This is a genomic window from Chryseobacterium sp. S90, assembly GCF_047444895.1.
In the GTDB taxonomy this organism is placed as follows: domain Bacteria; phylum Bacteroidota; class Bacteroidia; order Flavobacteriales; family Weeksellaceae; genus Chryseobacterium.
In genome coordinates, this window is the sequence record NZ_JBLGCX010000010.1 from 56,669 (window position 1) to 113,309 (window position 56,641).

Annotated in this window: 63 protein-coding genes (2 of these 63 cut by a window edge); 52 read left to right on the forward strand and 11 right to left on the reverse strand. The window is 35.5% G+C overall.

Features of this window, described 5'->3' with window-relative positions:
- From rplN to rplQ, 18 genes are all read left to right on the forward strand, one after another.
- Nucleotides 1–88 carry the 3' portion of a 50S ribosomal protein L14 gene (rplN, locus tag ACLMCG_RS21060; RefSeq protein ID WP_002983226.1) on the forward strand. It extends 281 nt beyond the left edge of the window, so the window shows 88 of its 369 coding nt (coding positions 282–369); the start codon falls outside the window, past its left edge; its stop codon occupies nucleotides 86–88.
- A gap of 21 nt (nucleotides 89–109) precedes the next feature.
- Nucleotides 110–436, forward strand: coding sequence for a 50S ribosomal protein L24 (gene rplX / locus ACLMCG_RS21065; RefSeq protein ID WP_047376572.1), 327 nt, complete (start codon nucleotides 110–112; stop codon nucleotides 434–436).
- 11 nt (nucleotides 437–447) lie between these two features.
- Nucleotides 448–999, forward strand: a complete 552-nt coding sequence (rplE, locus tag ACLMCG_RS21070; protein WP_047422408.1) for a 50S ribosomal protein L5 — start codon at nucleotides 448–450, stop codon at nucleotides 997–999.
- A gap of 3 nt (nucleotides 1,000–1,002) precedes the next feature.
- A complete protein-coding gene (gene rpsN / locus ACLMCG_RS21075) occupies nucleotides 1,003–1,272 on the forward strand; it encodes a 30S ribosomal protein S14 (RefSeq protein WP_002983233.1) in 270 nt (89 codons plus the stop codon).
- 147 nt (nucleotides 1,273–1,419) lie between these two features.
- Nucleotides 1,420–1,818: a 30S ribosomal protein S8 gene (gene rpsH, locus ACLMCG_RS21080; RefSeq protein WP_047376575.1), complete on the forward strand. Its 399-nt coding sequence runs from the start codon at nucleotides 1,420–1,422 to the stop codon at nucleotides 1,816–1,818.
- A gap of 17 nt (nucleotides 1,819–1,835) precedes the next feature.
- A complete protein-coding gene (gene rplF / locus ACLMCG_RS21085) occupies nucleotides 1,836–2,381 on the forward strand; it encodes a 50S ribosomal protein L6 (RefSeq protein WP_047422409.1) in 546 nt (181 codons plus the stop codon).
- 15 nt (nucleotides 2,382–2,396) lie between these two features.
- Nucleotides 2,397–2,750 (forward strand): 50S ribosomal protein L18, encoded by a 354-nt coding sequence (rplR, locus tag ACLMCG_RS21090; protein WP_034694689.1) that lies wholly within the window; start codon nucleotides 2,397–2,399, stop codon nucleotides 2,748–2,750.
- Nucleotides 2,751–2,769: 19 nt separating this feature from the next.
- Complete coding sequence (rpsE, locus tag ACLMCG_RS21095) at nucleotides 2,770–3,291, forward strand: 30S ribosomal protein S5 (protein ID WP_045491132.1); 522 nt, start codon at nucleotides 2,770–2,772, stop codon at nucleotides 3,289–3,291.
- An 11-nt stretch (nucleotides 3,292–3,302) separates the two neighbouring features.
- Nucleotides 3,303–3,479 carry a 50S ribosomal protein L30 gene (gene rpmD / locus ACLMCG_RS21100; RefSeq protein WP_027371710.1) on the forward strand — a complete coding sequence of 59 codons (177 nt, stop codon included), beginning with the start codon at nucleotides 3,303–3,305 and terminating at the stop codon, nucleotides 3,477–3,479.
- Between the two features lie 21 nt (nucleotides 3,480–3,500).
- Nucleotides 3,501–3,950 carry a 50S ribosomal protein L15 gene (gene rplO, locus ACLMCG_RS21105; RefSeq protein ID WP_034694692.1) on the forward strand — a complete coding sequence of 150 codons (450 nt, stop codon included), beginning with the start codon at nucleotides 3,501–3,503 and terminating at the stop codon, nucleotides 3,948–3,950.
- 9 nt (nucleotides 3,951–3,959) lie between these two features.
- Complete coding sequence (gene secY / locus ACLMCG_RS21110; protein ID WP_047376580.1) at nucleotides 3,960–5,339, forward strand: preprotein translocase subunit SecY; 1,380 nt, start codon at nucleotides 3,960–3,962, stop codon at nucleotides 5,337–5,339.
- Between the two features lie 3 nt (nucleotides 5,340–5,342).
- Nucleotides 5,343–5,558, forward strand: coding sequence for a translation initiation factor IF-1 (infA, locus tag ACLMCG_RS21115; protein WP_034684855.1), 216 nt, complete (start codon nucleotides 5,343–5,345; stop codon nucleotides 5,556–5,558).
- Nucleotides 5,559–5,620: 62 nt separating this feature from the next.
- Entirely contained in the window at nucleotides 5,621–5,737 is a 117-nt protein-coding gene (gene rpmJ / locus ACLMCG_RS21120; RefSeq protein WP_007839480.1) for a 50S ribosomal protein L36, read from the forward strand.
- A gap of 9 nt (nucleotides 5,738–5,746) precedes the next feature.
- Nucleotides 5,747–6,124 (forward strand): 30S ribosomal protein S13, encoded by a 378-nt coding sequence (rpsM, locus tag ACLMCG_RS21125; protein WP_002983260.1) that lies wholly within the window; start codon nucleotides 5,747–5,749, stop codon nucleotides 6,122–6,124.
- A gap of 12 nt (nucleotides 6,125–6,136) precedes the next feature.
- The gene (rpsK, locus tag ACLMCG_RS21130; protein ID WP_047376581.1) at nucleotides 6,137–6,526 is read left to right on the forward strand and encodes a 30S ribosomal protein S11; all 390 of its coding nucleotides are present in this window, start codon (nucleotides 6,137–6,139) and stop codon (nucleotides 6,524–6,526) included.
- A 19-nt stretch (nucleotides 6,527–6,545) separates the two neighbouring features.
- Nucleotides 6,546–7,154, forward strand: a complete 609-nt coding sequence (gene rpsD, locus ACLMCG_RS21135; RefSeq protein WP_223598546.1) for a 30S ribosomal protein S4 — start codon at nucleotides 6,546–6,548, stop codon at nucleotides 7,152–7,154.
- 33 nt (nucleotides 7,155–7,187) lie between these two features.
- A complete protein-coding gene (locus tag ACLMCG_RS21140) occupies nucleotides 7,188–8,183 on the forward strand; it encodes a DNA-directed RNA polymerase subunit alpha (protein ID WP_047376582.1) in 996 nt (331 codons plus the stop codon).
- Between the two features lie 6 nt (nucleotides 8,184–8,189).
- Nucleotides 8,190–8,711: a 50S ribosomal protein L17 gene (gene rplQ, locus ACLMCG_RS21145; protein ID WP_027371704.1), complete on the forward strand. Its 522-nt coding sequence runs from the start codon at nucleotides 8,190–8,192 to the stop codon at nucleotides 8,709–8,711.
- Between the two features lie 109 nt (nucleotides 8,712–8,820).
- On the opposite strand, the gene ACLMCG_RS21150 is transcribed toward rplQ, so the two are convergent.
- Entirely contained in the window at nucleotides 8,821–9,255 is a 435-nt protein-coding gene (locus ACLMCG_RS21150; RefSeq protein ID WP_413961155.1) for a hypothetical protein, read from the reverse strand.
- Nucleotides 9,256–9,320: 65 nt separating this feature from the next.
- Between ACLMCG_RS21150 and ACLMCG_RS21155 the strand changes: the two genes are divergently transcribed.
- From ACLMCG_RS21155 to ACLMCG_RS21195, 9 genes are all read left to right on the forward strand, one after another.
- A complete protein-coding gene (locus tag ACLMCG_RS21155) occupies nucleotides 9,321–11,174 on the forward strand; it encodes a glycoside hydrolase family 35 protein (protein ID WP_413961156.1) in 1,854 nt (617 codons plus the stop codon).
- A 215-nt stretch (nucleotides 11,175–11,389) separates the two neighbouring features.
- On the forward strand, nucleotides 11,390–12,022 hold the full coding sequence (locus tag ACLMCG_RS21160) for a response regulator (protein WP_413961157.1): 633 nt from the start codon (nucleotides 11,390–11,392) through the stop codon (nucleotides 12,020–12,022).
- Nucleotides 12,023–12,028: 6 nt separating this feature from the next.
- Nucleotides 12,029–12,838 carry a hypothetical protein gene (locus ACLMCG_RS21165; RefSeq protein ID WP_413961158.1) on the forward strand — a complete coding sequence of 270 codons (810 nt, stop codon included), beginning with the start codon at nucleotides 12,029–12,031 and terminating at the stop codon, nucleotides 12,836–12,838.
- 618 nt (nucleotides 12,839–13,456) lie between these two features.
- On the forward strand, nucleotides 13,457–14,245 hold the full coding sequence (locus ACLMCG_RS21170; protein WP_413961159.1) for a sensor histidine kinase: 789 nt from the start codon (nucleotides 13,457–13,459) through the stop codon (nucleotides 14,243–14,245).
- Nucleotides 14,246–14,315: 70 nt separating this feature from the next.
- Nucleotides 14,316–14,645 (forward strand): hypothetical protein, encoded by a 330-nt coding sequence (locus ACLMCG_RS21175; RefSeq protein WP_413961160.1) that lies wholly within the window; start codon nucleotides 14,316–14,318, stop codon nucleotides 14,643–14,645.
- 30 nt (nucleotides 14,646–14,675) lie between these two features.
- The gene (locus ACLMCG_RS21180) at nucleotides 14,676–15,065 is read left to right on the forward strand and encodes a hypothetical protein (protein WP_413961161.1); all 390 of its coding nucleotides are present in this window, start codon (nucleotides 14,676–14,678) and stop codon (nucleotides 15,063–15,065) included.
- Nucleotides 15,062–16,285 (forward strand): hypothetical protein, encoded by a 1,224-nt coding sequence (locus tag ACLMCG_RS21185; protein WP_413961162.1) that lies wholly within the window; start codon nucleotides 15,062–15,064, stop codon nucleotides 16,283–16,285. Before ACLMCG_RS21180 ends, ACLMCG_RS21185 begins: the two co-directional genes overlap by 4 nt.
- 183 nt (nucleotides 16,286–16,468) lie before the next feature.
- A complete protein-coding gene (gene eno / locus ACLMCG_RS21190) occupies nucleotides 16,469–17,761 on the forward strand; it encodes a phosphopyruvate hydratase (RefSeq protein WP_223598556.1) in 1,293 nt (430 codons plus the stop codon).
- Between the two features lie 88 nt (nucleotides 17,762–17,849).
- Entirely contained in the window at nucleotides 17,850–19,136 is a 1,287-nt protein-coding gene (locus tag ACLMCG_RS21195) for a citrate synthase (RefSeq protein WP_047427632.1), read from the forward strand.
- Between the two features lie 48 nt (nucleotides 19,137–19,184).
- Here ACLMCG_RS21195 and ACLMCG_RS21200 read toward each other — a convergent pair whose 3' ends face one another.
- Nucleotides 19,185–20,003: an alpha/beta hydrolase gene (locus ACLMCG_RS21200; protein ID WP_413961163.1), complete on the reverse strand. Its 819-nt coding sequence runs from the start codon at nucleotides 20,001–20,003 to the stop codon at nucleotides 19,185–19,187.
- A gap of 76 nt (nucleotides 20,004–20,079) precedes the next feature.
- On the opposite strand from ACLMCG_RS21200, the gene ACLMCG_RS21205 reads away from it, so the two are divergent.
- The 3 genes from ACLMCG_RS21205 to ACLMCG_RS21215 all read left to right on the forward strand — a co-directional run bounded on the left by ACLMCG_RS21205 (nucleotide 20,080) and on the right by ACLMCG_RS21215 (nucleotide 23,928).
- On the forward strand, nucleotides 20,080–20,457 hold the full coding sequence (locus ACLMCG_RS21205) for a winged helix-turn-helix transcriptional regulator (protein WP_413961164.1): 378 nt from the start codon (nucleotides 20,080–20,082) through the stop codon (nucleotides 20,455–20,457).
- 154 nt (nucleotides 20,458–20,611) lie between these two features.
- Nucleotides 20,612–21,673 carry a helix-turn-helix domain-containing protein gene (locus tag ACLMCG_RS21210; protein ID WP_413961165.1) on the forward strand — a complete coding sequence of 354 codons (1,062 nt, stop codon included), beginning with the start codon at nucleotides 20,612–20,614 and terminating at the stop codon, nucleotides 21,671–21,673.
- Nucleotides 21,674–21,753: 80 nt separating this feature from the next.
- Nucleotides 21,754–23,928, forward strand: a complete 2,175-nt coding sequence (locus ACLMCG_RS21215) for a TonB-dependent receptor domain-containing protein (RefSeq protein WP_413961166.1) — start codon at nucleotides 21,754–21,756, stop codon at nucleotides 23,926–23,928.
- 35 nt (nucleotides 23,929–23,963) lie between these two features.
- Here the strand turns inward: ACLMCG_RS21215 and ACLMCG_RS21220 are convergent, their stop codons facing one another.
- A complete protein-coding gene (locus ACLMCG_RS21220; RefSeq protein WP_156121335.1) occupies nucleotides 23,964–24,128 on the reverse strand; it encodes a hypothetical protein in 165 nt (54 codons plus the stop codon).
- Nucleotides 24,129–24,418: 290 nt separating this feature from the next.
- Between ACLMCG_RS21220 and ACLMCG_RS21225 the strand changes: the two genes are divergently transcribed.
- The 11 genes from ACLMCG_RS21225 (at nucleotide 24,419) to ACLMCG_RS21275 (ending at nucleotide 34,956) form a co-directional block, all read left to right on the forward strand.
- Nucleotides 24,419–25,333 (forward strand): dimethylarginine dimethylaminohydrolase family protein, encoded by a 915-nt coding sequence (locus ACLMCG_RS21225; protein ID WP_309434740.1) that lies wholly within the window; start codon nucleotides 24,419–24,421, stop codon nucleotides 25,331–25,333.
- A gap of 90 nt (nucleotides 25,334–25,423) precedes the next feature.
- Nucleotides 25,424–25,831: a four helix bundle protein gene (locus ACLMCG_RS21230; RefSeq protein ID WP_318847213.1), complete on the forward strand. Its 408-nt coding sequence runs from the start codon at nucleotides 25,424–25,426 to the stop codon at nucleotides 25,829–25,831.
- 54 nt (nucleotides 25,832–25,885) lie between these two features.
- Nucleotides 25,886–26,809: a citrulline utilization hydrolase CtlX gene (ctlX, locus tag ACLMCG_RS21235; protein ID WP_413961167.1), complete on the forward strand. Its 924-nt coding sequence runs from the start codon at nucleotides 25,886–25,888 to the stop codon at nucleotides 26,807–26,809.
- A gap of 20 nt (nucleotides 26,810–26,829) precedes the next feature.
- Nucleotides 26,830–27,189 (forward strand): S-adenosylmethionine decarboxylase family protein, encoded by a 360-nt coding sequence (locus ACLMCG_RS21240; RefSeq protein WP_413961168.1) that lies wholly within the window; start codon nucleotides 26,830–26,832, stop codon nucleotides 27,187–27,189.
- Between the two features lie 2 nt (nucleotides 27,190–27,191).
- Nucleotides 27,192–28,649 carry a DUF4178 domain-containing protein gene (locus ACLMCG_RS21245; protein WP_413961169.1) on the forward strand — a complete coding sequence of 486 codons (1,458 nt, stop codon included), beginning with the start codon at nucleotides 27,192–27,194 and terminating at the stop codon, nucleotides 28,647–28,649.
- Nucleotides 28,646–28,840 (forward strand): hypothetical protein, encoded by a 195-nt coding sequence (locus ACLMCG_RS21250; protein ID WP_413961170.1) that lies wholly within the window; start codon nucleotides 28,646–28,648, stop codon nucleotides 28,838–28,840. The genes ACLMCG_RS21245 and ACLMCG_RS21250 overlap by 4 nt, the downstream gene beginning before the upstream one ends.
- Nucleotides 28,841–28,852: 12 nt before the next feature.
- On the forward strand, nucleotides 28,853–29,068 hold the full coding sequence (locus ACLMCG_RS21255) for a DUF350 domain-containing protein (RefSeq protein WP_223598566.1): 216 nt from the start codon (nucleotides 28,853–28,855) through the stop codon (nucleotides 29,066–29,068).
- Nucleotides 29,061–30,575: a polyamine aminopropyltransferase gene (locus ACLMCG_RS21260; RefSeq protein WP_413961171.1), complete on the forward strand. Its 1,515-nt coding sequence runs from the start codon at nucleotides 29,061–29,063 to the stop codon at nucleotides 30,573–30,575. Before ACLMCG_RS21255 ends, ACLMCG_RS21260 begins: the two co-directional genes overlap by 8 nt.
- A 37-nt stretch (nucleotides 30,576–30,612) precedes the next feature.
- A complete protein-coding gene (locus ACLMCG_RS21265; protein WP_413961172.1) occupies nucleotides 30,613–32,139 on the forward strand; it encodes an NAD(P)-binding protein in 1,527 nt (508 codons plus the stop codon).
- Between the two features lie 9 nt (nucleotides 32,140–32,148).
- The gene (locus tag ACLMCG_RS21270; protein ID WP_413961173.1) at nucleotides 32,149–33,174 is read left to right on the forward strand and encodes a hypothetical protein; all 1,026 of its coding nucleotides are present in this window, start codon (nucleotides 32,149–32,151) and stop codon (nucleotides 33,172–33,174) included.
- A gap of 27 nt (nucleotides 33,175–33,201) precedes the next feature.
- Entirely contained in the window at nucleotides 33,202–34,956 is a 1,755-nt protein-coding gene (locus ACLMCG_RS21275; RefSeq protein WP_413961174.1) for a discoidin domain-containing protein, read from the forward strand.
- 142 nt (nucleotides 34,957–35,098) lie between these two features.
- Here the strand turns inward: ACLMCG_RS21275 and ACLMCG_RS21280 are convergent, their stop codons facing one another.
- From ACLMCG_RS21280 to recJ, 5 genes are all read right to left on the reverse strand, one after another.
- Entirely contained in the window at nucleotides 35,099–37,357 is a 2,259-nt protein-coding gene (locus ACLMCG_RS21280) for a TonB-dependent receptor domain-containing protein (protein ID WP_413961175.1), read from the reverse strand.
- 45 nt (nucleotides 37,358–37,402) lie between these two features.
- Complete coding sequence (locus ACLMCG_RS21285) at nucleotides 37,403–39,664, reverse strand: TonB-dependent receptor domain-containing protein (RefSeq protein WP_413961176.1); 2,262 nt, start codon at nucleotides 39,662–39,664, stop codon at nucleotides 37,403–37,405.
- A gap of 522 nt (nucleotides 39,665–40,186) precedes the next feature.
- Nucleotides 40,187–40,525, reverse strand: a complete 339-nt coding sequence (locus tag ACLMCG_RS21290; RefSeq protein ID WP_309434751.1) for a DUF3817 domain-containing protein — start codon at nucleotides 40,523–40,525, stop codon at nucleotides 40,187–40,189.
- A 69-nt stretch (nucleotides 40,526–40,594) separates the two neighbouring features.
- Nucleotides 40,595–41,179 carry a nicotinate (nicotinamide) nucleotide adenylyltransferase gene (nadD, locus tag ACLMCG_RS21295; RefSeq protein ID WP_413961177.1) on the reverse strand — a complete coding sequence of 195 codons (585 nt, stop codon included), beginning with the start codon at nucleotides 41,177–41,179 and terminating at the stop codon, nucleotides 40,595–40,597.
- Nucleotides 41,180–41,304: 125 nt separating this feature from the next.
- Nucleotides 41,305–43,017 (reverse strand): single-stranded-DNA-specific exonuclease RecJ, encoded by a 1,713-nt coding sequence (gene recJ, locus ACLMCG_RS21300; RefSeq protein WP_223598574.1) that lies wholly within the window; start codon nucleotides 43,015–43,017, stop codon nucleotides 41,305–41,307.
- A 110-nt stretch (nucleotides 43,018–43,127) separates the two neighbouring features.
- Between recJ and ACLMCG_RS21305 the strand changes: the two genes are divergently transcribed.
- Complete coding sequence (locus tag ACLMCG_RS21305; protein WP_413961178.1) at nucleotides 43,128–43,940, forward strand: M48 family metalloprotease; 813 nt, start codon at nucleotides 43,128–43,130, stop codon at nucleotides 43,938–43,940.
- A 77-nt stretch (nucleotides 43,941–44,017) separates the two neighbouring features.
- On the opposite strand, the gene ACLMCG_RS21310 is transcribed toward ACLMCG_RS21305, so the two are convergent.
- On the reverse strand, nucleotides 44,018–45,640 hold the full coding sequence (locus tag ACLMCG_RS21310) for an ABC-F family ATP-binding cassette domain-containing protein (protein WP_223598577.1): 1,623 nt from the start codon (nucleotides 45,638–45,640) through the stop codon (nucleotides 44,018–44,020).
- A gap of 121 nt (nucleotides 45,641–45,761) precedes the next feature.
- On the opposite strand from ACLMCG_RS21310, the gene smpB reads away from it, so the two are divergent.
- From smpB to ACLMCG_RS21335, 5 genes are all read left to right on the forward strand, one after another.
- On the forward strand, nucleotides 45,762–46,220 hold the full coding sequence (gene smpB / locus ACLMCG_RS21315; RefSeq protein WP_045501613.1) for an SsrA-binding protein SmpB: 459 nt from the start codon (nucleotides 45,762–45,764) through the stop codon (nucleotides 46,218–46,220).
- Nucleotides 46,221–46,297: 77 nt separating this feature from the next.
- Nucleotides 46,298–47,809, forward strand: a complete 1,512-nt coding sequence (locus ACLMCG_RS21320) for an OmpA family protein (RefSeq protein ID WP_413961179.1) — start codon at nucleotides 46,298–46,300, stop codon at nucleotides 47,807–47,809.
- A gap of 95 nt (nucleotides 47,810–47,904) precedes the next feature.
- Nucleotides 47,905–48,645 carry a YebC/PmpR family DNA-binding transcriptional regulator gene (locus ACLMCG_RS21325; protein ID WP_184558271.1) on the forward strand — a complete coding sequence of 247 codons (741 nt, stop codon included), beginning with the start codon at nucleotides 47,905–47,907 and terminating at the stop codon, nucleotides 48,643–48,645.
- A 57-nt stretch (nucleotides 48,646–48,702) separates the two neighbouring features.
- Nucleotides 48,703–49,527, forward strand: a complete 825-nt coding sequence (locus tag ACLMCG_RS21330) for a UDP-2,3-diacylglucosamine diphosphatase (protein WP_149833880.1) — start codon at nucleotides 48,703–48,705, stop codon at nucleotides 49,525–49,527.
- A complete protein-coding gene (locus ACLMCG_RS21335; protein ID WP_413961180.1) occupies nucleotides 49,528–50,499 on the forward strand; it encodes a glycosyltransferase family protein in 972 nt (323 codons plus the stop codon).
- Here the strand turns inward: ACLMCG_RS21335 and ACLMCG_RS21340 are convergent.
- Both ACLMCG_RS21340 and ACLMCG_RS21345 read right to left on the reverse strand, forming a co-directional pair.
- Nucleotides 50,488–50,778 (reverse strand): GNAT family N-acetyltransferase, encoded by a 291-nt coding sequence (locus ACLMCG_RS21340; protein ID WP_223598580.1) that lies wholly within the window; start codon nucleotides 50,776–50,778, stop codon nucleotides 50,488–50,490. The genes ACLMCG_RS21335 and ACLMCG_RS21340 overlap by 12 nt on opposite strands.
- 174 nt (nucleotides 50,779–50,952) lie before the next feature.
- Nucleotides 50,953–51,702 (reverse strand): RDD family protein, encoded by a 750-nt coding sequence (locus ACLMCG_RS21345; RefSeq protein ID WP_213277922.1) that lies wholly within the window; start codon nucleotides 51,700–51,702, stop codon nucleotides 50,953–50,955.
- A 28-nt stretch (nucleotides 51,703–51,730) separates the two neighbouring features.
- On the opposite strand from ACLMCG_RS21345, the gene ACLMCG_RS21350 reads away from it, so the two are divergent.
- From ACLMCG_RS21350 to ACLMCG_RS21370, 5 genes are all read left to right on the forward strand, one after another.
- Nucleotides 51,731–52,714 (forward strand): stage II sporulation protein M, encoded by a 984-nt coding sequence (locus ACLMCG_RS21350; RefSeq protein ID WP_413961181.1) that lies wholly within the window; start codon nucleotides 51,731–51,733, stop codon nucleotides 52,712–52,714.
- Nucleotides 52,698–53,660 carry a DUF4013 domain-containing protein gene (locus tag ACLMCG_RS21355; protein WP_413961182.1) on the forward strand — a complete coding sequence of 321 codons (963 nt, stop codon included), beginning with the start codon at nucleotides 52,698–52,700 and terminating at the stop codon, nucleotides 53,658–53,660. The genes ACLMCG_RS21350 and ACLMCG_RS21355 overlap by 17 nt, the downstream gene beginning before the upstream one ends.
- Complete coding sequence (locus ACLMCG_RS21360) at nucleotides 53,653–54,444, forward strand: DUF4129 domain-containing protein (RefSeq protein WP_413961183.1); 792 nt, start codon at nucleotides 53,653–53,655, stop codon at nucleotides 54,442–54,444. The genes ACLMCG_RS21355 and ACLMCG_RS21360 overlap by 8 nt, the downstream gene beginning before the upstream one ends.
- Nucleotides 54,445–54,455: 11 nt before the next feature.
- The gene (locus ACLMCG_RS21365; RefSeq protein ID WP_413961184.1) at nucleotides 54,456–55,613 is read left to right on the forward strand and encodes a hypothetical protein; all 1,158 of its coding nucleotides are present in this window, start codon (nucleotides 54,456–54,458) and stop codon (nucleotides 55,611–55,613) included.
- Between the two features lie 109 nt (nucleotides 55,614–55,722).
- Nucleotides 55,723–56,641 carry the 5' portion of an AAA family ATPase gene (locus ACLMCG_RS21370; RefSeq protein ID WP_413961185.1) on the forward strand. Its footprint extends 113 nt past the window's final position, so only the first 919 of its 1,032 coding nucleotides appear in the window; the start codon lies at nucleotides 55,723–55,725; its stop codon lies off the right edge, out of view.

The window sequence follows — 56,641 nt, forward strand, 5'->3', positions numbered from 1 at the left end:
AGGAACGCGTGTTTTCGGACCCGTTGCTCGTGAGTTGAGAGACAAAGAATATATGAAAATCATTTCATTAGCTCCTGAAGTACTTTAATTTTAAAAATTTTTAAAAGAAATGTCAAAGTTAAAAATAAAAAGAGGAGATAACGTAATCATTACTACTGGTAAGAAAGATATCAAAGGTAAGACTGGTGAAGTTATTGAAGTGATCAAGAAAGAAGGAAAAGACCCTAGAGTAATCGTTGCAGGACTTAACATCGTTAAAAAACACGTTAAGCCTTCAGCTTCAAATCCTCAAGGAGGAATTACTGAAAAGGAAGCTTCTATTCATATCTCAAACGTAGCTTTAGTTGGTAAAGACGGAAAAGCTATCAAAATCGGTTACAAAATCGAAGGAGATAAGAAAGTGAGAGTTAACAAAAAAACGGGTGAAACTTTATAATTTGAATTAACATGGAATTTATAGCAAGACCCAAAAAAATATACAAAGAGCAAATTGTTCCTGCAATGATGGAAGAATTTGGGTACAAGTCAATCATGCAAGTACCTAGATTGGAGAAAATTGTTGTATCACAAGGTTTAGGAGACGCTACTGCAGATAAGAAAATTATCGATTATGCTGTAGAAGAACTTACAAACATCACAGGTCAGAAAGCAGTAGGTACGATCTCTAAGAAAGATGAAGCTGCATTCAAACTAAGAAAAGGAATGCCTGTAGGAGCAAAAGTAACATTGAGAGCTCAGAGAATGTATGAGTTCTTAGACAGACTTACTTCTTCTGCTTTACCACGTATCAGAGATTTCTCTGGTATCAAAGCAGATGGTTTCGATGGTAGAGGTAACTACAACTTAGGTATTACTGAGCAAATTATCTTCCCTGAGATCGTGATTGACAAAGTGAAAAAAATCCAAGGGATGGACATCACTTTCGTTACTACTGCGAAAACAGATAAAGAAGCTAAAGCATTATTAACTCACTTCGGTTTACCATTTAAAAAGAACTAAGAAATGGCTAAAGAATCAATGAAAGCGCGTGAGCGCAAAAGAGAAGCACTAGTTGCTAAATACGCTGCTAAAAGACAAGCTCTTAAAGAAGCTGGTGATTACGAAGGACTTCAAAAATTGCCTAAAAATGCTTCTCCTGTAAGATTACACAACAGATGTAAACTAACAGGTAGACCAAGAGGATACATGAGAACGTTCGGTATTTCCAGAGTAACTTTCAGAGAAATGGCAAACAACGGTCTTATCCCAGGTGTAAGAAAAGCTAGTTGGTAATAATTACTAATTAAAAATCGGGACAATTAAGTTGTCGAGATACTAAAGAACAATAATATCAGACTGAAGTTTTCTGAAGTCTGATATTTTTCTCTTCAAGTCTTTTCAATACTGATTGTTCTTTAACCAATAATTTATAAAAGAAAAATGGTAACAGATCCAATTTCAGATTTCCTAACAAGAGTAAGGAACGCACAAAGCGCAGGCCACAAAGTGGTGGAAATTCCTGCATCGAAAATCAAAAAGGAGATTACTAAGATCCTATTTGATCAAGGGTATATCTTAAACTTCAAGTTTGAAGATAACGCTGTTCAAGGAGTGATCAAAATCGCTTTAAAGTACGATAAGCAAACTAACAAACCTGCTATTAAGTCTATTCAAAGAGCTTCTAGACCAGGTTTGAGACAGTACAAAGGTTCTACTGAACTTCCAAGAGTACTAAACGGTTTGGGTATTTCTATCATCTCTACTTCTAAAGGAGTAATGACTGACAAGAAAGCTAGAGAAGAGAAAGTAGGCGGTGAAGTAATCTGCTATGTTTATTAATTTTTAATCAGAGGAAAATGTCAAGAATTGGTAAAGCAATTATAACAATTCCAGCTGGAGTTACAATCACTGAAAACAACGGTGTAGTAACTGTAAAAGGAGCGAAAGGAGAACTTTCTCAGGAGCTTACGGCAGGAATTACTATAGAACAAAAAGATGGTGAACTGAATGTAAACAGACCATCTGATTCTAAACAACACAAAGCGCTTCACGGTTTATACAGAGCGTTAATCAACAACATGATTGTTGGTGTAAATACAGGTTTCGAAAAGAAACTAGAACTAGTAGGGGTAGGATACAGAGCTTCACACGCAGGTCAAAAACTTGAGTTAGCTTTAGGATTCTCTCACGGTATCGTATTAGAACTTCCAGGTGAAGTAAAAGTTGATACATTGACTGAAAAAGGTAAAAACCCAATTATTACTTTAACGTCTCACGACAACCAACTTCTAGGAATGGTAGCTGCAAAGATCCGTTCTTTCAGAAAGCCTGAGCCATACAAAGGAAAAGGTGTAAGATTCGTAGGAGAAATTGTTAGACGTAAAGCTGGTAAATCTGCTTAATAAATTATAAGTATTATGGCATTAAGTAAATTAGAAAAAAGAATAAGAATCAAAAGAAGAGTAAGAGGGAAAATCTCTGGATCTTCTGAATTGCCAAGATTATCTGTATACAAAAGTAATAAGGAAATTTACGCTCAGTTAATCGACGATAAAAATGGTAAAACTTTAGCATCAGCTTCTTCTAGAGAAAAAGGTGTAGACGCTAAAGGTACTAAGACTGAAGTTTCTGCTGCTGTTGGTAAAGCTATCGCTGCTAAAGCTATCGCTGCAGGAATTGAAAGTATTGTATTTGACAGAAACGGTTTCGTATATCACGGTAGAGTAAAAGCTCTAGCTGATGGTGCGAGAGAAGGTGGACTTAAATTCTAATCATTAAATTTCGGAAAATATGTTAGGACTAGATAATATAGAAAGAGTAAAACCGGGAGGATTAGAATTAAAAGATCGTCTCGTAGCTGTTAACAGAGTAACAAAAGTAACTAAAGGAGGTAGAGCTTTCGGATTTTCTGCTATTGTTGTAGTAGGTAATGAAGAAGGTATTATCGGTTTCGGTTTAGGAAAATCTAAAGAGGTTGCTTCTGCAATTGCTAAAGCAGTTGAAGACGCTAAGAAAAACCTTGTGAAAGTTCCTGTAATGAACCATACTATTCCTCACCAAACTACTGCTAGATACGGTGGTGCAGATATCTTCTTAAGACCTGCTTCTCACGGTACAGGACTTATCGCCGGTGGTGCGGTAAGAGCGGTATTGGAATCTGCTGGTATTCACGATATCCTTTCAAAATCTAAAGGATCTTCTAACCCTCACAACGTGGTGAAAGCTACTTTTAAAGCGTTATTGGATATCAGAAGACCTGAAGAGATCGCTAGAATGAGAGGAGTTTCTCTAAGTAAAGTGTTTAACGGTTAATAATTAAAACAATGGCAACAATTAAAGTAAAGCAAGTAAGAAGCGCTATTGGTAGAACAAAAACCCAAAAGAGAACGCTTGAAGCATTAGGATTAAAAAAACTTCACCAAGTGGTAGAACACGAAGCTACTCCTTCTATCTTAGGAATGATAGCTGCTGTAGGTCACTTACTAGAAGTTCAAAAATAATTTTATAAAAGAGAAATTAAAATGAATTTAAACAATATACAACCTGCTGCAGGATCTACTTTCAACTCAAAAAGAATTGGTAGAGGTCAAGGTAGTGGAAAAGGAGGTACTTCAACAAAAGGACACAAAGGTCAGAAAGCTAGAGCTGGTTATTCTCAGAAAATCGGTTTCGAAGGTGGACAGATGCCTTTACAAAGAAGATTACCTAAATTCGGTTTCAAAAACGTAAATAGAAAAGAGTTTAGAGGAGTTAACCTTGATACTATTCAAACTTTAATCGAGAACAAATCCATCACTGGAGATATCACGAAAGAAGTTTTAGTAGCAAACGGGATAGTTTCTAAAAACGAATTAGTGAAAATTATGGGTAGAGGAGAATTGAAATCTGCGGTTTCAATCTCTGCTGACAAATTCACTAAATCTGCTGAAGAGCTTATTGCTAAGGCAGGTGGAAAAGCAATTACCTTATAATACTTACTAATGAAAGAATTTATACAAACACTTAAAAATATATGGAGCCTAAAGGAGTTAAGAGACAAAATTCTCTTTACGTTAGGTATTATCCTTGTGTATAGATTCGCATCTTATATCTCACTTCCGGCAATTAACCTTGCAGAGGTGGGAGATCTCTTAGAGCATTATAAAAATCAAGGCGGTAACAAGCAAGGAGCAGGTCTCCTTGGCTTGCTTTCGTCGTTTACGGGGGGAGCTTTCAGCCACGCTTCCGTAATGGCGTTGGGTATCATGCCTTATATTTCTGCTTCTATTATTGTTCAGTTGATGGGAATGGCTATTCCTTATCTTCAGAAGCTTCAGAAAGATGGAGAGTCAGGTAGAAATACATTGAACCAAATTACAAGATGGTTAACAATTGGAGTTTGTCTGGTACAGGCACCTTCTTATTTAACTTCTATTACTCAATTATTCTTACCGTATGCTCAGTTCCAATCTGCATATTTTGTAGAGCCAAATTCTATCATGTTCTGGTTACCAAGTATTGTAATCCTGGTTGCTGGTTCAGTATTCGCAATGTGGTTAGGTGAAAAGATTACCGACAAAGGAATCGGAAATGGTATTTCCATCCTTATTATGGTTGGGATTCTTTCAAGATTACCTGAAGCATTCGTACAGGAGATGGCCGTGCAGAACGGAAAAGGAGGAATGGGATCTATCATGATCCTTATTGAAGTATTATTCTGGATGGTAGTTGTTCTTCTGGCCGTGATTTTATCTGTGGCTGTTAGAAAAATTCCAATTCAGTATGTAAGCAGAGCTCAAGCAAGAGGAGGTGTAAACAAGAATCTTATGCAGGGCGCAAGACAATGGATTCCATTGAAAGTAAATGCTGCTGGTGTAATGCCGATTATCTTTGCTCAGGCATTGATGTTCGTACCAGGATTATTAACAAAATTCGATGAGTCTAACACTTTTCTTGCAGGTTTCAAGAATGTTTTTAGCTGGCAGTACAATGTATTGTTTGCGCTATTAATTATTATCTTCTCGTTTTTCTATACTGCAATTACAATTCCGGTAAACCAGATGGCTGATGATTTGAAGAGAAATGGAGGTTTAGTACCGAAAGTAAGACCAGGGAAAGAGACAGCAGATTACTTAGATGATATTTTATCAAAAATTACCTTGCCAGGTGCAATTTTTTTATCTATCTTTGCAGTCCTTCCAGCAATTGTGCATGGAAGCTTTGTTCAGACAGATGCGTTTGCCCTATTTTTCGGGGGAACGTCACTATTAATTATGGTAGGTGTAATTTTAGATACTGTTCAACAGATTAATACATATCTGCTGAATCATCATTATGATGGCTTAATGCAGTCTAAACTGTCTAGAACGACTGGATATTAATTTATGGCAAAACAAAAACATATTGAACAAGACGGCGTTATAACGGAAGCACTTTCGAACGCTCAGTTCCGTGTAGAACTTGAAAATGGGCATATTCTTATTGCTCATATTTCCGGTAAAATGCGAATGCACTATATTAAACTTTTACCTGGTGATAAGGTAAAACTAGAAATGTCTCCCTATGATTTAACAAAAGGGAGGATCACATTTAGATATTAAAACAATTAGCCAAATGGAATACACTTTCCATTTGGCATTTGTAAAAAATAAATACTATCAAAATGAAAGTAAGAGCATCAATTAAAAAAAGAAGCGCTGATTGCAAAATCGTACGCAGAAAAGGTGTACTGTTCGTAATCAACAAGAAGAACCCAAAATTTAAACAAAGACAAGGCTAACATTAAATTATGGCGAGAATTGCAGGTATTGATTTACCAAAAAACAAAAGAGGTGTTATCGGTTTAACTTACATCTATGGAGTAGGAAGAAGTACTTCTTCTGAAATCCTTAAAGCTGCCGGTATCAGCGAAGACAAGAAAGTCAACGAATGGAATGACGATGAATTGGCTGCAATCAGAACATATATCTCTGAAAACGTTAAAGTAGAAGGAGAGTTAAGATCTGAAGTGCAATTGAACATCAAGAGATTGATGGACATAGGATGCCAACGAGGAATACGTCACAGACTAGGATTACCTTTAAGAGGCCAGAGAACGAAAAACAACTCTAGAACCCGTAAAGGAAAGAGAAAAACAGTTGCTAACAAGAAAAAGGCAAGTAAATAATCGTTAGGAATTATGGCAAAACAAAGTAAAGTAGTTAAAAAAAGAAAAGTAAAAGTTGAAGCTATTGGTGAAGCACATATTCAAGCTTCTTTCAATAACATCATCATTTCTTTAACAAATAAAAGTGGAGAGGTTATCTCTTGGGCATCTGCCGGTAAAATGGGATTCAGAGGTTCTAAAAAGAACACTCCTTTTGCTGCTCAAATGGCAGCTGAAAATTGCTCTGCTGTAGCTCATGAAGCTGGATTAAGAAGAGTAAAGGTGTTTGTGAAAGGTCCAGGTGCAGGTAGAGAATCTGCTATCAGATCTATTCACAATTCAGGAATTGAAGTTAGCGAAATCATTGATGTGACTCCAATGCCACACAATGGATGTAGACCACCAAAAAGAAGAAGAGTTTAATTTTTAGAATTTACCCATTATGGCAAGATATATTGGACCTAAAACTAAGATTGCTAGAAAGTTTGGTGCTGCAATCTACGGAGATGATAAAAACTTCGAAAAAAGAAAGAACCAACCGCCAGGACAACATGGTCCTAACAAAAGAAGAGGTGCTAAAAAATCAGAATATGCAGTTCAGTTAGCTGAAAAACAAAAAGCTAAATATACTTACGGTATTTTAGAAAGACAGTTTGCTAACTTATTTGAAAAAGCACACAGAAGCAAAGGTGTAACAGGTGAAGTTCTATTACAACTTTGTGAATCAAGATTGGATAACGTAGTTTTCAGATTAGGTTTTGCTAAAACTAGATCTGGAGCTAGACAATTAGTTTCTCACAGACACATCACTGTGAACGGAGAAATTCTTAATATCCCTTCTTACTTGGTAAAAGCTGGTGATGTAATCGCTGTAAGAGAAAAGTCTAAGTCTCTTGATGTTGTTACCAATGCATTGGCTTCTAAGTCAAACTATGAGTGGTTACAATTCAACGATGAGAAGAAAGAAGGTACCTTCATTTCTGCTCCTGAAAGAATCCAGATTCCGGAAGACATCAAGGAGAATCTTATCGTGGAACTTTACTCTAAATAATTTTTTAATCAAATTTTTGCTCAACCCAATAATATGGCAATTTTACAATTCATAAAACCCGATAAAGTAATTTTACTTAACTCTGATGAATTTAAAGGTCAATTCGAATTCAGACCTTTAGAACCAGGTTTCGGGCTTACAATCGGTAATGCTTTGAGAAGAGTGTTGCTTTCTTCTCTGGAAGGATACGCTATTTCATCTATCAAAATAGAAGGTGTAGAGCACGAATTTTCAACTATTCCAGGAGTAATCGAAGATGTTACCGAAATTATTCTTAACCTTAAGCAGGTAAGATTAAAAGCTGCAGCAGAAGGCCAGGCTAACGAGCAGGTTGTTGCTAAAGTTTCAGGTCAAACGGTTATTACTGCTGGTGATTTAGGTAAGTCTATCAATGGATTTGAGGTTTTAAACCCGGATCTAGTGATTTGCAACCTAAACAGTGATGTAACTTTCGAAATTACTTTCAATATTGAAAAAGGTAGAGGGTATGTGCCTTCTGAACAAAATAAGTCAAACAATGCTCCTGTAGGAACTATTGCTATCGACTCTATTTTTACGCCGATCAAGAAAGTACAATATAGCATTGAAAATTATCGTGTAGAGCAAAAAACAGACTACGAAAAACTTGTATTAGATATAGAAACTGACGGGTCTATCAGCCCTCAGAATGCTTTAACTGAAGCTTCTAAGATATTAATTTATCACTTCATGCTATTCTCTGATGAGAGAATCACGCTTGAAACTGAAGCTGTAAAAGCATCTATCCAGTACGATGAAGAAACTCTTCACACAAGACAACTTCTTAAGTCTAAATTAGCAGATATGGATCTTTCTGTAAGAGCCCTTAACTGTCTAAAAGCAGCTGAAGTAGAAACTCTTGGAGAATTGGTTTCTTACAGTAAGTCTGATTTGATGAAATTCAGAAATTTTGGTAAAAAATCTTTGACAGAACTAGAAGAATTAGTGCATTCAAAAGGTCTTAACTTCGGTTTCGACGTTGCAAAATATAAGTTAGACGCTGATAAATAATTAATAATGAGACACGGTAAAAAATTCAATCACTTAGGAAGAACAGCTTCTCACAGAAGTGCTTTACTTTCTAATATGGCTTGTTCTCTAATTGAGCATAAAAGAATCAACACTACTGTAGCTAAAGCGAAAGCTTTAAGAGTATATGTTGAGCCTCTATTAACAAAAGCAAAAGAAGATACTACACACAACAGAAGAGTAGTATTCTCTTACCTTCAAAATAAATTTGCGGTTGCTGAATTATTCAGAACTGTAGCTCCTAAAATCGCTGAAAGAAACGGTGGTTATACAAGAATCATCAAGACAGGATTCAGACCAGGTGATGCTGCTGATACTGCTCTTATCGAATTAGTAGATTTCAATGAGCTTTACAACCCTAATGCTGAAGAGAAAAAAGCTACAAGAAGAAGCAGAAGATCAACTGCTGCACCTAAAAAAGCTGAAGCTGTAGTAGCTGAAGCACCTGCAGTAGAAGAGAAAGTAGAAGAAGCTAAAGCTGACACTACTGAAGAAAAAACTGAAGAATAATATTCATTCAGATATATAAAAAAACCATCCGGAATCCGGATGGTTTTTTTATTTCCTTTAATATACTTACAAAATAAAATGTCCCTCAATATTGAAGGACATTGCTATTTTAGATCTTTGTTCTTTTCAACTCAATAATATTATTACCCTGTTCAAGGTGAAGGCTGTCCCCTTTTACCCTTGCGGTCATATCATCTTTCTTGTAAATCGTTTCATCACCTTTGGATTCTGTCTTAGGCAATGTAAAAGTTTTCTTGTTGCTGGTAATAGCTACTGTACTCTCTTTTGGATCGTTTTTGAATACAACTTTCACTAAGGTTCCGTCTGTAGCTTTATAAACAAAATCTGTTTTTTTAATTTTCTGACCGTTTACATCTACCGTTGAAGAACTTTGTGTTACCGAATCTATTTTTCCGTTGTTGTCTGTAACTACAGTTTCCGAACTGTCTGTTTTGATAACGCTTTTATTTCCGCTCTCATTTTTTTTACAGCCGATAACTGTTAATGCAAGTACAGCACCGAGTGCTAAAAGACTTTTTTTCATGATTATATTATTTGATATTCAATTGATTTTTATATTTTAATTTTACAAAAATCATGCCTTACAATATGAGAAATTTTAGCCGTTATTTATGTATCATTCTTTTATTTTTCTCCCTGAATACTCTGTTTTCTCAAAAAGGAAAATTTGAAATTAAAGATGGGAGTTTTTTCTTAAATGATAAACCATTTACAGTGTATTCCGGAGAAATGCATTATCCGCGAGTTCCGTCAGAATATTGGAAGCATCGGTTGGAGATGATGAAAGCAATGGGTTTAAATACAGTTACTACTTATGTATTTTGGAATTACCATGAAGAGGCCCCGGGAAAATGGAATTTTTCTGGCGAAAAGGATCTGAGAAAGTTTATAAAAACAGCACAAGAAGTTGGTTTATATGTTATTATTCGGCCAGGACCTTATGTTTGTGCTGAGTGGGAATTTGGTGGATATCCTTGGTGGCTGCAAAAAAATAAAGATCTTGAGATAAGAAGAGACAATAAAGCTTTTCTCGAAGAATGCCGGAAATATATTAATCAGTTGGCAAAGCAAATAGTCCCTTTGCAGATCAATAATGGTGGTCCAGTGATTATGGTCCAGGCTGAAAATGAATTTGGATCTTATGTCGCTCAAAGAAAAGATATTCCTCTCGAAGAGCACAGAAAATACAGCCATAAGATAAAAGAGATGCTTTTGAACAGCGGAGTTTCAGTTCCGTTATTTACTTCAGATGGGAGTTCGCTTTTTAAAGGTGGTTCTATTGAAGGAGCGATACCAACGGCAAACGGAGAGGGTGATATTGACATTTTAAAGAAAAGCATCAATGAATATAATGGAGGGCAAGGTCCTTACATGGTTGCCGAATATTACCCCGGATGGCTTGATCATTGGGCAGAACCCTTTGTTAAGGTTACTACAGAAGAAGTGGTAAAGCAAACAGAGACGTATATAAAAAACGGAATTTCTTTTAATTATTATATGATTCATGGCGGAACCAACTTTGGATTTACAAGCGGTGCAAATTACGATAAGAATCACGATATACAGCCGGATATTACAAGCTATGATTATGATGCTCCCATCAATGAAGCAGGATGGGCCACTCCAAAGTATAATGCGCTGAGAGAAATTTTTCAAAAAATACATCCGAATACACTTCCTGATATTCCAAAGCCGATGAAGGTCATTACTATTCCCTCCATTAAATTTTCAAAAATAAATTGCATTTTTGATTTTACCAATCGTCAAAAACCTGTTGTGAGTGACAAACCACTCACCTTTGAAGATCTGAATATCGGAAACGGATATGTTCTCTACAGAAGAAAATTTGATAATGATACGAAAGGGAAATTAGAAATAAAAGGATTACGTGATTATGCCAATATATACATCAATGGCAAATGGGAAGGAGAGTTGAACAGGGTGAACAAAAAATATGATCTTGACATTGAAATTAAATCAGGGGACCGATTGGAGATTCTGGTTGAAAATATGGGCAGGATTAATTATGGAGCAGAGATTGTCAATAATTTAAAAGGCATTATCAGCCCGGTAAAAATCAACGGAACTGAAGTCTCAGGAAACTGGGAAATGCTTCCAATGCCTTTTGATACTTTTCCCAAACATACTTTTAAACAAAAACACATTGCCGTTCACTCACCCGTAATTCAGGAAGCTGAATTTACACTGGATGAAACAGGAGATACTTTTCTTGATATGAGAAATTTTGGAAAAGGAATTGTTTTTATCAATGGAAAAAATGCAGGAAGATACTGGAGTACTGCAGGCCCTCAACAAACACTTTACATTCCCGGGGTATGGTTGAAAAAAGGTAGAAACCTGATTCAGATCTTTGAGCAAATTAAATTTCATAATACAGTAAGCGGTATTGAGCATCCTATTCTTGATCAGCTTACGAAATAAAAATTAATTTTTAAATATAAGTTTAAATTTATTTGACTTTTCTTTAATTTATTGTAAAATAATTAAATTATTGTTGTTTTTAAAATGAAAAATTGATTAAATTTAATAGCAGCTAAAAACTAAACCATAGCCGTAACTCAAATACTAATATTACCCGAAGGTGTAATTGATTTCAATTTGTTTTCTGTTGAAATTTGCTACAAACAAAATAAGTCATGAGTATTTCCATCGCCATAGTAGAAGACGAAAAAAACTACAACAACGCGTTGAAGAAAGTAATCAATTACCAAGATGATATGAAGGTAATTGCTCAGTTCTTTGATGGAAATGATGCCATGCAAAACCTTCCTGCTATCTCCCCCGATGTCGTGATGATGGATATCCAGTTGCAGGATATGCTCGGAATTGAAATCATAGAAAAACTGCGAAAAGAAATGCCGAATACACAGTTCATTATGTGTACCAGTTTTGAGGAGGATGAAAAGATCTTTAATTCTTTAAAAGCTGGTGCGATGGGCTATCTAGTAAAAGGAGAAAGTATGGACAAGATCCTCTCATCTATCCGGGATGTTTACCAGGGTGGAGCTCCTATGAGTTTTTCCATTGCCAGAAAAGTTCTCAAACATTTTGAAAGAAAACTTCCGGAAATAAAAGGTTTTGATGAACTTACAGAGCGTGAAAAAGAAATTCTCGAGCTACTTTCAGAAGGACTCCTTTACAAAGAAATAGCTGATAAAAAATGCATCAGCATTGATACGGTAAAAAAACACGTCGGAAATATCTACAGAAAACTTCACGTAAACAATAAAGTGGAGGCTATTAATAAATTTAACCAATCAAAAAACTAAGAAACAATGGAAAAAAATGAAAATCAGTTAGAAATCCTAAGTATTACGTCTCAAAAATTATTTGGAGAAGATTTTTTTTCTCCTGATAAAGTATTGACAGAAGAGGAGATACTCGTCAGAAACTTCATAGAAAGGCATCGAGATAAAAATCGATATAAAATTAGAGTTCAAGAGCCAATACCTGATTATATAGTATTCGAAGACAATATGAATTTCCTTTCTAAATTGCCTAATGATGTGTGTGATCTCTATTTAGACTTTCCTGTATTTAGTCAAAAGGTGAAATATTATGAAAATTTAGGATATGATGAAATATATTTTTCATTTGTAGAATTAAATGATACTTTATTAAACAGCATATCTAATTCTGATGACAAAGATGCACTTGCTAAATTTAAAAACGAACTTTATATCATTGTAAAATTTAAGCAAACACTAAATAATATTGTAAAAAATTATTTTTTATTTAATGTACGCTATGCAGAACGTGATTCAAAATTTATCTCAGACAAAATGATAAATGATTTCAGCAAAACAACAACAGCTCTTAAGCTTAAAAATATTTCAAAGAGTAATTACCTTACTTGTGAAATTAAGTATGATTTGGCAAAAGTTTCAAAGTATATGGATACCTTAAATAAATATTGTCGTGATTTTAATACAGATATTATTAAGATTGGATTTACATATTGCCTAGGAGAAAAACCATCTGCAAAAGATACTAAGGAAGCATTTTACTTGGTTTCCCTCCCGATAGATCATAGGGGATCCTTAAGCTTTTTCCCATATTATGACCAGGGAAGTTTAGAGCCATAAGATGCTTATTACAGTTTACTATATAATTTCTTTTATTGTTTTAATAAAGGGTATCATAGTTTTGAGAGGAAAAAAATTATCCTCTCAAGACTATTTTTTGTTGTATCTCATCGTAAATTTTTTTGTAGATTTTTTTTCAGAAATTAATATTATTTCAACCAGATCAATTCAGTATAACTATCTGAATCTTTTCAATAGTTTCTATTTTATCATTTTTTATTTTCGACACATTAAAAATAGGAAGATAGCTGTTGTAATATCTGCAATAGTTTTAATAGTAACAGTATTGAATATTGAACTTTTTTATGTTGATAAATATAATTTGAATATTGCTATTACGTATTGTGTTATCAATATATTACAGGTATTGTATTGGTGCAGTTATAAATTAAATAATATTAATAAGTCGAAAATTACAGACGATCCCATTTTTTGGATCTCAACCTCGATACTTTTATGGAGCTGTTTTTTTCTTTTCAGGATTATTCCTATGTATCTGCTGAATGAAATTGATAAGCCATTTCTAAAACTGCTGAAACAAATATTAAATGTAATCAATATTGTATGCGGTGGTTTATTTTATATTGCTTTACATAAATATAACTCAATGAATAAAAAATGAAGTCTTTACCTTCAGAAATAAAACTTATTTTTTTAATCGCATTACTTTTAGTGGTGCTTTTGGCTGCTTTTACAATTTTCGTCGTATTAATGTACAACCGAAAGCAGCTTTTATATCTGAAAGAACAACAGCTCAAAGAAGTCGAACACCAGAACCAGCTCCTGCAGAAAGAACTCGAAAAACAAAAAGTTCTTGAGCAGGAACGCGAACGTATTTCCCATGATATGCATGATGATCTGGGAGCAGGAATTTCTGCATTGAAACTACAGGCAGAATTTCTAAAGCAGAAAGCAGAAGATGATGATCTGCAAAGCGATATTGATGAACTTTTGAAAACCTCTGAAGAAATGAATATTTCTATGCGGGAAATGCTTTGGAGCCTGAACTCAGGAAATGATACATTAGGCAGCTTTATCGATTATGCGATATCATATACAGGAAATTTTTTAAAAAAAACAAAAATAGTGCTGCTTTCAGAATGTGAAGATATCACCGCAGAAACTTCCATTTCAACTGAAATGAGGCGTAATCTTTTTCTCTGTTTAAAAGAAGCTGTGAATAATGTATACAAACACAGTCATGCAAATACATTGAAACTTTCATTCTCACAGGAAAAAAATACCTTTTCTATGAAAATATCAGATAACGGAGTTGGGATTTCTGACAACGAAAAAGAAGGAAATGGCCTCCGAAATATGAAAAGGAGAATGAATGAATTATCCGGTGAATGTCATATTTTATCCGAAAACCCCGGAACATGCCTGATTTTTAAAATAATAGTATAAAAACTACCCCTTTGTGTAATTGACTGGTGTGTTTTTTAGAGGGAAATTTGATCTATAAAAACTAAAAGCCATGAAAACTCTTATTAATGACAGTATTGGAGATTTGGAAGCTGCTTTAAAAAACAACACTGATCTTCGGGAGAAATTTAAGACTAATCCTATAGAAGCCTTAAAAAATGTGGAAATCCGAAATGGGAGAGGTACAGATTATTGGATCTATAGAATTATAGTCATTATGCTTGGTCTGGCAATTATTGGAATTATTGCAGGACTTATTCTTATTTCCGCATGGAGTAATGGGCAGCCCAAAGATAATCAGCTGGTAACAATCTTTGCAACCATTTCATCAGGAGCTATTGGAGCTTTGGCCGGCCTTTTATCTCCTACACCGAGAAAATAATAAACAAATAACTTTAAAAAACCAGATGCCATGAAAGCTGTAAAATCATCAAAAACCTTAAAATTTGACCTCGCAGATAATCAAGACGTATTTTTAGAAATCACTGTATCATCTACAGGCACCTGCAGTACTCTTGTCTCTATTCCCGGAGTTAAAGAATTTGATTACGAAAAAAGAGAGAAAATAGGATCGTTTAGTGATCTTAAGGGAAAAACTATTGAAATTAATCATGAGTTTTCTTTTGAAGGTATACCTAAGAAAAATTTAGATAATGCGATTCAGCAAACACAGATTACATACTCTCTTCTTAATGTAATTGGTCCTTTGCAACCTTTTAAAAAGAAAACAAGCAAAGATTTGGACAGTGAGGATAGGATCAGTTCTGTAAAATTTATAACCATTGAACATATTACGTTATGAAAAATTTTATTCTAATACTCATTTTCTTTCCTTTGGTCTTTTATGCACAGCAAAAAAAAGACATTAATATTGAGTTGAAAGAATTAGAAATTACAACAGCACCTTCTGTTGTACTTTTAGGAGTTTCCCCATCAGAGCTTGAAATTGTCAAATCAAAAAAAGCAATTGTTCTGAGTTTAGTAAATTCTTTTAAAAAAAGTGAAGGTATTCCAGACAGTTATGCTTTTGAAATTACTCCATTCTGGCTATTACCATCAAGTAATATGAATTCTTCTAAATATGCAGGATATAATACTGTAAAGGGAAGTGATAATAAAATGAAATATAAATGGAATGCTTTCAGTGAAGTTAAAAAAGCTTCATTTTCATTAGGATTTGTAAGAGATTTATCACTAGGCACCGGGGACGAAATGAAAAACCCTTCCTTTGCCTTCAGTGTTAGAAGTACTTTGATAAGAGTTCGGACAAGGAAGAATAAAGATTCAATACTGGCTCATGATGCTAGACTGAAAGGCGTTTTGAGTAATATCAACAAAGATTGGGTACATTCAAATGAACATAAATTATTAAGTGATTCATGTATGAGAGCTGGTGTTAAAGATGATGCCAAAGCAGAAATTTTTGAAAAAGGCAAAGCTCGTTTTAAGAAAAAATTTGCTGAAAAGTATAAAAGCTCAAAAGAAGCGGATTATTACAGGAATCTGCTGGAAGCACCACCTCTCATTTCTGCAGATTTTGCAGGAGGTTACAGTACTTTTTTCTCAGATAATAAATTTTCAAACAATCATTTTGGAAAATTAGGATTTTGGTTAACCTTAAATACAGGCTTTGATTTTGCTAAAAGTGATGAACCAAATGTAGAGAAAAGACTCAATTTCTACGGTATAGTCAGATATTTAGATGATGGAACAAATTTAGATGCTAATCAACAGTTCCTAAGAACAAAAAATTGTGATTTAGGTGGAAAAGCTGAATTTACCTATAAAAGGTTCTCTATTTCTTACGAATATATTTATCGTATTAATGATATCGAAAATACCTTTCGTTCCAGTGGCTTGATTGCTTATAAGGTTTCAGATAAAGTATACATCAATGCAGCCTTTGGGAAAAATTATGGAGAAAAAGATAATCTTATTTCATTTTTGGGCCTTAATTGGGGATTGGATTCTGAAAAGAAGAGTGTTTTTGTAGATCCTCCTGATGAAAAGAAAATTCAATAACTACATCATAACTTAGAAAAACCTTTTTGAATGTTCAAAAAGGTTTTTTGTTCCTTTTAAAGTTGGAATTATCATAATATAAATTAACGAAAATTTAACTTGGATTTATTTCAAAAAAATCCCTCGAAATACCCCTAAAAGTTAAATTTTGATTAAATTTGTCTAAACTAAAAAAAATAAAAAATGAGTGCAATTTCTTATATAGAAGCAAGACAGATTTTAGATTCCAGAGGTAACCCTACAATCGAAGTAGATGTATTTACAGAAAGCGGTGCAATGGGCCGTGCTGCTGTACCTTCAGGAGCATCTACAGGAGAACACGAAGCGGTAGAATTACGCGACGGTGGTTCAGAATATCAAGGGAAAGGAGTTCTGAAAGCTGTTGAAAATGTAAAAGAAGTAATTGCAGAGAATTTAGTTGGACAGCCGGTTTTTGAACAAAACTATATCGATCAGATTATGATTGATCTTGATGGAACGGCTAACAAAGGAAATCTTGGTGCTAATGCTATTCTTGGTGTTTCTTTAGCCGTAGCAAGAGCTGCAGCTGCGGAATTGGGAATGCCACTTTATAAATATGTAGGAGGGGTGAATGCTAATACACTTCCTGTTCCAATGATGAATGTAATTAATGGTGGATCTCACTCAGATGCTCCTATCGCATTCCAGGAATTTATGGTTATGCCGGTAAAAGCAGATTCTTTCTCTCATGCGTTGAGAAAAGGAACTGAGATTTTCCACAATCTTAAATCTATTCTTCATTCAAGAGGTCTATCTACTGCGGTAGGTGACGAAGGTGGTTTTGCTCCTACTTTCAAAGGAACTGAAGATGCTTTGGATACCTTACTTCAGGCGATCGAAAAAGCAGGATACAAGCCTGGTGATGACATCATGTTGGCATTAGACTGTGCTGCGTCAGAATTCTACAAAGACGGAGTTTATGATTACAGAAAATTCCAGACTCCGGATGCTGCTCAGTTTTCAAGCAGCGAGCAGGTTTCTTACCTTGCTGAACTGGCTGCTAAATATCCAATCATTTCTATTGAAGATGGTATGCAGGAAAATGACTGGGAAGGTTGGAAAATGTTAACTGATAAAATTGGTGACAGAGTACAGTTGGTAGGAGATGATTTATTTGTGACTAACGTAGAGAGATTATCAAGAGGAGTAAAAGAAAACATTGCAAACTCTATCCTTGTAAAAGTAAACCAGATTGGTTCCCTTTCTGAAACAATGGCAGCCGTACAAATGGCTCAGAACAATAAATTCACTTCAGTAATGTCTCACAGATCAGGAGAAACTGAAGATTCTACCATCGCTGATTTAGCAGTAGCAATGAACTGTGGACAGATCAAAACAGGTTCAGCTTCAAGATCAGACAGAATGGCAAAATACAACCAACTATTGAGAATAGAAGAAGCTTTAGGCGAAACTGCGATTTTCCCAGGATTGGAAGCTTTTAAAATCAAAAGATAATTAATCGAATTTATAAATAACGGCAAGCGAAATTTTTAGTTTGCCGTATTTTATGGAAAGTGGTATATTTAAAAAAAATAAATAAATAATGTCAGACAACAAAGTAATATTGAATTACGACGGTAATTCATATGAATATCCAATCGTGGATAGTACTATCGGAGACAGAGGGATTGATATTTCAAAATTAAGAGACCAGACAGGTTTGATCACTCTGGATTTAGGTTACAAAAATACAGGAGCTACTATTAGCGACATCACTTACTTAGACGGAGATAAAGGAGAATTATTCTACAGAGGTTATCCAATTGAGCAGATTGCTGAAAAATCTAACTTCACAGAAGTAATGTATCTTTTATTACATGGAGAATTACCTACTCAGGATCAGTTTACTTCATTCGACAACAATATTAAAAAATATAACTTCATCGCAGACGAAATGAAAAAGATCATTGATGTTTTTCCTCGTTCTGCTCACCCTATGGGAGTTTTATCTTCTTTAACTTCTGCTTTGACAGCTTTCAACCCGAAAGCAGTTAACGTAAACTCTAAAGAAGAAATGGATCACGCAGCTGAGCTGATGATCGCTAAGTTCTCTCACCTTTGTGCCTGGACTTACAGAAAAACTCAAGGTTTACCATTAAACCACGGTGATAACAACCTAAACTACGTAGAGAACTTCTACAAAATGGCGTTCAGATTACCAAACGCTGATTTCGAAATCGATCCGGTAGTTGTAAATGCTTTAGATAAATTATTAATCCTTCACGCAGACCACGAACAAAACTGTTCTACTTCTACAGTAAGAATGGTAGGTTCTGCTCACACAGGTCTTTTCGCTTCTATCTCTGCTGGGGTATCTGCACTTTGGGGACCACTTCACGGTGGTGCCAACCAGGCAGTAATCGAAATGCTTGAATTGATCGAGAAAGATGGTGGTGATGTATCTAAATATGTTGCTAAAGCTAAAGATAAAGCTGATAACTTCCGTCTAATGGGATTCGGACACAGAGTGTACAAAAACTTCGACCCAAGAGCGAAAATCATCAAGAAAGCTGCTGACGATATCCTTACAGCATTAGGTATTCAGGATAAAGCTCTTGACATTGCAATGCAGTTAGAAAGAGTTGCCCTTGAAGACGAGTACTTCGTAGAAAGAAAACTATATCCAAACGTAGACTTCTATTCAGGAATCATCTACAGAGCGTTAGGAATCCCTACAGAAATGTTTACAGTAATGTTTGCATTGGGAAGACTTCCGGGATGGATCTCTCAGTGGAAAGAAATGAGACTGAAAGGAGACCCTATCGGAAGACCAAGACAGGTTTACCAAGGTGCCCAGGAAAGAAACTACATCGACATTGCAAGCAGATAATATTTGCTTATACATAAAAAAATCCCAAAGCTTGCTTTGGGATTTTTTTTATTTAAAATGTTGCCTGAAAAAAATAAAATGATACTCAATGGATTTTTTCCAATATTCTGTATTATGATTTCCCGGTTGAGAAATAAATGTAATGGGAATTTTCAGACTATCGGCAATATCTCTAATTTCAATCGTGAAAGGATAAAGTATATCTTCCGTGCCGCAATCTATTAGAAAAAGATTTCCTTTATTATAAGCTTTTAAAAGTGTTGAAATATTATATTGACTCCATTCTTCCGGTGAACCTAATGTTTTGTTCATATCATCAGTAATTCTGGTTGTATTAAAGAATTGTAAACTTGCATTTCGCATAACATTAGGATCTAACGAAAAGGCACCACTTGTACTTCCGGCAGTATTGAAATAATCTTGATGAAGCAAAAAATATCGGATAGCACCATATCCTCCCATGCTCAATCCACTGATGAAAACATTTTTTTTGTCGATGCTGAAATTTTTATGAACCTTGGGAATCAGCTCCTTAAAAAAGAAATCTTCAGCTCTTGACCCTTTATCATACGGACTGTTTATATACCATGTTGTAAACCCATCCGGGCAGACAATAATCATTTTATATTGATCAGAAAATTTCTGAAGGTCTGTTGTTTGTGACCATTGACGATAATTTTGACTGTACCCATGCAGTAAATATACTAATGGATATTTCTCTTTCATATCATAGGTTTTAGGTTTGAAAATAAGTACCGTATCTGGTTTTGATATGAATCTGGATTTTAGAATCCATTTTTCCTGCGCTTTGAATAGTTGCAGGTTTATTAGGAGGCCAATAATCAACAGAATGTTTTTTGTATACATAATTTTGTAATTTTGAGGTAAATTTCTGCAAGCTGTCTGTGAATTACAATAACGAATAAAATTGTGAGTGATCATTATGAGAAAAGAAACTTCAACCAATGTGGCAAACGAACAGTTTCTGTTCGGTATCTGTGAACTGAATTCTGCTGTAAGCATTATCAGCGGACGCTGGAAATCGCAGATTATTTATTCGATATCGGAAGGAAACAACAGGTTTCATCTTTTGAAGAAAGAATTACCTAATATTTCTGAACAGGTTTTAGGAAGACAGCTAAAGGAATTGGAAACCCATAAGATTATCATTAAAAAAGACATTCCCAATACTATTCCTTCCGGAATTGAGTATATACTGACAAACAAAGGCGAAGACCTTATCCCTATCCTGAAAAGCTTATGTGAATGGGGGAAAGAATATGAGAATGGGAAAGAAATAATGATCTGCAATATTTCTTAGAAAAACATATATGTTGCTGAAATTGAATCCAATAATTTGTTAATTTTGCTTTTATGAAATTATTGATATGCTCAGAACTGAATGATTGAATAACCAGACTTTATAATAAACTGCGATATCAAATGCTTCATTATTTAAGAATAAATTAATTATCATGACTTTCGGACAACAGATGTTATTTTTCTTCAGTGCAGTAGGAGCATTCAACGGACTTCTGCTGGGAATTTATCTGTTGTTTGTTAAAAAACTGAAGTATCTGCCGGATTTTTTCCTGGGTCTTCTTCTTCTCATGCTAAGTTCAAGAGTAGGAATTTCCGTATGCATTTACTTTTATCCCGACTTGCCGAGAATTATTCCGCATTTGGGGCTTTCAGCCTTATTTTTCACCGGACCAGCTCTATATTACTATGTGAAATCTTCCTTTCAGCAAGATCAGTTTGATTGGAAAAACTGTCAGAAATGGTTTGGAATACTAACACTAACTTTAGGAGCTGTCGGTTTATTATATCTGCTTTTCCCTGTTACATGGGAACATTATTTTGGAACATTTATTTATACCGTTTGGTCTATATTTGTATTCCTTACAGTTTACCAGTACTATAACTTTTCAAAGCAAAACCATAAGAGCCCAAACAAATTTGTTCTTCCGGTACTGATCAGTAATGTGATTATCTTTTTGACTTATCAGTTGATTTCAACGGGTTGGGTACAGATATATTGTGCAGGAGGAAGTCTGGTATTTTCATTTGTGCTGTATGCCAATTTTTTAATTCTATTCAATAAAAAATATCAGCAGCTTCCGGTAAAAGAAACAGAAAAATATTCCAATAAAAAGATTTCCGGAGAGCAGGTGGGTAATTTTGTATCAAGATTACAAAGATTAATGGATACGGAGGGGCTCTATAAAAATCCGAATTTAAAACTGAGTGATCTTGCTTCAAGAATGAATATGTCAACTCATCAGCTTTCCCAATTGTTGAATGATAATTTGGGAAAAAGTTTTGCTACCTGCATTAATGAATACAGGATCAATGAAGCCTGTGAAATGATAGAAAACGGATCTTATTTAAAGATTGAGGAGATTGGCTATGAAGTAGGATTTAATTCCAAGTCAACTTTCTTTTCAACTTTCAAGAAAATTAAAAATACAACCCCTCTTTTGTATAAACAGACTCAAACCCTTACTGAGCCTAGGTTTCATAGTTCAAATTTATAATTCAGTACTGCGGAATTTCAATTTCAAAACCGCTTTTTTACGACAAGCCGATACTTTTGATTTCATAAAATTTAAAATCTATGATCATCAAATTGTGGCTTTTGTTATTCCTGCTGTTTCTCTCCATTTTTGGTAAAGCACAGGAAATTGTAAAAAATAAATTTTCGGATTCTCTGACTCAGGTAAGATCTTCCACCACAACTATTTCTGAAGTCATTCTTCAATCAGCTCCGCGAAAGATGAAATTGAATGATGGAAACCTGGTAGTACCTGTTGCCGGAAACAGAGACTTTAAAACCTCTACCCATCTTCTTGATGTTTTAAGAAAAACACCCGGCCTTACAGTAGACCAGGAAGACGGAATTTTTATTGGTGGAAGAATCGCTCCGGCTGTTCTTATCGATGGAAAACCTGTTGTGATGAGCAATCAGGAATTACAGGCCTATTTGCGGTCTTTATCTCCAGATATGGTGGAATCTGTAGAAGTGAATACCAATCCGTCCTCAAAATACGATGCCGAATTTAAAGGGATCATTGATATTAAATTAAAAAAGAATGTCAGTCTTGGCTGGAAAGCAAGCTATAATGGTAATGCGTATATTAATAAATTCAACTACAGGGAAAATGCATTCAATACTTCTTATCACACGGGAAAAGTTACATACAGCCTTCAGGCAGGTTATAATGAAGGGATTTCTACCTATCGTTACCAGGCTTTGCAGCGGCTGGCAAATACCAATATTATGCGTACTCACACCTACCAGGAAGATTTTGGGAAGATGTATAATATTCAGGCTGGAGCTGATTTCAGAATGAATGATAAAAACAGACTTGGAGTTAATCTGAGAGGTAATTTCAGGGATAATGACCGTATACGAAACGGTTCTCTTTTTACTACCGATAAAAATGAAACCCAGACAGTATTGAATACCGTCAGTGAAAATCCCACCCGCTATTCACAGGATAATTATGGAATTACCACCGATTATTCTTTTCAAAACAAAGGATTTAAAATCAGTTTTTTAGGAAACTATCTTTCAGTTAAAAATAAACAGAATGATGATTTTATCAATAGAGATAAGGCTACAGTAAATCTTCTGTCTTACTGGAAATCTGATTTGATTAATAAAATTAATATCTATACTGCACAGATAGATGCTTCACAGAAAATTAATCATGTAGATCTTGAAGCAGGATTCAAATACAGCAGTTCAGACACTCAAAACAATATCAGGTATGATACATTATCTGCAGGAAATCAGTTTGTTTTTGATCCTTTAAGAAGTAATGTGTTTTCATATAAAGAAAAAATATGGGCTGGTTATCTGGCCTACAGACAGAAAATAGGAAGTTTACAGATCAATGCAGGACTAAGATTTGAAAATACCAACAGTATTTCCAATGCAGTTACCGTGGATTCCGTTGTTTCAAGAAACTATCTGAAATGGCTTCCGTCGTTAAGTGCAAATTATACTTTTAACAAGTCCAGTGAGCTTTCTCTTTCTTACAGCAGGAAAATAACGAGACCGGTTTTCTCTCAGCTTAATCCGTTCCGGTTTTATTTCAGTCCGCTAAATTACTGGATAGGGAATCCTTATTTGCTCCCTTCCTTTACAAGTCAGATCAAAGCAACCTATCGCTATAAAAACTGGATCACCAGCTTTACAGTTGGAAAAGAAAAAGATGTGATGACACGTTATCCACTGTACAATCCGGAAACAAATGTATTGGAGTATCTGGGAACGAATCTTCCGTACAGGAACTTTGCTGTTTTGGAAACCAGCTTTCCAGTCAGAATTACAAAATGGTGGAATATTACCAGTCAGATTACAGGATATTATAATGATGAATTCAGGCCTTATCTGGATGAGGTTTTTGCATTGAAAATTTACAATTATGAAGTGAGGCTAAACCAGGTGTTTTCCCTTCCAAAAGGATTTACCGTAAACATATTTGCTAACTATGAATCAAAAACGGGGAACAGCCTTTACATTATCAAACCAAGGTATACCGTAGAGGTATCAGTACAAAAGTCGTGGTTTGATAATCAACTGAACACTAAATTGGGTTTTAATAATCTCCTGGATTCCTATGCGCAGCGATTAGAATTCCGGCACAAAAAGATTATGGATAATCGTTTTACCCATTGGTGGGATAGCAGCCGATTGGTATTTTCACTCAGTTATACTATAGGAAGTTCAAAATATCAGGTTAAAGAAACCCAGAAGACAGAAGAAGAAAACAGAACGAGATAAGAAAGCCTGCTTGAAAAAGCAGACTTTCGTTTTTATTATGGACATTGACATCTGTCGCATGTCCAGATATAGCAGTTTCCTGCATCATCCCACTCACAGCATCTTCTGCCTGTTGAGATTGGAGCACCTCCCATTACGGATTTTTGTTGGTCTCTTCCTAATTTTTGTGCATTTTTAAGCACTGGATTGTTCTTGTTCATAACTTTGATTTTTGGTGTTAATAGTTAAGTTTTATGGATTATAATTTCGCGAAAATTATATCACTAATATAGGAAATTAAATAATAGAATTATCTGTTTTTTTGTTCTTATGTAGATGGAAAATAGTAAGTTGTAGATGTTTCCGGAACTATTCACTACAGTTAGCTGTACAGACAAGGAAATTTTGTTGAAGGTGGTTGATTTTGGAGATCAAATTTAATACATAAAATATTCCAAAAGTTTTACAGATAGAGACCTTTACTTATATTTGTAGTATTGCATAAATCTTTATGAGACTAAACATTAAAAACGAAACGGGTAGGCTGAAGTCAGTAGTTCTAGGCCAGCCTAATTCACTGGGAGCAGTTCCCACACTAGAGGAAAGTTATGACGCAAAGTCATATTACTCAATCGAACACAACATTTATCCTAAAGAAGAGGATATTATCAATGAAATGAACGCTTTTGAAGCAGTTCTGAAAAAGTATGACGTTGAAGTACTGCGTCCAAGTATCATCAAAGATTACAACCAGGTTTTTTCAAGAGATGTGGCCTTTGTGATTGACGATAAGATGATCATTTCCAATGTGATCGCGGACAGAGCAGACGAGCAGGAAGCATACAAAAGCGTTTTTGAGAAAGTAGCATGGAGAAAGATCATCAACCTTCCGGAAACAGCTCATATTGAAGGAGGAGATGTGATCGTATGGAATGATTTTATTTTTATCGGAACCTGTTTCAGCGAAGATTACAGAAACTACAAGACAGCAAGAACAAACGAATATGCCATTGAAATCTTAAAAGAATATTTTCCAAAGAAAAGAATTATTGACCTAGAACTGAAGAAAAACGATAAAGTTCCGTTTGAAGGTATTCTGCATCTGGATTGTACATTCAATCCCGTAGGAGAAGACAAATGTATCATTTATAAAAACGGATTCGTTGATGAAAGTGACTACCGCTTGATTATCGATATTTTCGGAGAAGAAAACTGTTTCCATATCAATGACGAAGAAATGTTTGAAATGTTCCCGAATATCTTCTCGATTGCACCTGATGTGGTAGTTTCAGACAAAGCATTCACAAGAATGAATGACCATTTGAGAAACGTATGGGGAATGACCGTTGAAGAAATCCCTTACAGAGAAATCTCTAAAATGGGTGGTTTGTTGAGATGCTCTACAATGCCGCTTGTGAGAGAATAATGGAGTAGGAGGGTTTGAGAGGTTTAGGGTTTGAAAGTGAGAGCGTTGATGGGTTTGAATATTTTTTTAACTTTAAATAAATATTAGTGTATGTCAACGATTAGATTTCATCAGGACCTAAAAGTTTATCAAAAATCATTTGAAACAGCACAACTGATTTTTGAACTCTCAAAATCTTTTCCGAAAGAAGAACTTTATTCTCTTACAGACCAGATAAGGAGATCGTCAAGATCTGTAACAGCAAATATTAGCGAGGCCTGGGGAAAAAGAAAATATGAAAAATCTTTCATTGCTAAACTTACAGACTCAGAAGGAGAAGCAAGAGAAACTCAAACATGGCTTCAGTTTTCTATTGCTTGCAATTATATAAATGAAGAGCAATATGAACATTTGCACAAACAATATAACCAAATAATAGGAATGTTAGTTAATATGATGAGCCAGTCTGAAAAATGGTGTTCATTTTCTCCGATTACTAAAGAAGGGAATAATTTGTGAGCCGTTGCAAAACTCTCAAACTCTCATACACTAACACCCTCAAACTTATAAACAATGCAAACAACAGATACAGTATTAATGATAGAACCGATTGCATTCGGTTACAACGCTGAGACAGCAAAAAACAATTACTTTCAGATAGAACAGACAGGTTCCGATATCCAGTCAAAAGCTTTGGCTGAGTTCAATACCTTTGTTGGAAAGTTGAGAGGTAAAGGAATTAATGTGATCACAATAAAAGATACATTAGATCCTCATACTCCTGACTCTATTTTCCCAAATAACTGGGTAAGCTTCCATAAAGATGGGAAGGTGGTTTTATATCCGATGTTCGCTTCCAACAGAAGAGTAGAAAGAAGAGATGATATTATTGAAAACATCAAAGATCAGGGATTTGAAGTTGCTGAAATTGATGACTGGTCTTTTCCTGAAACTCAGGGACATTTCCTGGAAGGGACAGGAAGTATGATTTTCGATCACGATAACAAAATTGCTTATGGCTCTGTTTCTTTGAGACTGGATGAAAAACTGTTCAGAGAATTCTGTGCAAAATTCGGATTCACTCCGGTTGTGTTTCATTCATTCCAGACGGTAGGTACAGAAAGGCTTCCTATCTATCACACCAATGTAATGATGTGTGTGGCAGATAAGTTTGTCGTAATCTGTCTTGATTGTATTGATGATGAACTGGAAAGAGAAAAAGTAGTTGAAACTATTAAAGGTTCCGGAAAAGAAATCATCGAAATTTCAGAAGAGCAGATGCAGCAGTTTGCAGGAAATATGCTTCAGGTTCAGAATAAAGATGGTGAAAAATTCCTGGTAATGAGCCAGACAGCTTACCAGTCTTTAACTACAGAACAGGTAGCTGCTATTGAAAAATACTGCGAAATTATCTATTCAGACCTGAATACCATTGAAGTAAATGGAGGAGGAAGTGCAAGATGTATGCTTGCTGAGGTTTTTCTTCCAAAAAAATAATATATTTACGAAAAAATTAATTGAACCCATTATCAAGTAAAGGTTTACATATTCTTCTGACTTTGGAAACAGAGTCAGAAGATTTGTTATTAGACAGCAAAGGTTTTCTGGCGTTTACAGAAGAAATTCTGAAGACAAAAGATGTAGAAATTGTAGGAGTAACCAATCATATTTTTGAGAATGATAGCTTTACTTCCGCAGTGATCCTTAAAGAGTCTCACCTTTGTATCCACACGTGGCCGGAATTTAAACAGCTTACTTTTGATGTTTTCCTTTGTAATTATACACAGGACAATACCACAAAAGTAGAGCAGATTGCAGATGAAGTGGTTCAGTATTTTAGAGCTAATACCATTCAAAAACACAAAATTTACAGATAAAAATGTACTATGTCTGCCCAGCATGCAAATCAGAAAATAAATTAGATCTCACTTTTCCTGTTGAAGAATATGTTTGTAAAACCTGTTCCCATCTCATCGATGTTGCCGGAAACAAACAAATCAAACATTTGAAAGTCCCGACAGAAAACGTTGTCTTGGACGTCGGACAGAAAGGAAAAATTGACGGTGTAGAATATACGGTCGTTGCAATTACTGTCAAAAAATATGGAAACAGTATTTTCTGGCGGGAATATTCTTTAAAAGACAGCAAAGGAGGTGATGCTTTCCTGAGTGAAAGTGACGGACATTGGGTTTTCCTGACCTCAATGCACCCTGATGATTTTAAAGGTAAAAATTCAAAATTACCAACCTACCTCGGACGAACTTATCGCTGGTATGAAAATACTCAATGCAGTATCGATTCGGCAGCTGGATTTTTTGATGAACATCTGGACTTCAGTATTGCTACTTATAAAGAATACGTCAACGGAACCCGTATGATCTCTCAGGAGAAGACCAGTAAAAAAAGCCAGTATTTCTATGGAGTTCATATTTCAAAATATGATATGAAAAGAGCTTTTAAAATAGCTCATATGCCTTATTATACGGGCGTTGGTATTGTTCAGCCTTATTATTTCGATATGAGACAGGCGGTGAACATCTTTTGTATCGCTGCATTAATGATATGTCTGTGTCAGCTATATGTTTACACATCAAGAACTAACGAAACCGTTTTTGCGGAAACCATCAATTTTACAGATGTAAAAGATAAGGAATTGGTCAGTAAAAGTTTTACCCTTTCAGGAGGCTCAGCACCATTAAAAGTTAATGCTTTTTCCGGAGTTGATAATTCCTGGGCGAATATCCAGCTGAGTCTTGTGAATGAAAAGACCAATGAAATTATCTATACCTCCAAAGATATCGAACAATATCATGGTTACGAAGATGGAGAAAGCTGGTCAGAAGGAAGTCAGTCCGAAGACTTTAACCTTTGTGGAGTAAGTTCCGGGCAGTATCACTTTCTTATCTCTGCAGAGAAAGATGGCGCTTTACCTGCCTTTTCCAATCTTCAGTCTCCGGATTCAAAGGTGATCATATCTCGGGATAAATCGGGAACTGTCGAGATCAATGATCTGCTTAAGGGCCAGACCACAAGCTTTACAGATGGAAAAACACTGGAAAAAGATACATCAGAAGTTGCGAGACTTGCTAAAACGTCTTTCGGGACTCAAAAGCTGGATTCCCTGATTAATGCTGAAGCACCTAAACTCACTACAGATCCCATTTCAAGCAATACCTATGTACAGCTCAAAGCAACCTGGCTTCCCGTTTCATTCTGGAACTTCGGATTTATTTTATTCATAATGATTGTTCTCTTTGTAGCTATGTGGATAGGGAGACATTTTTTTAATGTGAATAAATGGAAGAATAGCTCAAACACCCCTTATCCCACATCATGATGATTAATATTTTAAACTATATAAGACAAAACTGGATACTCTGCATGATCGGAGGACTTTTCATGACCTGGTTTGTATACCTTACTTATCAGGGAAATCAGGTCTGCGACTGTGCCAAGACGGAAACATACCGTGACGGAACTACAAGAAGTCATTCCAGAGTAGGATTCTACAGATACTATCACAAATAAAAATATAAAACTATGGACAACATCAATTTATTACCAATATTCAACTCGGTTCTTTATTCACTTTTAGGAATCGCTATTCTTCTGGTGTGCTATTTCGTTATAGAAAAACTTACTCCGGAAAAAACATGGCATGAGATTGCTCAGAACAAAAATATAGCACTGGCTATTGTCTTCGGAGCATTTATCATAGGAATTTCAATGATTATAAGCGCTGCAATTCATGGATAAGAAGAGGATTCCTCTTGAGCTGCTTTTATTGTTTTCAGTATTCGTCATTGCTACATGTGGATTGATTTATGAATTGGTGGCCGGAGCCCTGGCGAGCTATCTTTTAGGAGACTCTGTAAAGCAGTTTTCCTTTATTATCGGGGTGTATTTATTTTCAATGGGAGTAGGTTCCTATTTTGCGAAATTCATCAAGGGAAATCTGATCGATAAATTTATTGAGATCGAGATCCTGGTGGGAATCGTTGGCGGAATCAGTTCTGTTGTGCTCTTTACTTTGTTTAATACACTCGCACATTTTGAAAGTGTTCTCTACCTTTTTGTCTTTTTCACCGGATGCCTCGTTGGAGTGGAAATTCCGCTTTTAATGAATATTCTGAAAGACCGGGTACAGTTTAAAGATTTAGTTTCAAATGTCTTTGCATTCGATTATATCGGAGCTTTATTAGCCTCGATTCTCTTTCCGTTGGTTTTAATTCCAAAGCTGGGAATTGTAAAGACACCTTTATTTTTTGGTCTGATTAATATCTCTATTGCGATATTTTTATGCTATTACCTTAGAAAGGAATTGTCAAAACCCCTATCATTAAAAGTAAAATCTATTGCTGCATTTGCTTTTCTGTTGGGGCTTTTCTTTTTTTCAGATACGATTCTGTCTTATTCTGAAGAAAAATTGTACGGTGAAAATGTAGTTTATACCAAAAGTTCTCCCTACCAAAGGATCGTTCTTACCCGAAATACTCATGAATTCCGTCTGTATTTAAATAACAACCTGCAGTTTTCTTCCACCGATGAATATCGTTATCATGAAGCTTTAGTACATCCCGCAATGTCTATGGCAAAAAACATTGACAACGTTCTGATTCTGGGAGGAGGTGACGGCTTTGCAGCAAGAGAAGTGTTAAAATATAAAGACGTTAAAAAAATAACGCTTGTAGATCTTGATGGGGAAATGACACAGTTTTTCAAGACCAACGAAACCATGCGCAAACTGAACCAAAGTTCTTTTTCCAATCCGAAGGTGGAAGTGATTAATAAAGATGCTTACATTTGGGTAAAAGAGAACAAAAAAAAGTTTGATGTCATCATCATAGATTTTCCGGATCCATCCAATTATAGCTTGGGAAAACTCTATTCCTTGCAGTTTTATAAAGAATTGGAAAGACTGACTACCCTTGATACAAAGATTGTGGTTCAAACCACCTCTCCGTATTTCGCACCTAAATCTTTCTGGTGTATAGAAAAAACGATCAATCAGATTTTTCCTTTCACAGCAGCATACCATACCTATGTTCCCTCTTTTGGAGAATGGGGTTTTTCTATGGCTTCATTTGAGCCCATCAACAACAGGATCTACAGAAAGCTGCCTGGGTTAAAATATTATGATTATAACTTTTCACAGATGTCTTATTTCAGTAAAGATATGAAAGTGAAGGACGTAGAAGTTAACCGTCTGGACAACCAGATACTAGTTCGTTATTTTGATGAAGAGTGGGGGAAAGTACAGTAGAAAGGATTTTCTTAAAACTATATTTTTAGGTAGTCTTATGCTTCCCTTTTTGCAGTATTGCGGAAAGAAAGTAAAATCATTGCTGCTGAAGATTACCGGGACAAACCATGTGCTGGGGCATAAACTGTGGGCAAAAGATTTTCCACAATTTTCAGAAGTTATCCACACCCGATATCTTATCGTAGGCGGTGGGATTTCCGGACTTTCAGCGTGCAGGTTCTTCAGCCAGCATCATGAACAGAACTATCTTCTCCTTGAAATGGAAAACCATCTTGGAGGAAATTCTTCTAATGGACAGAACACATTCTCAAAATTTCCTTTAGGTGCTCACTATTTACCATTACCGAACAAAGAGAATATAGAAATTATCGAGTTTCTGAAAGAATGCAAAATCTGCCTTGGAATCGAAGAGAATGGTGAACCCGTTCTTGATGAATACCAAATGACTTTCCCACAGCAGGAAAGGCTGTTCTATAAAAACTCCTGGCAGAACGATATTGTTCCACAAAGAGGAATTTCAACAGAAACCCAGCAAGAGCTTAACCGTTTTTTTAAGTTGATGGATGAATTTCGTTTAAAAAAAGATGCAGGGGGAAAATACTGGTTTGCCATTCCTGTACATGATTCCAGCAAAGATGATGAGGTTTTAAAGCTTGAAAAAATCATTTTCAAAGATTGGCTCAAAGAAAATAAATATCACTCCGAAGAGCTCCTTTGGCTGTTGGATTATTCCTGCAGAGATGATTTCGGATTGGGAATAGACTACGTTTCGGCATGGGCTGGAATTCATTATTTCGCAGGTAGAAAGAACAATTGGAGCACGAAATATAAAGATCAGGTCTTCACATGGCCTGAAGGCAATGCCAGATTAGCAAAACATTTTTCAAAATATACAGAAGGAAAACATATGTCCGGAAATCTGGTTTTTGATGTGAAAATCAATGATAAAGTTGAGGTTTTAAGTTTTGATAATACTCAGAAAAAAACAAAAAAGATCATTGCAGATAAAGTACTGTTTGCATCACCGCAGTTTGTCAACGAAAGGATTTTCAATCATCAAAAAGCAGCTTCATTTAACTATGTTCCCTGGCTTTTAACAACCATTACTCTGAAGAATGAATTCGGAGGAGATGAAGAGCTAGCATGGGATAATGTGATTTATGGATCTTCGGGATTGGGTTATATCTTTGACCAGCATCAGAATCTGAACCAGGTTATGGGTGAAAAAGTGATTACCCATTATAAGAGCTTTTCAACCGGAGATTGTAGAAAAGCAAGGAAAAAGCTGTATGCCATGAAAGATGCTGAACTGAAAATTTTAGTTTTGGATGATCTGAAGAAAGCGCACCCTTTGATAGAGGATTTTATTCTGGAAATGCAATTTCATAAAATAGGACATGCCATGATAGCACCGGTACCTGATCAGATTTTTGGAGAAAAAACCAAAATAGCAAAAGAATCTATTGGAGATAAAATTTTCTTTGCCCATTCCGATCTTTCAGGAATATCTATTTTTGAAGAAGCCTTCTACCAGGGAATCCGGACTGCAGAAAAAATGATATAAAATTGCTATATGAAACAACCCTGGATACATAACGCAAAAACGGATTGGTGGTTTATCTTATCACCTCCTTTTGTGGTATTGCTGATTATCTTTCTCTTTCAGAAACAGATTCAGGGACTGGAAAATCATTATTCTTTTTATACATGGCTTTTCTTGATTGTTTTCGTGGATGTGGCTCACGTGTATTCTACACTGTTCAAAACTTATTTTGTAAAAGGAGAAGTTCAGAAAAATAAGTTGCTTTATCTCGGCATTCCTGCTGTAAGCTGGATTTTGGGAATCGTCCTGTTTCAATTTGGAAGTCTGACATTCTGGTCGGTGCTGGCTTTGATTGCTGTTTTTCATTTTATACGTCAGCAGTATGGTTTTATGAGAATCTATGCCCGCTTTGAACCGAATACCTGGAGTAAGAAAATAGATGAAGTGGCTGTTTATTCTGCAACTATTTATCCCATGTTGTATTGGTTTAAAACACCTCGTGCATTTACATGGTTTGTCAATAATGAGTTTGACTGGCTTAAAAATTTTCCGGATTATACTAATTTGATTACCATTGTATACTTTGCAATTCTGATCATTTGGCTTGTTAAAACTGTTTTTGAAGTTTTTAAAACAAAAGATATTAATATCCCAAAAACTGCTTTGATTACCGGAACTTTCCTTTCCTGGTATTTCGGGATTGTCTACTTTAATAATGATCTTCTTTTCACTTTTCTGAATGTGGTTTCCCATGGGATTCCTTACATCGCATTGATTTATATCCGGGAAATACAGCAAAAAGAAAATAATCAACTGAGCCGGATGCAGGTTTTTAAATCTTTTTCCGGAATATTTTTATTTATAGGCATTCTTTTAGGGTTTGCCTTTGTAGAAGAATTTTTGTGGGAAACGCTGGTTTGGAACGAGCATTTTTCCCTGAATATGATGCTCTCAGAAAAATGGTTTCAGTTTCTGGTTCCGTTATTAGTCGTGCCTCAGCTCACTCATTATCTGCTGGATGGCTTTATTTGGAGAAAACCAAAAAAAGTTAGCTAACTTTGCGGTAATCTTTAAAATCTAAAAATGAGACAATACTTTCTCTTATTAGCAGTTTTTCTCGGAATCATTGCAGGGGCACAACAGAAGACTTTCTGTAATCCCATCAATATTGATTATGGTTATACGCCTTTTGAAGTTTTTTCAAAACAGGGAAAACACCGTGCTACAGCAGATCCGGTGATTGTTAATTTTAAGAATAAACTGTTTCTTTTTTCTACCAATCAGGAGGGATATTGGTACAGTAATGATATGCTGGAATGGAAGTTTGTAAAAAGGAAATTTCTCAGAGATAATAAATACACCCATGACCTTAATGCTCCGGCAGTTTGGGCCATGAAAGATACTTTATATGTCTATGGCTCTACCTGGGAGCAGGATTTTCCGATCTGGAAAAGTACGAATCCGACAAAAGACGATTGGAAAATTGCAGTAGATACTTTAAAAGTAGGAGCATGGGATCCGGCATTTCACTATGATGAAGATAAAAATAAACTGTATCTGTACTGGGGTTCAAGTAACGAATGGCCATTGCTGGGAACCGAAGTTAAAGTGAAAAACCTTCAATCCGAGGGTTTCGTAAAGCCCATTATTAAATTAAAACCCGAAGATCATGGCTGGGAAAGGTTTGGGGAATACAATGATAATGTTTTTCTTCAGCCTTTTGTAGAAGGGGCATGGATGACTAAGCATAACGGGAAATATTATATGCAGTATGGTGCTCCGGCAACAGAATTCAGTGGATACTCTGATGGAGTATATGTGAGTAAAAATCCTTTGGAAGGCTTCGAATACCAACAGCATAATCCGTTTTCCTATAAGCCGGGAGGTTTTGCCAGAGGAGCGGGCCACGGAGCTACTTTTGAAGACAATTATAAAAACTGGTGGCACATTTCAACCATCTTTATTTCCACTAAAAATAACTTTGAAAGAAGACTGGGAATCTGGCCTGCAGGTTTTGATAAAGATGATGTAATGTATTGTAATACGGCTTATGGTGATTATCCTACATACCTTCCGCAGTATGCACAGGGAAAAGATTTTACAAAAGGTCTTTTTGCCGGATGGATGCTGCTGAATTATAACAAACCGGTTCAGGTTTCATCTACTTTAGGTGGATATCAGCCTAATTACGCAGTAGATGAAGATATCAAAACATATTGGAGTGCCAAAACAGGAAATTCCGGAGAATGGTTTCAGACAGATCTTGGTGAGGTTTCTACCATCAATGCCATTCAGATCAATTATGCTGATCAGGATGCGGAGTTTATGGGGAAAACTTTAGGGAAAATGCATCAATACAAAATCTACGGTTCTAATGACGGGAAAAAGTGGAATGTGATTGTGGATAAAAGCAAAAATACAAAAGATGTTCCTCATGATTATGTAGAATTGGAGCAGCCCGCAAAAGCCCGTTTCCTTAAAATGGAAAACCTTAAAATGCCTACAGGGAAATTTGCATTGAGCGGTTTCAGGGTATTTGGAAAAGGAGCAGGAAAACAACCTGCTAAAGTGGAAGGCTTTGTGCCTTTAAGAGCTGATCCAAAGAAATATGGTGAAAGAAGAAGCATCTGGATGAAATGGCAGCAGAATCCTGATGCAGACGGTTACGTAATCTATTTTGGAAAATCTCCTGATAAATTGTACGGAAGCATTATGGTGTACGGAAAGAATGAATACTTCTTTACAGGAGCAGATAGAACGGATGCTTACTATTTCCAGATTGAAGCTTTCAATGCCAATGGAGTTTCGGAAAGAACAGCCGTTGCAAAATCTGAATAAATACAATTAAATTATAAAAGAATGACACGTTTTGAAATATCAGGATGTGTTATTTTTTGATGGAATTTATAATAAAAATCCGCTGAAAAGAATCAGCGGATACTGTAAAGAATAATTAATTGAATATGAAGAAAGATAAATTTTATCTCGTTCTGCTTTTGATAGCATCTGATGCACCTTCGATGTCTCGTACTTTTTTCACTTTCTGGTTTCCGAAATTGTAGGTAAGACTTACCGTAAAGTTTCTGTTGTAACGGTTTTGGTGGATGTAATTATAATTGCCATTCTCCTGGAAGTCTTCAATTTTAACGATGTTGGTATTAAGGATGTCATTCACATTTACCGCAAAAGTCCAGTCGTTCCACATTTTCTTAAGGCTGAGGTCTAAGCTCATTAAGCCTTTTAGTAATCCAAGTTCAATCTGCTGCTTGTCTACGAAGAAATAATTAACACCAAAGAACCATGTTTTCTTTTTATCAAGACGGATGGTGTTGTTGGTCTGAATCAAAAGACTCGTAGAATTTGTTTTGTTGGTGTATACTATATCTTTACCATCCTGATTTCTGAATCGGTCTCCTGTTGTAGGATCAATATCAAGACTTCCATTATTGATGTTATGCTGTACTCCGATATTGAAGTTGGTTGTCCAGTATTGTTTGAAGAATGACTTCTGAATACCTACCATGGCAGACATTTCCTGTTTATTTCCAAAATTGGTTCTTATGTATCTAAGAACAGGATTTTCTCCTACTTTACCGTCAGGTGATACCGGATAACCCTGAAGCGGAACCTGGGTTATAGCATCCTGAATATAAGAATGGTTTAAAATCAGGAAGTATGAATTTTTGTACATATAAGTCAGCTCCTGATTATAAGTAGATGAAGCCTTTACAAATGGGTTATTTTGAGTATAATTATCATCTGTAAGAATATTTCTTACCGGATTGATTTCCCAAAAACTCGGTCTTCTCATCCTGCTTGAAAAGGAATAGGAAATATTGTTTTTATCATTGATTGCATAGTTGAAACCCAGATAAGGAAGGATATTACTGTAATTTCTTTCAATCCTTTTAAGTTCATCTGTAGGAGCGTTGTCAGAAGTTCCAAGACTGCTGGTGATCTCATATCTTGCTCCTACTTTTCCGGAAATTTTATCCGAGATCTTCTTTTCAACAGTCACATACATACCGTAGATGTTTTCATCATAGATAAAATGATTGGGTCTTGAGTCTGGAGCTTCTATGGGATTAAAAGAATATGTAATGTTTTTAGAATCGTTGTCTGTTTTGGTTTTATTATAATTTCCTCCTACGGAAATTGTCAGGTCATTTTTAAACTTCTGATTGTAATCCACCATTCCGGAGAAGTTATTGATGATCTGGGGAAGGTCCTGAATGACTTGTCTTGTTCTTGATCCTACAACTCTGTCAATATCTGAAGCGAAGGTTTTGTTATCGGTGTACTGAAATCTTCTGTAGTTAAGATAAGCTGCATTTACATTCAGTTTGCTGCCTAATGAGTCCGTTTTTAATTCATAATTTAAATTCACGGAATTGTTATAAGATCTTGCATCTTCTTTATTTTTGGACCATGTATATTCCGGGTTTTCTGTACTTGCTTTTTTTATGGTATTGAACAAATCTACCGTTGAATTATAGCTTTTGTTAGCCCAGGTGTTCCATGATAAAGCCAGATTACTCTTCTCATTCAATTGATAGTCAATATTCAGATAACCTCCGATGTTTTTGTTCGGATCGTCAACATCTCCTGTAGATTCGTTAGAAGTCTTGGCAGTTCCGTTTCTTAACGTGTAGGTTTGTGCCTCTATATTTTCACCACCGCTAAGATTGGCGCTCACTCCCAGTTTACCTTTTCTGTAGTTGGCAGAGAAGCTTGCCTGGCTTCCGTTGTATTTACTGGTTGTGTTAGACATTCTCATATTTCCGTTGAGACCGTCACTCATTTTTTTCTTTAAAACGATATTGATGATCCCATCTGATGATTCAACCTGGAATTCACTGCCCGGAACTGTAATGACTTCAATTTTCTGAATGTTTTCTGCCGGAGTATTTTTCAGGAACTGAGCCAGGGATTCAGAATCCATATTGCTTTTTCTTCCGTTGATATAGATCAGGGCATTATTCTTTCCGGCGATTTTTAATGTTTTATCATCTGTGGAAGATAATAGAGGAGTCTGCTTCAGAAGGTCGAAAGTGGTATTTCCTTTAGCTACGGGAGATGCTGCCACATCATATACAAAACGGTCACTTTGTTTTTTGAAAACCTGCTTTGTAATGGTAACTCCTTCTATATTTTTTGTTTTTGCCGTGTCAGATTTCTTCTCCTGGGCAAATGCACAAGTACCGAATACGATGGCCATTGACAAAATTATACGTTTCATGTTGTTTTTATTTAAGAGTGGTTGAGTGATATAAGTTTTTATAGATTAGGTTCTTGATTTTACAGCATCATTAGCTGATTTCATTTCCCTTGTCTTTTTCAGTTTCTGGTTTCCGAAATTATAAGTAACTCCGATGCTCATGAGCCTTGGATAGTTGAAGTTGGTAATATTGTTATATTTTCCGTTTGGCTGTACTCCTTTAACTCTGTAAAAGCTTTGGTTAAATAAATCGCTTACTTCCGCTACAATGGTCCAGTCGCCTGCAATTTTTTTCAGACTGAGATCGAAGCTTTGTCTTGCGCCTATCATACCTCCTTCCATCGCTGTCTGGCTTGCAAAGAAGTAATTAACTCCTAAGAACCAGTCTTTTTTAGATGAAAGTCTGATGATATTATTGATGGTTGCAGACATATTGTAGTTTTTTACATCAATGATATAAGGATCCAGTGACTCAGATTCGTACTGACCTAGCTGAGAAGTTGGATCTTCCCATACTCCGCCTTTGTAGGTAACATAACCCAAATTGACAGAATAGTTGGTTGTCCATATGTCTTTGAACCATGATTTGTTCATTCCCAGCGTTAGAGCAAGCTCTCTGTTTTTACCGTAATTGGTTCTTATATATCTTAGGAATCTAGTTGTTCGCATGATCATATTTCCGTCTGGGCCATAGACTATATTTCCATTTTTATCCCTTTCTGGAGCTGTTAAAGTCCCTTGTAACGGAAGCATATCAGAAGCAGATGCATCTTCCACCATATTAAAGCTAAGATTGGCGTAGAATGCATTTTTGTACATATAGTTCAGTTCCTGATTATAAAATTTTGAAGCAAGAACAAATGGATTGTTCTGTGTATAATTCGTAGGAGTGAAATACGTTCTGGATGGGTTAAGTTCCCAGAACCTTGGTCTTCGGATTCTGCTCGAGAAAGTATAGCTCAGGTTGTGATCAGAATTGATGGCATAATTTAAATTCAGATAAGGTAAAAGATTGTTGTAGTTTCTTTCGAATCCTGTTTTTTCCAGAATCTCTCCCGTACTTCTGGTCATTTCATATCGGGCTCCTATTTTTCCGGATATTTTCTCAGTCAGTTTACGTTCATAGTTCAGGTAAATACCTAAAATATTTTCTTTATAAATGAAGTGATTGGTTTGTTTGGGATCTATTACAAAATCGGTACCTATTAATTTGTCTTGTTTGGTATCATTATCGGTGTTCGTATGATTGTAGCTGATTCCCATTAACCATGTTGCGCCTTTAGCCGTTTTTTTCAGATAGTCGATATTAGCTGCATAATTGTTAATGATCTGGGGTACTGATTGATGAAGTGCAGAATACTTATTGATGGTATCATTAGTTAAAGGAAAACTTTCATTAAAACTTACTTTATCTCTGTTGAACCATAGGTAAGAAATGTTTGAGGTAAGCCTGCTTCCCAAAGAATCTGTTTTCATTTCATAATTTAAATTGAATGAGTGATTTCTGGTTTGTGCATCTTCATTATTGACCGTTCTGTTATTTAAAACTCCGTTTTGCCAGTTGGTAATATCCAGTACAGAATTGAAACTTTTATTATATCTCATGTTGTAGGAGAAACCAAGACTGTGCTTTTTATTGATCTCATAATCAACGTTAAAGCCTCCTCCAAAATTTTTATTAGGATCATCATTAAACCCATATGATTCATTTCTGAAAGTAGGATCTCCGTTAGACAGCGTATATCTTTGTCTGTCTGTCCAGCTTCCTGTTCTGAAGTTTGAATTACCAGACCACTTTCCTTGTCTGAAGTTAAATGAAGCTCCGGCATTAGGGTTATTGTAAAAAGCCTGCTCGTTCTGCATTTTCAACGTTCCGTTGTAACCGTTGTTCTTGCTTTTTTTCATGACAATATTAATCACCCCTTCTTTGGATTCAACCTGGAATTCACTTCCCGGAACCGTAATCACTTCAATTTTCTGGATATCCTCGGATGGAGTAGACTTCAGCATTTCAATCAGTGCCTCAGAATCCATATTTGTTTTCTTATTGTTGATGTAGATCACCGCATCATTTTTTCCCAAAATCTTCAGTGTTTTTCCGTCTATGCTGGAAATCATTGGAGTTTGTTTTAAAAGATTAAAGGTGTTCGTTCCTTTAGCAATAGATGAAGAAGCTACATCGTACACTAAACGGTCTCCTTGTTTTTTGAAAACCTGCTTCTTGATATTCACTGCATCAATAGCATTTACTTTCAAACTGTCTTTTTTCTGCTGGGCAGTTACAAGTCCACCGAAAAATAGTGCTGCAATAAGAATTTGAGTTTTCATGATATTATTTTTTAATTAATAGCTTGTATGGTTTGTTATTTTACATTGCAAAGATATATAATAAATTTAGTATCATGCAATGCAAAGTACTTAAAATGTTTTTAATTAATATTTAAGTTATTGATTATCAGTAACTAAAATTTTACATCAATTTTAAGGTTTTAATGACTTTGTTCCTTAATTAGACAATTTAAAGTTCAATTTTGTTACATGACGAAATGAAATAGATGAAAATTTGTAAAAATATTTGATGAGAAATCAGAAAAAGTAACAATGATTGTGTTTCATTATTATGCTTCGGTAAAAGAAAATTTTGCCCATATTAAAGTGATAAAATCTGGCTATGTGAATGCATCAAGCTTTGGTGCCTACCAACGGATAAATAGAACAACGACATCTGCAATCAATGTAATAGATTTCCAGAAAACTCAAACGTAGCAAGAAGACATGTAAAAGGGGCACGTTATAACTATAAAAACTAAAAGGACCGAAAAGGTCCTTTTTTTGTGAGTATTATATTATTTATTCTCTGTCAAAACGGGCAAGTTTTTTATCTACCCAAACCGTTGCAAAAGGGAAGAATGCGGATAATAATGCAAAAACAAAATCTTCATCATCCCAATTATAAATTTTTCTTGCAGGAAGGCAGAGTATAAGGTAAAGCGTAAAAAATAATCCGTGTAAACTGCCAATAACACTGATGAAGATAATAGAATATAAATTTTCATCATATCGGATCCAGATCATCGCAACACAGTACAGTAAAAGACATGAAATAGCTTCTGCAACACAAATCTGTTTAAACCATTTGATGATTTTTTCCTGAGAATATTTTGAGAAAAATTTTTCGATGAAGTCCATTCCTTTAGTTATGAGTTGAGAGTTACTAGTAAAGAGTCTTTCTCTAATCTCTCATTTCTGATTACAAAATTACTTATAAAAACTACTACCATCCAAATATTCAAAAACTTCAGGTGGCAGCATGGGTCTTACATTTTTATCATCTTTGATCATAGTGCGGATTTCAGTGGCAGAAAGTTCTATAACCGGAGCTTTGATGAGAGAAATATTTTCATGCTGTAAATAGTCAGAATCTGCTTTTTCTCCTTCAAATACTCTTGGATAAACAATGATATGATGATTTTTGATCAGAACATCAGAATTTTTCCACTTATGGAGACTCTTCAGATTATCTTCTCCCATAATAAGGCTGAAAGAATATTCAGGATATTTTTCATGAAGATAGGTAAGAGTATCAATTGTGTAACTTGGTTTCGGAAGAGAGAATTCCACATTGGAAGCTCTCATATTCGGATAATTTTTTACTGCCAGCTGTACCATATCTAATCTGTTATGGTCATTCAGTAAAGATTTTTTGTCTTTAAACGGATTTTGTGGGCTCACTACAAACCAAAGCTCATCCATATCAGAATTTTCCAGAATATAATTCGCCAGAATAAGATGTCCGATATGAATTGGATTGAATGATCCGAAAAATAAGCCGATTTTTTTCATTGTTTGTAGGTAGCGGGTGATAGGTGACAGTACTTCAGTATGTAAATATTGGTATCAGGATTCTTTTTAAGATTTACGGGGAATATTTGATTCTATTACCTGCAATCTAGATCCTGCAGCCTCTATCAATCCCTGAATTTCACATCCTTAATATTTAGATAATGAGTAACATTGCCCTTCCAGTGATTTTCTTCAAGGGTAAAAGCAAGGTCGAAATTTTTATTTTTAAAATCTTCAACAAATGGTCCAAGCTTGAATCCTACGCACTCAATGTTTCGTCCTGTAGATTCCTGCTTGATATAAAATTTAAGGTGGTTATTATCTTTCCCCATAGTTTTTACATAGCCTGACAATTTCTGATTGGTCAATGTAAAAATAGGTTTCATATTGTGAGGCCCGAATGGAGCCAGTTTTCTATGGAAATTGATAAACTCTCTGTTGATTTCATCAACTGCAATTTCAGTATCAATGGCGATGGAAGGTTCTTTTTGATGGTCTTTGATTTTTTCAGAAACAATTTTTTCAAACCTTTCTTTGAAAGCATCAAACTTGTCTTTTTCCATAGAAAGTCCGGCAGCAGCGTGATGGCCCCCAAATTTCAGGAAATATTCAGAACACATATCAAGGGCTTCATGCACATCGAAATCAGAAACAGATCTTGCAGAAGCTACCATTTCCCCGTTATTACCATCAGTAAATACCAGGGTAGGTTTATAATACGTTTCAATAAGTCGGGAAGCGACAATTCCGATCACTCCTTTATTCCATTCAGGATGATAAACGATGGTTGTATGCTTGGTTTCCTGCTGAGATTCTATAATTTGGTTCAATGCAGAAAGAGTGGAGTTCATATCCAGCTCTCTTCTTTCATCGTTGAGGTTCATGATATCGCTTACAATCTGGTTGGCATGTTTCAGATTGTCAGAAACCATAAGTTCTACGGCTGCTTTACCATGAGAGATTCTTCCGGCTGCATTAATTTTAGGAGCTATTTCAAAAACAATATTTGAAATTTCAAAATGAGAAAGTTTATCCTCAGGAATCAGCAATCTTAATCCCAGATTTCTGGTTTTTCTAAGGGTTTTCAATCCCATTTTAGCCAGTACTCTGTTTTCACCTGTCATGGAAACAATGTCGGCAGCAATAGAAATGGCTAGAAGATCAGTAAGTTCAAATAATTCCGCTTCCGGTAATTTATAAATTGTATTTAATCCCTGGCAAAGCTTAAAGCCTACACCACATCCCGAAAGTTCTTTGAAAGGATATCGGCAGTCATTTCTTTTAGGATCAAGCACAGCTGCTGCATCAGGAATTTCTTCACCCGGAAGGTGATGGTCACAGATAATAAAATCTATATCCAGATTTTTGGCATAGTTGATCATATCAAGAGCCTTTATTCCGCAATCCAGAGCAATGATTAATGAAAATCCATTTTCTTTGGCAAAATCAATTCCTTCAGTAGAAATTCCATACCCTTCAGAATTTCTGTCAGGAATATAATAGTCTAAATATTTTTTCTCAACAATTTTGCTGAGATAAAGGTACATCAAAGCAACCGCTGTGGTTCCGTCCACATCATAGTCACCATAGACCAATATTTTTTCACCATTTTCAATAGCCGTTGCAATACGCTCTACAGCTTTTTGCATATCTGCCATTAAAAATGGATTATGTATATCGTTAAGGTTTGGTTTGAAGAATTCTCTGGCCTTTTGATAGTTGTCAATCCCTCTTAAAACGAGGATTTTAGATTCAAAAGTACCAAAACCAAGTGACGAACTCAGTCTGTCCACAACTTCCTCATCGGGTTCAGGCTTATAAATCCATTTTTGACTCATTTCACAAAAATAAGGAAAAAAAATAGCATTCCAGAAAGAACTGGAACGAAGTTTCGACTTAATAATTGTTAAAAAAAGGCTATCTTCGTGCTCCAAAATTTTAAATGACTATGAAAAAAATTACTCTATGCCTTATGTTATTTGGGGCTATGTATTCGATTAATGCACAAAAAATTAACCTCGGGAAAGCGGCCGGAATGGTTTCAAATGGTGCAAAAGCTCTAACATTTACGAACGAAGATGCGGTTAAATTATCCAAAGAGTCAGTAGACTGGATGGATAAAAATAATGCCGTAGCAGGACCTAAAGATCCATACACTGTGAGACTGAACAAACTGTTTGGAAAGCACAAATCTCAGGACGGTCTGAATTTGAATTATAAAGTTTATAAAGTTAAAGATATCAATGCGTTTGCCTGTGCAGACGGAAGTGTACGTGTATTCTCTTCTCTGATGGATATCATGACAGACAATGAATTGCTTGCTGTTATCGGGCATGAGATCGGGCACGTGAAAAATCAGGATACAAAAGATGCTATGAAGTCTGCTTATCTGAAAGCGGCGGCATTAGATGCTGCATCATCGGCTTCTTCTGCTGTAGCTACTCTTAATGAGAGCCAGGTAGGAAAGATGGCTAATGCATTTTTGGATGCTTCACACAGTAAAAAACAGGAATCAGAAGCAGATACTTATTCATATGACTTTATGAAAGCTAATAAATATGATGTTGTAGGAGCATATACAGCTTTCAAAAAGTTGGCGCTGCTCTCAGAAGGAAGTACACAAACGAACTTTGAAAAAATGTTCAATTCTCATCCTGACAGTAATAAAAGGGCAGAATCTATTAAAAAACGAGCTGAGAAAGACGGGTTATGGAAAGATCCGGGAACGGTAACTTTGCCTACAGCAAAACTTACGAAATGATTAATTATATATTTTCAACAAAAAAACCTCAAAGCACTGCTTTGAGGTTTTTTATATAAATTATTATGCTTTATAGATTAAGAATACATTTTTTCTCTTAATTCTTTTACCTTTTTATCAGCAAGGTATTCGTCATAAGTCATTTCTCTGTCGATAATTCCTGTAGGAGTTAGTTCAATGATTCTGTTACAGACTGTTGAAAGCATTTCGTGGTCATGAGATGCTAATAAAAGATTTCCTTTGAAGTTCGATAAAGAGTTGTTCAAAGTAGTGATACTTTCAAGGTCTAAGTGGTTGGTAGGTTCATCTAATAAAAGGACGTTTGCTTTCTGAAGCATCATTCTGCTGAACATACATCTCATTTTCTCACCTCCTGAAAGCACTTTACAAGATTTTAAAGCTTCATCACCAGAGAAAAGCATTCTTCCAAGGAATCCTCTTACAAACTCTTCGTGACGCTCTTCGTCATTTTTGGTAAATTGTCTCAACCAGTCAACCAGACTTAAATCTTCCTGGAAGAAGTTAGTGTTGTCCAAAGGCATATGAGATTGGTTGGTTGTAACTCCCCAAGCAACAGTTCCTTTATCAGCTTCTACATTCCCTGCTAAAATTTCGAAGAATTCTGTAATTGCTAAAGAGTTTTTGGAAAGTACAGCTACTTTATCTCCTTTCTTAAGGTTCAAATCAATATTAGAGAATAGTAATTCTCCATCTTTTGTTTTCTCAAGACCTTTTACATCTAGAATCTGATCACCAGCCTCTCTTTCCATTTCGAAAATAATAGCCGGATATCTTCTTGAAGATGGTTTAATATCGTCAATATTTAATTTGTCGATCATTTTCTTTCTAGCAGTAGCCTGTTTTGCTTTAGCAACGTTAGAGCTGAATCTTGCAATGAAGTCCTGAAGTTCTTTTTTCTTCTCCTCAGCTTTCTTATTGGCCTGAGCTCTTTGTCTTGTTGCCAATTGAGAAGCCTGGTACCAGAAAGAGTAGTTACCTGTGTAAAGATTAAGTTTAGCATAATCCAAGTCACCAATGTGTGTACACACTGTATCAAGGAAGTGACGGTCGTGAGATACAACAATTACTGTATTTTCATAATCAGCAAGGAAATCTTCCAGCCATGAGATTGTGTCAATGTCAAGGTCGTTGGTAGGCTCATCCAGAATCAACACATCCGGATTGCCGAAAAGAGCCTGAGCCAAAAGAACCTTTACTTTGTCTTTGTTCTCAAGTTCGCTCATCATCTGCCAGTGCATGTCATCTTTTACTCCAACATTTGAAAGCATGGTCTGTGCATCAGATTCTGCAGTCCAGCCTCCCATTTCATCATAGATTACACCTAGTTCACCGGCTTTAATTCCGTCTTCGTCAGAGAAATCTTCTTTTGCGTATAACGCATCCATTTCCTCCTTTATTTCAAATAATTTCTTATTACCTCTTAAAACTGCCTCAAGAACAGTATACTGATCATAAGCAAAGTGATCCTGCTCCAAAACTGACATTCTTTTCCCTGGTTCCAGAGATACATGTCCTGTTGTAGGATCCTGCTTTCCTGTTAATATTTTCAGGAATGTAGACTTTCCCGCACCGTTTGCTCCGATGATCCCGTAGCAGTTTCCTTTGGTAAACATAATATTTACCTCGTCAAAAAGAACTCTTTTCCCGAATTGTAAAGATAAGTTAGATACTGTTAACATATAGTTTTGTAAATTTGGCGCAAAAATACGAAAAGAATTTGGGTATTTTGTAATAATATAATAGTCAAGTTTTTAATTGTATGGTATTTTTTATATATTTCATTAACGAAATTTTAAAATGATGAAGATTGAGAAAACAGTTAGCATATTAAACAGAAGAGCCCGTTTTGAATATGAAATTCTTGAAGAATATGAAGCAGGAATGGTTTTGACGGGTACCGAAATAAAATCTTTACGTTCATCCAAAGCATCTATTACAGAATCCTTCTGTCAGTTTATTGATGGGGAATTGTACATCATCAACATGATGATTGATGAGTATAAATTAGGTACTTTTTACAATCATAAAACAAAAAGGGAACGGAAATTGCTCTTGCACAAAAAAGAATTACAAAAACTTGAAAAAAAGTTAAAGGATGCTGGGAACACCATAATACCTTTAAAATTATATATCACTGACCGAGGTAAAGCAAAGGTGCTGATAGCGCTGGGTAGAGGGAAAAAGCTTTTCGATAAAAGAGAGGCGATAAAAGATAGAGAAAATAAACGGAACCTGGACAGAATATTAAAGAAAAGTTAAAAATCATTTGAAAAACTTTGTATATAAAGAAAAATTATATTTATTTTGCATTATCAATTATTTAATCATTTAATTCTATGAAAAATCTAAAATTAGGAATTTCAGCATTGGCGCTTACTGTTGCCTCTACTGTTTTCGCACAGACTACCAACAATCCGTGGTTAATCGGAGTTGGTGCTCATGCTGAAAACCACGTAGCAGCAAGAGGTAACTTCAGTAATACGTTCTCTGCTAACAATTTGACGAAGAGTATGTTCAATGTGAACAACTTCTCTATTACTCCTCCATTATCTAAGTTAACAGTTGCTAGAAATGTTGGTAAAGGTTTAGTAATTGACTGGCAGACTTCTGTTGGGAACGTTGAAAACAAAAGATTCAACATGGGGAAAGAATTTTTCCTAATGACAGGTCTTGGTTTCCAAGCTCACGCTGCAGGTCTTTTATGGAACGAAGAATCTTGGTTTGATCCATATTTAAGAGTTGGTGCTAACTACTTAAGACATGACTATACAGCTCTTACTTTCCCTAGAACATCTGTTGACGCTAACGGTAACGCAATCGAAACTGTAACAAACGGTAAGGATGGTAACGAAAACGGTAAAGCTAACCACTTTACTGTAGCTACAGGTGCTGGTGCTAACTTCTGGGTAACTAAGAACTTCGGTCTTGGTGTTCAGGGAGATTATGTATCAACTCCAGGTGACAAGTCTACAGTTGCTAACTTCTGGCAAGCTTCTGCTTCTATCTTATTCAGATTTGGAAACAGAGATAGAGATAAGGATGGTATCCTAGATAAAGATGACCTTTGTCCAGATACTCCAGGTTTACCAGAATTCCAAGGATGTCCTGATACTGACGGTGACGGAGTTCCAGATAAAGACGATCAATGTCCAGAAGTGGCAGGTCCGGTTGAAAACAACGGATGCCCTTGGCCAGATACTGACGGTGATGGTGTAATCGACAAAGATGACGCTTGTCCTACAGTAGCAGGTCCTGCTGAAAACAACGGTTGTCCTTGGCCAGATACAGACGGTGACGGTATCTTAGATAAAGATGATGCTTGTCCTACTGTTCCAGGTCTTCCTGAATACAACGGATGTCCTAAGCCAAAAGAAGTAACAGCTACTGACGTTGAAAAGAACCTTAAGAGTGTATACTTTGATTTCAACAAAGCTACAATCAAGCCTGAATCTAAAGGAGCTTTAGATACTGCTTCTGAAATCATTAAGAAGGATGGAGGTAGATTCTTATTAGTTGGAGAAACTGATAAAAAAGGTAGCGATGCTTACAACTTGAAATTATCTAAGGAAAGAGCTGCTTCTGTAGTTGCTGCTTTAGATGCGAGAGGTGTAGATATCAACGCATTGAAATCAGTAGGTATTGGTGAGCAAAATGCTAAAGTTGCAGAATCTGCATCTGATGCTGAAAGACAAGCTGATAGAAAAGTAACTGTTAGATACATTGGTGATGACAGTGAATGGAACAAATATCAAAAATCTGATGTTGTTACTCCAGCGAAAAAAGCTACTAAAAAAGCTACTAAAAAAGCTCCAGCTAAGAAAAAAGCTGCTGCTAAAAAGAAAAAATAATTAATTTTTCTAAATAATGAATACCTCCAATTTAATTGGAGGTATTTTTTTTTTGTTGACTTTTGAGTAATTTTGTTGGAAATTTAAAAATTAAAATGGGAAGAGCATTTGAATATAGAAAAGCTTCTAAAATGGCCAGATGGGATAAAATGGCTAAAACATTCTCCAAAATAGGTAAAGACATTGCATTAGCTGTAAAGGCTGGTGGAACAGATCCGGAAGCAAACCCGGCCCTGAGAAGATGTATCCAGAATGCGAAGGGAGCAAACATGCCTAAGGACAACGTAGAACGAGCAATTAAGAAAGCGAGCGGTGCTGATGCAGAAAACTATGAAGAAATCACATATGAGGGTTACGGGCAAGGTGGTGTTGCTTTTTTTGTAGAATGTACTACAAACAATACAACAAGAACTGTAGCAAACGTGAGAGCTGTTTTTAACAAGTTTGACGGTAACCTTGGGAAAAATGGTGAATTGGCATTCATCTTTGATAGAAAAGGAATTTTCACAATCGATTTGGCTCAGATCAAAATGGATTGGGATGATTTTGAAATGGAAATGATTGATGGAGGTGCAGAAGATGTAGAAAAGGACGAGGAAGAGGTGATGATTACAACTGCTTTTGAAGATTTCGGTTCTTTATCTCACAAATTAGATGAACTTGGAATTGAGGCAAAGAGTGCAGAACTTCAAAGAATTCCAAACAATACAAAAGAAGTAAATGCAGAACAGTTCAAAGCTAACATGAAAATGCTTGAGCGTTTCGAAGAGGACGATGATGTTCAAAACGTTTACCACAATATGGAAATTACAGAAGAGCTGATGGACTCTTTATAAAAAATAATATAGCATTCATATACAGTTAACTTTCAATTAGTTTCTTTGTACAAAACTATGAAAAGAAACGTTGAATTAGTTGTTATATCGGATGTTCATTTGGGAACTTATGGATGTAAGGCTAAAGAATTGTTGAGATATCTCAATTCTATCCAGCCTAAAACTTTAGTTTTGAACGGCGATATTATTGATATCTGGCAGTTTAAAAAGTCTTACTTCCCTAAACCTCATTTGAAAGTAATCAGAAAGATTCTTTCATTGGCGACCAAGAACACAGACGTCTATTACATCACGGGCAATCATGATGAAATGTTTCGTAAGTTCACAGATTTTGAACTTGGAAAACTTAAAGTCTGTAATAAAATCTGCCTGAATATTGATCAGAAAAAAACCTGGATATTTCACGGTGATGTTTTCGATGCATCCGTCCAGCATTCAAAATGGATCGCCAAACTTGGCGGAAAAGGCTATGATCTCCTTATTATTATCAATAATGTTGTAAATTGGTTCTTAGAAAAAATGGGTAAAGAGAAGTATTCATTTTCAAAAAAGATCAAAAATAATGTGAAAAAAGCGGTAAAATATATCGGAGATTTTGAACTTACAGCTTCAGAGCTGGCTATTGACAATAATTATGACTATGTAGTTTGCGGACATATCCACCAGCCACAGATCCGTGAGGTTGTTAATAAAAAAGGATCTTGTACTTATTTGAATTCAGGAGACTGGATTGAAAATCTCTCTGCTTTAGAATACAACAATAAAGAATGGACAATTTTTTATTATGATGAACATAAACATCTGCTGAAAGATGATGAAGTGGAAGAAATTCAGGAAATGGATAATTCTGCGCTTTTAAAAATCGTAACTAATTTTTCCTAAATGAAGATTCTGTATGCATTCCAGGGTACTGGAAACGGTCATGTTGCCAGAGCACAGGAAATTATTCCTCTTCTCAAAAAATATGCATCCGTTGATACATTGATCAGCGGACATCAATCGCAATTAAAGGCTGATTTTGACATCAATTTCCAATATAAGGGTATTTCCCTTCTTTATAACAAAACAGGCGGTTTATCCTATCGGAAAACGTTTACAGAGAATAAGTTCATTGAAGCAGCCAAAACAATCAGAGAGCTGGAATTGTCACAATATGATTTAATCATTAACGATTATGAGCCTTTGACAGGCTGGGCTTCCAAACTGAAGAACCTTCCCATGATAGAGCTTAGCCATCAGGCTTCCATGAGCTTTCCGGAAACGCCCAAACCAAAGAAAAAGGACTTTCTGGGAGAAATGATTTTAAAATATTATGTTCCCAGTGAAAGGAAAATAGGATTTCATTTTGAAAATTACCATCCCCAGATCAAAAAACCTGTGATCAGAAGAAAAATCAGAAATCTTAATCCTTGTAAACAGGGATATTATCTTGTCTATCTTCCCAGCTTTGCGGATGAAAATATTATCAAGGTTTTAAGAAAAATTCCTGTGGAATGGAAAGTGTTTTCAAAATACAGCAAAGTACAGGTCAAAGTAAAGAATGTAGAAGTATTTCCTATTGATGAAATACAATACCTGAAATACTTTGAAGGCTGTGACGGAATTTTGTGCAACGCTGGTTTTGAAAGTCCGGCAGAAGCATTATTTATGGACAAAAAACTATTCGTAATTCCTATCCACAATCAGTATGAACAGGAATGTAATGCATGTGCCCTTGATAAAATGGGAATCCCCAATTCGAAGGTTTTAAATCTTCAGGAAATTATGGAATGGGTTGCTTCTGATCATCATCTTAAAGTAGATTATCCGGATGATATTGAAGATATCCTGGTAAACGAGGTTTTAATTCTTTAAAAAAATATCGTCCACATCACTCATTCTCATCATCACAGATCTTGCATAGGAACAGTGCGGATATACTTTCCAATTGTTTTCTCTGGCAAATTTGATGGCTTCTTCTACCAGGAATTTTCCCATTCCTCTCCCTTCAAATTCAGGATGTACCAGAACAAATGAAATGATCAGTTTATGGTCTTCAGGGAAAATGGTATAGGTAAGTCTGCCTACTTCTTTTATTTCGTTGTTTAGGGTAAGAACCCCGCCGTTTCCGGATTTATTGTTTTCAAATTTCATGATTCTGAACTTTAGGTTTAAACATACAAAAATTGCACCGACCTTTGCATAAGCAACAAGCAACAAGCAACAAGCAACAAGCAACAAGCAACAAGCAACAAGCTCCGCTATGAATTTTTCAACATTTTTTAAATTGACCACCCACTTGCGAAGCAAAATTCACAATTGACTCTCCTAATTATCTTTTCCCGTGTAATAGTTGTAATCTTTAATAATCACATTGATAAACTGTCTTTCTGTCATTTTAGTAGCATCAATTTCCAGTTTCAGAATGCTTTTAATTTTCTCAGAAAGCTTACTGATGATCTGGCGGTCGTCTACTTTCAGTGCTTTAGTGTAATTATCTTTGATGATTCTCATATCATTATCACTCAAAGCAATGACTTGCGGAAAAGAAGGGATATAATTTTCGTGGATATTCTCCAGAATTGTATGCGAAATATTGATGTTGTTTTTCAAGGAAATGACAGCGGTTCCGGAAGCAATATCACCTAGACGCTGGTTGTTTTTAGAGACAATCATAGAGATCAGTCCTATAACTCCGGCAAATGATACATCAACAATCCTGAAAACCCAACGGATCATATAATCTGCGAAACTTGCCTGATAACCGTCAATCTTTACCACTTTGATTTTCATTAGTTTTTTGCCGGGTGTCTGGCCTTCCATTAAGCTTTCCAATACAAGCGGATAGATGTAAATAGGAAAAGTAAGGATAAGATATACCGCTCTTATTGACCATTCATCAAGGCCGTCTAATAAATATCCCAGGTCAAGAATATTGAAGAATAAATACAGGATGATCACCACATAAGCGATCCTGATCAGAAGATCAATTATGAAGGCAAGCATCCTTTCTCCTACGCCTGCAATATTAAAATTAATATTTACATTTTGTGAGGTATTTATCGCAATTTGAGACATATTTTTTATTATTTTAGCCTTAACAATTATGAGAGAAGTTTATTTCATTAAACAAAATAAAGAAAAATGGTTGGGAATAGAACAGGTTATTCAAGGGAAAATTAAAAAAAATCCTGATGACCTGTCTTCGTTATATATAAATCTGATCAACGATCTTTCTTTTGCCCAGACTTATTATCCGAAAAGTAACACTACAGTTTATCTGAACCATTTGTCTGCCCAGATTTTTCAGAAGATCTATAAAACAAAAAGGGTAGAGGAAAACAGGCTGGTTTATTTTTTCAAAACTGAAGTTCCATTGCTGATGTATCAGTACAGAAGGTATCTGATGTATGCGTTTCTCTTTTTTATTTTGTTTACCTCAATAGGAGTGCTTTCTGCCATTTATGATAAAGACTTTGTCAATATCATTCTGGGGGAAGGTTATGTGAATGAAACCATTGAAAATATTAAACATAATAATGCAGTAGGAGTTTACCAGAGTGGCAGCACATGGGGAAGTACTATCGGGATTATTTTTAATAATATCCAGGTGGGAGCAAAACTGTATATTTATGGAATTGCCGGAGGAGTGGGAACTTTGTTTGCTTTGCTTTCCAATAGTGTGATGCTGGGTGCTTTCCAGTATTTTTTCTATGATTATGGGGCTTTGAAAGACAGTGCAAGAGGGATATGGCTTCACGGAGTTTTTGAGATCTTTGCCATGGTGGTGGAAGCGATGTGTGGATTGATTCTTGGGGCATCTATTTTATTTCCGAGAACGTTTTCAAGATTTAATTCTTTTAAAAAAGCATTTAAAGATTCGTTTAAAATATTCTTAAGTACTGTTCCTTTCACTATTTGTGCAGGGATTATAGAAGGGTATGTCACCAGACATGCATTGAAGATGCCTTTAATTTTGAACCTAATCATTATTTTTGGCTCACTGGCAATTATTGGATTCTACTATTTTGTGTATCCGTCTATTGTTTACAAAAAAACTAATAAACACATCCATGATACAATTTTATAAAAAAAGAGATTTTGGAACTTTTATCAGTGATAGTTTCAATTTTTTCAAATTATACGGGAAGAATTATTTTAAGAACTATATTCTGATCAATGGCCTGCTTTTGATCTTAATGGTAACCGTTGTGATTTTCGGATATAAAGAACTCTTTTCACAGATATTCGGGTCCAATCTTGGTGGAGAAACATATTATTTTGAACAGTATTTTTCAGATAATTCCGGCATGCTGATTACAGTAGGAATAATTACTTTTCTGCTTTTCATGATTCTGATGATTGTCAATTACCTGTATCCCGTTTTTTATTTAAAAAGAATTGCACAGGGTGCAGAAAAAATAAAAACGGATGAAATTCTGAATGATTTTAAAAGCAATGCAGGAAGAATCGGGAAGCTGTGCCTTGGAATGATCTTTATCGTCACACCGGCGGTTTTGTTTGTGGTAGGATTTTCTTATATTCTGATTTTTATTATTATCGGATTTTTTTTGATACTGCTTCTCTATCCCACGATATTCAATTTCACTACATTTTTGATGTATGATTATTTTAATTCAAACAGAGGTTTCTGGGAAAGTTTGAGCTACGCATTAAGATCGCAGTTTTCCTATCCGAACGGGAGTGAGAAATCCCCTTTCTGGAAATATTGGGGATCGGCATTTGTGATGTTTATTATTATTTACATGATAACATCTATATTCACATTTATTCCGATGATATTTTTTTACGGATCACTTCTTACGTCAACACCGGACGGGAATTTTGAGCAGAATCCTTTTACCGGAGCTGCCGGAATTTTGTTTTTTGTATTCTATGGAGTTTCAATGCTGATTTCGTTTTTTCTTTCAAATCTAATGTATGTGAATGCAGGATTGATGTATTATGACAGCAGAACAGATCTTCACCAGAAAGTAGAACTTGCAGAAATAGACACTATTGGAATCAATGAGTAAAATTTTTCTTTTCATATTGCTTTTTCTCTCTCTTGGGCTGGTTCAGGCTCAGGACGATAATCCTACTTCTGATGATCTGGTAGATTCTCTGTATACAACCGGGCATTACAGAAATATGCTGCGTGCTGATTCTGTGCTGATGAAAAATCCGGTATCTGAGAATACAGCTTATCCGAAAGCATTCAAAGAAAATATACCGTCAAGATATAAAGGAAATGAATTTGATTATTCTGTATCAAAACCCAGAGAGTCTTTCTTTCAAAAGCTGATGCGGAAGCTCAACCAAATTATACAGGGAATTTTCGGGGAAACAGCATTGACAAAGTCTGGGGAATTTACCGCAATCCTTATCCGTCTGTTTGCGATCATCCTGGTAGGTTTTCTATTGTATTTCATCATTAAATATATCATGGGAAAAGACGGGAACTTTCTTTTTGGTAAAAAGAATAAAAAGCTGGATCTCAATGTGCAGGAACTCCATGAAAATATCCATGAAATCAATTTCCCTGAAAGTATCGCAAAATTTGAAATGGCGGGAGATTATCGTTCGGCAGTCCGTTACCAGTTCCTGTTTATTCTTAAAAAACTGAGTGACAAAAAGCTGATCAACTGGAATCCGGAAAAAACCAATAAGGATTATGCCGTAGAGTTGAAAGCCCCTCATCTGAAAAATGACTTTTCTGACCTGTCTTATATTTTTGATTATGTCTGGTATGGAGAATTCAGTATTGAAGAACAGAGCTACCAGAAATTTAAAAATCAATATCAGGCATTTAAACCCTAACAATAGTAACCATGAATAAAACTTTCAAAACATATGCTGCAATTTTCATCATTGTGATGATTATTCTGGCATTGCTTGAAGTTAACAAAAAAGAAACGACAGACTGGCGCAAGAATTTTGATATCAATGAAAAGTCTCCGTTCGGACTATTTGTTTTTAATAATGAAGCTAAAAATCTTTTTAAAAACAATCTGAAGAAGGTTGAACAGATTCCTTACGAATACTATAATCAGCATAAAAAAGATCCTCACAACATTGTCGTTATTGAAAATAATTTTGACAAAGAATCATGGAATAAAATCCTGACGCAGGTATCTGAAGGATCGGATGCATTTTTAATGGTAGCCCGTATGCCGAAGGAAATTTCAGACAGTATCGGATATTATGATTCCGAAATCTCTTTTGAAGAAGAAAATGTGCTGAAACTTACCGATAAAAAATATCAGAATGATTTTGTTAAATTAGATAAATTTCCATCAGGAAGAGGATTTTCATTCATTAAACCTAACGTTGAAGTCCTTGGAAAAACGGTAGAGAAAAAGAATACGGATCAGGCCAATTTTATCAAAGTAAAGTTTGGGAAAGGACATATTTACGCTCATACTGAACCTCTTTTTCTGACCAATTATTATCTTCTGAAATCCGGAAACGTAAAGTATGCACAGGATGTTTTTTCATATCTTCCGGATAGAGAAACGCTTTGGTTTGTGTCCAATAAAAGTTCTGCATCACGTTTCTTTATGAGATTTGTGCTGTCGAATCCGGCTTTAAAGTATGCGTGGTGGGTGTTTTTGGGAGGTTTTGTTCTTTTTATTTTCTTTAATGCCAAAAGAAAACAGAGAATAGTACCGGTAACAGAGCCTCTGAGAAATACTTCTCTGGATTTTGTGAAAAGTATTGGAAATCTGTATCTTCAGGAAGGTGATTTTCATGATATGATGGCAAAGAAATCGCAGTATTTTCTGAACAAAGTGAGAATGGATCTGTTAATAGATACTCAGACTTTAGATGAAGAATTTGCAAAAAAGCTACAGTTGAAAACCGGGAAAAATATGGAAATGATTAATGAAGCTATTGCGCTTATCAAAAAAGGGCAGGATCCTTATGCCAGTGTAATAAAAGAAGATCTTACAAGGATCAATAAACTCCTTGACGAAATATTTAAATAATATAACAATATAATAACCTAATGATGTAGCAGTTTTTCAATGCTGATAACGACAATTCACAGGAAAGAATACCGTTGTCCATTGCCAGACTGACCAAATAAAATGTATTATGGAAAACTTTGATAACCCCAATATAGAAAACCAAAGCTCAATCAATCTTAATAAACAGGAAGAGCAGTTTCAGTCGAGAATTGATATGATTGAACTTCGTGCGAGTTTAGAGAAAGTAAAATCTGAGATTGGAAAAGTAATTGTAGGACAGGAGAAAATGATTGAACATCTTTTGGCTGCATTACTTTCAAACGGACACGTTTTGATTGAAGGTGTTCCGGGAGTAGCTAAAACGATTACGGCAAAATTATTGGCTAAGACAATTGATGTAGGTTTCAGCAGAATTCAGTTTACACCGGATCTGATGCCTTCTGATATTTTGGGAACATCCATATTCAATGTGAAAAATTCAGAATTTGAATTTAAAAAAGGACCTATTTTCTCCAATTTCATCCTGATTGATGAGATCAACAGATCGCCAGCAAAAACACAGTCAGCATTATTTGAAGTCATGGAAGAAAGACAGATTACCATGGACGGTACCCGTTATATTTTGGAAGAACCTTTCCTGGTGATAGCTACACAAAACCCTATAGAGCATGAAGGAACGTATAGACTTCCGGAAGCTCAGCTGGACCGTTTTCTATTCAAAATCAATGTAGGATATCCGAATCTTGAACAGGAAATTGCAATCATTAAAAACCAGCACGAAAGTAAAAAAGAAGATAAAACAGAAGGAGTAAACCGAGTGATCACAGCTGAACAATTGAAAAACTACCAGCAGCTGGTAAAAGAAATCATTGTGGAAGCTCAGCTGATGGAATATATAGCTAAAATTATCATCAACACAAGAGAAAACCAATTCTTATATCTGGGTGCCTCACCAAGAGCTTCATTAGCACTTCTTACGGCATCAAAAGCATTTGCTGCTCTGAGAGGAAGAGATTTTGTAACTCCTGAAGATATTAAAGAAGCTA

Coding starts and splice junctions, on each gene's coding strand:
- rplX (WP_047376572.1), top strand. CDS start 110: ATGTCAAAGTTAAAAATAAAAAGAGGAGATAACGTAATCATTACTACT.
- rplE (WP_047422408.1), top strand. CDS start 448: ATGGAATTTATAGCAAGACCCAAAAAAATATACAAAGAGCAAATTGTT.
- rpsN (WP_002983233.1), top strand. CDS start 1,003: ATGGCTAAAGAATCAATGAAAGCGCGTGAGCGCAAAAGAGAAGCACTA.
- rpsH (WP_047376575.1), top strand. CDS start 1,420: ATGGTAACAGATCCAATTTCAGATTTCCTAACAAGAGTAAGGAACGCA.
- rplF (WP_047422409.1), top strand. CDS start 1,836: ATGTCAAGAATTGGTAAAGCAATTATAACAATTCCAGCTGGAGTTACA.
- rplR (WP_034694689.1), top strand. CDS start 2,397: ATGGCATTAAGTAAATTAGAAAAAAGAATAAGAATCAAAAGAAGAGTA.
- rpsE (WP_045491132.1), top strand. CDS start 2,770: ATGTTAGGACTAGATAATATAGAAAGAGTAAAACCGGGAGGATTAGAA.
- rpmD (WP_027371710.1), top strand. CDS start 3,303: ATGGCAACAATTAAAGTAAAGCAAGTAAGAAGCGCTATTGGTAGAACA.
- rplO (WP_034694692.1), top strand. CDS start 3,501: ATGAATTTAAACAATATACAACCTGCTGCAGGATCTACTTTCAACTCA.
- secY (WP_047376580.1), top strand. CDS start 3,960: ATGAAAGAATTTATACAAACACTTAAAAATATATGGAGCCTAAAGGAG.
- infA (WP_034684855.1), top strand. CDS start 5,343: ATGGCAAAACAAAAACATATTGAACAAGACGGCGTTATAACGGAAGCA.
- rpmJ (WP_007839480.1), top strand. CDS start 5,621: ATGAAAGTAAGAGCATCAATTAAAAAAAGAAGCGCTGATTGCAAAATC.
- rpsM (WP_002983260.1), top strand. CDS start 5,747: ATGGCGAGAATTGCAGGTATTGATTTACCAAAAAACAAAAGAGGTGTT.
- rpsK (WP_047376581.1), top strand. CDS start 6,137: ATGGCAAAACAAAGTAAAGTAGTTAAAAAAAGAAAAGTAAAAGTTGAA.
- rpsD (WP_223598546.1), top strand. CDS start 6,546: ATGGCAAGATATATTGGACCTAAAACTAAGATTGCTAGAAAGTTTGGT.
- ACLMCG_RS21140 (WP_047376582.1), top strand. CDS start 7,188: ATGGCAATTTTACAATTCATAAAACCCGATAAAGTAATTTTACTTAAC.
- rplQ (WP_027371704.1), top strand. CDS start 8,190: ATGAGACACGGTAAAAAATTCAATCACTTAGGAAGAACAGCTTCTCAC.
- ACLMCG_RS21150 (WP_413961155.1), bottom strand. CDS start 9,255: ATGAAAAAAAGTCTTTTAGCACTCGGTGCTGTACTTGCATTAACAGTT.
- ACLMCG_RS21155 (WP_413961156.1), top strand. CDS start 9,321: ATGAGAAATTTTAGCCGTTATTTATGTATCATTCTTTTATTTTTCTCC.
- ACLMCG_RS21160 (WP_413961157.1), top strand. CDS start 11,390: ATGAGTATTTCCATCGCCATAGTAGAAGACGAAAAAAACTACAACAAC.
- ACLMCG_RS21165 (WP_413961158.1), top strand. CDS start 12,029: ATGGAAAAAAATGAAAATCAGTTAGAAATCCTAAGTATTACGTCTCAA.
- ACLMCG_RS21170 (WP_413961159.1), top strand. CDS start 13,457: ATGAAGTCTTTACCTTCAGAAATAAAACTTATTTTTTTAATCGCATTA.
- ACLMCG_RS21175 (WP_413961160.1), top strand. CDS start 14,316: ATGAAAACTCTTATTAATGACAGTATTGGAGATTTGGAAGCTGCTTTA.
- ACLMCG_RS21180 (WP_413961161.1), top strand. CDS start 14,676: ATGAAAGCTGTAAAATCATCAAAAACCTTAAAATTTGACCTCGCAGAT.
- ACLMCG_RS21185 (WP_413961162.1), top strand. CDS start 15,062: ATGAAAAATTTTATTCTAATACTCATTTTCTTTCCTTTGGTCTTTTAT.
- eno (WP_223598556.1), top strand. CDS start 16,469: ATGAGTGCAATTTCTTATATAGAAGCAAGACAGATTTTAGATTCCAGA.
- ACLMCG_RS21195 (WP_047427632.1), top strand. CDS start 17,850: ATGTCAGACAACAAAGTAATATTGAATTACGACGGTAATTCATATGAA.
- ACLMCG_RS21200 (WP_413961163.1), bottom strand. CDS start 20,003: ATGTATACAAAAAACATTCTGTTGATTATTGGCCTCCTAATAAACCTG.
- ACLMCG_RS21205 (WP_413961164.1), top strand. CDS start 20,080: ATGAGAAAAGAAACTTCAACCAATGTGGCAAACGAACAGTTTCTGTTC.
- ACLMCG_RS21210 (WP_413961165.1), top strand. CDS start 20,612: ATGACTTTCGGACAACAGATGTTATTTTTCTTCAGTGCAGTAGGAGCA.
- ACLMCG_RS21215 (WP_413961166.1), top strand. CDS start 21,754: ATGATCATCAAATTGTGGCTTTTGTTATTCCTGCTGTTTCTCTCCATT.
- ACLMCG_RS21220 (WP_156121335.1), bottom strand. CDS start 24,128: ATGAACAAGAACAATCCAGTGCTTAAAAATGCACAAAAATTAGGAAGA.
- ACLMCG_RS21225 (WP_309434740.1), top strand. CDS start 24,419: ATGAGACTAAACATTAAAAACGAAACGGGTAGGCTGAAGTCAGTAGTT.
- ACLMCG_RS21230 (WP_318847213.1), top strand. CDS start 25,424: ATGTCAACGATTAGATTTCATCAGGACCTAAAAGTTTATCAAAAATCA.
- ctlX (WP_413961167.1), top strand. CDS start 25,886: ATGCAAACAACAGATACAGTATTAATGATAGAACCGATTGCATTCGGT.
- ACLMCG_RS21245 (WP_413961169.1), top strand. CDS start 27,192: ATGTACTATGTCTGCCCAGCATGCAAATCAGAAAATAAATTAGATCTC.
- ACLMCG_RS21250 (WP_413961170.1), top strand. CDS start 28,646: ATGATGATTAATATTTTAAACTATATAAGACAAAACTGGATACTCTGC.
- ACLMCG_RS21255 (WP_223598566.1), top strand. CDS start 28,853: ATGGACAACATCAATTTATTACCAATATTCAACTCGGTTCTTTATTCA.
- ACLMCG_RS21260 (WP_413961171.1), top strand. CDS start 29,061: ATGGATAAGAAGAGGATTCCTCTTGAGCTGCTTTTATTGTTTTCAGTA.
- ACLMCG_RS21265 (WP_413961172.1), top strand. CDS start 30,613: ATGCTTCCCTTTTTGCAGTATTGCGGAAAGAAAGTAAAATCATTGCTG.
- ACLMCG_RS21270 (WP_413961173.1), top strand. CDS start 32,149: ATGAAACAACCCTGGATACATAACGCAAAAACGGATTGGTGGTTTATC.
- ACLMCG_RS21275 (WP_413961174.1), top strand. CDS start 33,202: ATGAGACAATACTTTCTCTTATTAGCAGTTTTTCTCGGAATCATTGCA.
- ACLMCG_RS21280 (WP_413961175.1), bottom strand. CDS start 37,357: ATGAAACGTATAATTTTGTCAATGGCCATCGTATTCGGTACTTGTGCA.
- ACLMCG_RS21285 (WP_413961176.1), bottom strand. CDS start 39,664: ATGAAAACTCAAATTCTTATTGCAGCACTATTTTTCGGTGGACTTGTA.
- ACLMCG_RS21290 (WP_309434751.1), bottom strand. CDS start 40,525: ATGGACTTCATCGAAAAATTTTTCTCAAAATATTCTCAGGAAAAAATC.
- nadD (WP_413961177.1), bottom strand. CDS start 41,179: ATGAAAAAAATCGGCTTATTTTTCGGATCATTCAATCCAATTCATATC.
- recJ (WP_223598574.1), bottom strand. CDS start 43,017: ATGAGTCAAAAATGGATTTATAAGCCTGAACCCGATGAGGAAGTTGTG.
- ACLMCG_RS21305 (WP_413961178.1), top strand. CDS start 43,128: ATGAAAAAAATTACTCTATGCCTTATGTTATTTGGGGCTATGTATTCG.
- ACLMCG_RS21310 (WP_223598577.1), bottom strand. CDS start 45,640: ATGTTAACAGTATCTAACTTATCTTTACAATTCGGGAAAAGAGTTCTT.
- smpB (WP_045501613.1), top strand. CDS start 45,762: ATGAAGATTGAGAAAACAGTTAGCATATTAAACAGAAGAGCCCGTTTT.
- ACLMCG_RS21320 (WP_413961179.1), top strand. CDS start 46,298: ATGAAAAATCTAAAATTAGGAATTTCAGCATTGGCGCTTACTGTTGCC.
- ACLMCG_RS21325 (WP_184558271.1), top strand. CDS start 47,905: ATGGGAAGAGCATTTGAATATAGAAAAGCTTCTAAAATGGCCAGATGG.
- ACLMCG_RS21330 (WP_149833880.1), top strand. CDS start 48,703: ATGAAAAGAAACGTTGAATTAGTTGTTATATCGGATGTTCATTTGGGA.
- ACLMCG_RS21335 (WP_413961180.1), top strand. CDS start 49,528: ATGAAGATTCTGTATGCATTCCAGGGTACTGGAAACGGTCATGTTGCC.
- ACLMCG_RS21340 (WP_223598580.1), bottom strand. CDS start 50,778: ATGAAATTTGAAAACAATAAATCCGGAAACGGCGGGGTTCTTACCCTA.
- ACLMCG_RS21345 (WP_213277922.1), bottom strand. CDS start 51,702: ATGTCTCAAATTGCGATAAATACCTCACAAAATGTAAATATTAATTTT.
- ACLMCG_RS21350 (WP_413961181.1), top strand. CDS start 51,731: ATGAGAGAAGTTTATTTCATTAAACAAAATAAAGAAAAATGGTTGGGA.
- ACLMCG_RS21355 (WP_413961182.1), top strand. CDS start 52,698: ATGATACAATTTTATAAAAAAAGAGATTTTGGAACTTTTATCAGTGAT.
- ACLMCG_RS21360 (WP_413961183.1), top strand. CDS start 53,653: ATGAGTAAAATTTTTCTTTTCATATTGCTTTTTCTCTCTCTTGGGCTG.
- ACLMCG_RS21365 (WP_413961184.1), top strand. CDS start 54,456: ATGAATAAAACTTTCAAAACATATGCTGCAATTTTCATCATTGTGATG.